The following is a 55,504-nucleotide window of genomic DNA, read 5'->3' as shown; positions in this document are numbered from 1 at the left end:
GTGCGCACGCTGGCGACGGAAGCGGCGCGTTTCAATCCGATGTCCTACCACAATGGTTCGGTCTGGCCACACGACGTCGCCCTGTGCGCTGCCGGCATGTCGCGCTACGGGGACCGCGCGAACGTGATACGCATTCTCGCGAACATGTTCGAAGCCTCGGTCCACTTCGGCATGCGCCTGCCCGAGTTGTTCTGCGGTTTCGAGCGCGCGGTCGGCGAAGCGCCCATCGCCTACCCGGTCGCCTGCCTGCCCCAGGCGTGGGCGGCAGGCAGCGTATTCATGCTCCTGCAGTCCTGCCTCGGGCTCCAGATCGACGGGAGGCGCCGGCGCCTGCTTATCGACCACCCCAGTCTGCCGCTGGGCATCGATCAGCTCCGCATTCGGAATCTCGCCCTCGGCGAGCGCCGCCTGAACCTCGAGTTCCACCGGGTCGACGGCCGGGTACTCGCGCTGGTGGAACGGCAAGCCGGTGCCGAAGGCGTGACCGTGGACGTCCGGGTCTGACCGTCTGGCTGCGCTATGCAGCCGTCGCGCGATGGGTGATAATGAGATCAATTCTCATTTGTATCCCTGTGACCACCCATGCCCGTCCCGTCCGCTGTCCTCCGTGGCACCCCTGCCTCCGCCATCCATGCTGGCCTCATGGCCAGCCTCTTCATCGGCGCAAGCGCGCATGCCGCGGCCGGCAGTCCCGCCGACCCGCAGCAGAAGGCACGCGACAACAGCACCACGCTTTCCGGCATCCAGGTCGAAGCCAGCGTGGCCGCACCCACGGCCGAATACGCGGGCGGCCAGGTAGCCCGCGGCGGCCGCTTCGGGGTGCTGGGCAACCAGGACGCGATGAATGTCCCGTTCGCCATCACCAGTTACACGGACACCCTCATCCGCAACCAGCAGGCGCGCAGCCTGGGCGACGTCGTCGCCAACGATCCGGCCGTGCGCACCGGCTTCGGCTTCGGCAACTTCTCGCAGACCTTCACCATCCGCGGCTTCCAGGTCTTCAGCGACGACATCGCCTTCGACGGTCTCTACGGCCTGTTGCCCCGCCAGCTGCTCGCGCCGGAACTCATCAGTCGCGTGGAAGTGTTCAAGGGAGCGAGCGCGTTCCTCAACGGCATCAGCCCCTCGGGTTCCGGTGTCGGCGGAAACATCAACATCGCCCCGAAACGTGCCGAAGCCGTGCCGGTCACCCGCATCGGCGTCGACTGGGGCAGCGACAGCCAGGTGGGCGGCAGCGTGGACATCGGCCGCCGTTTCGGTGCCAACGATGCGTTTGGCCTGCGCGTGAACGCTGTCCACCGCGACGGCAACACCGCGATCGACGGCGAGCAGCGCCGCGTCACCGCGGCCTCCGTCGCCTTCGACTACCGCGGCGAAAAGCTGCGCGTCACCGCCGATGCGGGCTACCAGAAGCAGGAAATCACCGGCGGCCGTTCGGTCGTCTACACCACCGGCATCACCTCGGTGCCGCGAGCGCCCTCGGCGAAGACCAACTACGCCCAGCCCTGGTCCAATTCCTCGCTGGAGGACACCTTCGGCGTGGTTCGCGCGGAATACGACTTCGCACCCTGGCTCACCGGGTACATGGCGGCGGGCGCGCATCACGGCAACGAATTCGGCGACTACGTCAGCCCTTCCCTGCTCGATCGCGCCGGGAATGCCACCGAAACGCGCTTCACCGTGCCCTATATCGCCGATACGGCAACCGGCGAAGCGGGCTTCAACGGCTTCTTCGAAACGGGATCGGTCACGCACCGTGTCAACGTCGGCTTCTCGGCCCTTAGCTTCCGCAAGAAGGCGGCCTATGCGGGCTCGTTGGACCCGATCCACACGAACATCTATTCGCCGGCCTACGTGCCGGTTCCCGACTTTGCCTACAACGTCGGCCCCATCAGCGACCCGGGCATCACCGGCCGTACGCAGCTGCGCAGTGTGGCGGTGTCCGATACGCTAGGCCTGCTGGATGGCAGCCTCGAGATCACGCTCGGCGCACGCCGCCAGAAGCTGCACACGCTTGGCTACGACTATGCCGTGGACGGCGTGGATGGCGCGAAGAACTCCGAATACGAGCAGTACGCCACCAGTCCCGTCTTCGGGTTGAACTATCGCTTCGCCGACCAATGGTCGGTGTATGCCAACCACATCGAGGCGCTGACCCAGGGCGACCAGGCCCCGGCCAACTTCAACAACCTGCCGGTCAGCAATGCCGGCCAGGTGTTCGCGCCGTACAAGTCGAAGCAGAACGAAGTGGGCGTGAAGTGGGATGCCGGCAACCTCGGCAGCAGCCTGGCGCTATACCAGATCAAACAGCCCAGCGCGTACGTCGATGCCTCGAACACCTTCGTCGTCGATGGCGAGCAGCGCAACCGTGGCATCGAGTGGAGCTTCTTCGGCCAGCCGCTCCAGGGCCTGCGCGTGCTCGGTGGCGCGAACTACATCCGCCCCGAACTGGTGAAGACCCAGGCCGGTGCCAACGACGGCAACGATGCCATCGGCGTGCCGCGTTTCCAGGCCAATGCCGGTGTGGAATGGGACATCCCGAACACGCCGGACGTCACGCTCAGCGCGCGTGCCGTCCGCACGGGTCATCAGTACCTGGATGCCGCGAACCAACTGAAGCTGCCGGCCTGGACCACCTATGACATAGGGGCGCGCACCACGGCCCACCTGGAAGGCGTGCCCGTCACGTTCCGGCTCACGGTGCAGAACGTGGCGAACAAAGGGTACTGGGCATCCGCCAACGGCGGTTACCTGACCCAGGGAACGCCCCGCACGTTCTACGTGTCCGCGTCGTTCGACCTCTGAGGCAGCGCTAGCCGGCGCTGGCGGCCATGACCCGGTTGCGCCCGGAGCGCTTGGCACGGTAGAGGGCCAGATCCGCCTCACGGCACAGGCGAAGCAGCTCGTAGCCGGCATCGTCCGTGGAGGCCAGGCCGACGCTGGCGGAGAAGGCGATCACGTGCCCTTCCTCCTGCAAAGGCGAGGTTTCGATAGCCATGCGTATGTGATCGGCCGCGGCGATGGCCTGCTCCCGGGGCCTGTCCGAGAGCAGGATGCCGAATTCTTCGCCGCCGAGTCGCCCGAACACGTCGTTCGCCTGCAGCTGCCGTCGGCAGATGGAAACCGCGTGACGCAAGACCATGTCGCCCGCGGCGTGGCCGTGGGTGTCGTTCACCTGCTTGAAGTGGTCCAGGTCGAGGAACACGAGGCACGCCGTGGCACGGCGTTTTTCCAGCCGCTTGAGCACGCGCTCCGCTTCGCTCATGAAATGCTGGCGGTTGAATATGCCAGTCAGGCCGTCGTGCCAGGACAGCCGCTTGAAGCGCAGTTGCGACCGCTTGAGCCGGAAGGCCCAGAATACGATCGAGGCAAGGAACATCAGCAGCAGCGCGATGTATAGCCGGCTGGTTTCGACCGCCTTGGTTTCCAGTGCCTTCTGTAGCCGGAGGATGCTGTTCTGCTTGCCGAGACGTTCCGTTTCCAGCTTCTGGACGACCACATGCTGCTGGCTCAGTTCGTACGCGAGGGTCCTCGCCGCCACGTCGTTGAGGTAGCCCTTGTCCTGGGCAGCGTAGTGCTCGTAGTAGTCGAGTGCCGCGGCGGTATCGCCGCGGGCTTTCTCGAGGCGGTAAAGCACGCCATAGGCATCCCTGAGCCAGTCGCTCGTGTCGTCGGGACTCGCCATGCCCACCGCTTCCCTGGCAGCCTTCAACGCATCGCCGGCGCGTCCGAGCATCTCGTAGGCCTTGGCCAGCTGCACCTTCGATGAGAGAAGGTGCGGGTAGTACTTGTTCGCGGCGAGGCCCGGCGCCATCCGTTCGAGGAAGCCGAGAGCGGCGGCCGCCCGGCCTTCATCGAGGAGACGGTCGATCTCGATCAGCCGCATGGTGTTGGCGATGACAGGCTGGTGGGCGGCGACGCAGGTCTCGATCGCCCGGGAAAGTTCGGGACTGTTCGGCGGCAGGCGCTTGCCGTAGTGCAGCGCGGCGATGCGCAAGGAAGCGGGATAGCAAGTACTTTCCCCTGGCGGCGTCGCGCGCTCCATCATGTCCGCGTATTTCAGAGCGAGGTCGGTCTGTCCCGCCAGGTTGAACATCTGCGAGAGGTTCTGCAGCAGCATGGAACGGGCCAACGGATCGTTTACCGCCGGCAGCTTGCCCGTCAGCTGGTTGGCGAGGGTGTACGCCTCTTCGTACCGGCGGTTCAGGCCTAGGTTGCTCAGCAGAAGGGCCGAAGCCTTGGCGGCCAGCGCCGCGTCGCCCGAGTGGTCGACGATATCCCGCAAGCGGGTTTCCGAGGCCGCGTAGTCGCCCTCGAACATCGTTTCCCAGGCGTCGAGGTAGCGCAGGTACCACGCATCGGCCGGCCCCAGGTCCGGCGCCTGCGCACGGATTTCGGCGAGCCTGCTGAGGAAGCGCGGATGGTCCTTGGTGCGCAGGCTTTCCGTCTGCGCGAGGAAGGCCCGCGGGTCTTCCACCGCGGCCGTGGCGGGCAGCAACTGCATTGCAACGAGACAGCCCATGAGGATCCGGAGGCACCGGCACCGGATACGGTTGGGCATGCGGGACATCCTCGGATTCTTCTTACTTCTGCAGCGACCCGTGGGCGGAATCCTCGCCTTCCTGCTCATCGCGCCGGTCGCCCTCGTCCTCGCGCTGGTCGTCCGGGTCGTCGTCATGACCGGGAAACTGCGACACCTGGGGCATGTGCATCACCTTGTGCCCGAACTCGTCCGCGAGCAGCGTCTTGTCGCCGGAAGCCGCGGCCATGGCAAGCTGCGGATGCGCCTGCGCCTGCCGGAGAATGCCTGCGAGCTCCTCGGCCGGGGCATGGCGCAGCGAAGCGTCCCGGCCAATGGTCTCGAGCAAGTCGATCGTATCGCGCATGAATTTCTCTCTTCACTGTCGAAAGGCCCGTGCATCGCACGGACCCGGAGCTCTACTGTGACGGCAGGCACGCACGATACTTGACGAAGGAATGAGGGCCGCGCTTCAGGGGCCGGTTTCTCTCACGGCTTCCAATGCCGCAAGCCGTGCGATGACGGCCGGGTTGGGCCTCAATGCTTCCGCGGGCGGAAGCACGACGGTGTCCTCGAGGGTGAGTTGTGCATGCGGCAGGTCGCGCAGGGCGATACGACGGATGCGTGGCCGTTCGATCGGCAAGGTGGCCGCGCGATAGAGGATGACTTCGTGATCGAGCGGGTAATCGCAGGCAAGCACGTCGACCAGGATCTGCCTGTGCTCGACACCTGTCGCGAAGCGCTTGAGCGACCGGTCGCCGACGACGCCGACCTGCCACAACACGAGGTAGCCCGTGGGATCGATTCGCCGCTGGTAGAAAAGCAGCTGGCTGGCCTCGAAGTGCTGGCAACCGGCGCTCCCCGGATCGATGCCGAGATCGGCGTAGAGGCAATCCTCGGCAGAGATGCCGGGCTCCATGTGGGCTTCGAAGCCTTCGGAGCGCGCGACCGCGATGGCCTTGTGCGGCGACCAGGCGAAGATCCCGGGATGGCCATAGAACACGCCACAGACGCGCTTGCCGGCGCGCACTTCCACCATCATCGCGTCCACCCACTGCCGGTAGGTCCGCATGCGCGACTTGCCTTCGCGGTAATAAGGCTGGAGGCTGCGCACGTCCGCATGCATGCGTTGCAGCCAGGCTTCCACGACGTGGTCGGAGAGTGCGGCAAAAACCACGTCCGCCTGCTCGATGTGGCTGCGCGCCAGCGGCGTGAGGTGCGAGCCCAGGGTCATGCCCAGGCCCACGCAGGCAAGACGGCCCCGGCCCCGGTGCCCGGGGGGATGCAGAAGCGGTGTGTTCATTGCGTGATGGTAAGCCATCGCGCACCGTCCCGTATCGCGCCGCTTCAGTACGGGTCGCCGCCTCCGATGGCCTTGCAGACGGCCACGTAGCGAATGGCGAGCTGCGCATCGCTGTCCGCCCTGTCGCGCTGCGCGGCGAGCAGGCTGCGTTGCGCATCCAGGGTCTCGATGTAGCTGGTCCCGCCGTGGCCGTAGCGGGCGTCGGCCAGGTCATAGGCATCCTGCGAGAGCCGTTCCCGCTCCGCCAGCCGCTGGTTGCGCTGGCGCTCAGCCGTATACCCGTTCAGGGCCGTGTCGATGTCGGTCCACGCCTGGAGCACCGTTTTCTGGTAGACGATCGCCGCTTCCTGCTGCTGCAGCTTGCGCAAGGTCACGACGCTCTTCCTGCGCCCCATGTCGAACAGGGGCAGGTCCAGGCTGGGGCCGATGGACCAGCGACGGCTGCCCCAGTCGCCGAAGTCGCCCGCATGCAACGATTCGAAGGCGAAACCGGCGCCAAGGGTGATGCGCGGATACAGGTCCGCCACGGCCACGCCGATGTCCGCCGTCGCCGCATGCAACCCTGCCTCAGCCTGGCGGATATCCGGCCGGCGCCGCGCCACGTCGGAGGGGATGCCGAGAGCCAGGTCGGGCAGGACTTGCGGGAGCCCGTCGCCATCGCGCGCCGCCAGGCTTGCCTCGAGGCTTCCCGGCGACTGTCCCAGCAGCAAGGACAACTGATCGAGCGTGCCCGCTTCGCGTTCCAGCAATGAGGGCAGTCGCGAGCGAAGCTCCGCAAGGAGGGCTTGCTGGCGGGTGGCGTCGAGGTCGCTGGCCATGCCGCCGTTCGCACGTGCCTTCATGAGATCGAAATGCTCGGTGGCGGCATCGATGTCGGCGCGGGCCAGTGCGACCTGCCGTCGCACGCCGCGGAGTTCGAAATAGCGCCGCGCCACTTCCGCGGCCACGTCGAGGCGCACGCCGTCGAAGAGTGCCCCGGCTTCGTCCGTCCGTGCGTCCGCGGCCTCGACCGAACGCCGCACGCGCCCCCAGAAGTCCGGTTCCCACGACGCGTCGAAACCCGCCTGGTAGTCGTCGAAGGGCTGGCTGAGCAGCTTGACCAGTTCCTCGCGGCGTCCGGCTGGAGCGAGCACGTCGATGGTACGGCTGGTGGCACCGTTCTCGCTCGGCCGCTGCCTCTGCGCGCTCGCGGCAAGATCCACCTGCGGCCCTCGCTGGGCGGCCGCGGCGCGGCTTCGTTCGCGACTCTGTGCAAAACGCAACGCGGCCGTCCTGAGATCGGGATTCGCGGCGGCGGCCCGGGACTCGAGTTCGTCGAGTACGGGGTCGCCGAATGCCTTCCACCATTCGGCGGACGGCCGGGCGCCGTCGGCGGCGATCGCCGGATCGTGCAGCGATGCATCGCCGGTGCGGGACGACGACCAGTCCGCGGGCGCGCTGGCCCGGGGCTTCTCGAAATCGGGACCGACGGCGCATGCGGCCAGTGCGCAGGCGGCGGCGAATGCCAGGAGAGGGTGGAAGGAAGACGTTCGCATGGGACGCACCGGATCAGACGAGTCGATGTCGGAAAAGCCATGCCGCCAGTGGCAGGGTCACCGCAGCGATGGCGAGCAGTGGAAGGACGTCGCCGAGCACCGTGCCGAGACCAGCCCCTTCGAGGTACACGCGCTGGACCATGTGGATGGCATAGCGGGCCGGATCGATGGCGGTCAGCCATTGCATGAGCACGGGCATGTTCGCGATGGGCGTGGTCATGCCCGACAGGAGCACCAGCGGCATCATCAGTACGAAGGTGTAAAGCATGGCCTGCTGCATGCTTGCTGCGAGGGCGGAAATCGCCAGGCCGATCCCCACGCATGCGAGCATGAACACGAGCAGCGCCACATACAGGGTCCAGAGCGATCCTGCCATGGGGATGCGGAACCAGAGGGTGGCGATCAGCAACACCAGGCTCGCCTGCACCAGGCCCACGATGATGGACGGCACGGACTTGCCCAGCATGATCTCGGTTGGCGTGCAGGGGGTCACGAGCAACTGGTCGAAGGTTCCCTGTTCGCGCTCGCGCGCGACCGAGAGCGCCGTCAACATCAGCGTCTGCAGCATGCTCAGGATGGCGATCATCGCCGTCATCATGAACCAGCGGGTTTCGAGGTTCGGATTGTACCAGTTGCGTACGTCCAGGCTCAGCGGGACGCCTCCCCCGCCGTGCTCCACCCGCCAGTCCGCGTTGAACCGGGAAACGATGTTGCCCAGGTACCCTGCCGCGGTTCCCGCGGTGCTCGAGTTGCGCGCGTCGAGGATGAGCTGCACCGGCGTGATCTCGCCTGCGGCGAGCCGCTGCTCGAAGTGCGCCGGGATGGTGACCACGAAGAGAACATCGCCTGCATCCACGAGGCGTGCGATGTCACTCTCGTTGCGCAGCGTGGCCACGCGCTGGAACACCCCCGAGCTCTCGATCCTGGCCGCCAGCCTCGTGGCCGCTTGCCCATGATCCTGGTCGAGCAGCGCGTAAGGCGCCTGCCGAAGGTCCAGCGTCGCCGCGTACCCGAAAATGAGCGACTGCACCAGCACGGGCGCGAACAGGACGACGCGGCTGGCGGGATCCTTGAGGATGACTTTGAGCTCCTTGCGGCAGAGGTTCGCCACGCGGCGCAGGAAGGCGAGCATGCCGTTCATTCGATCAGCTTCCGTGTCTTCGCCCGAGCCGCGGCGAGCAATACCACTGCGTAGCCGATCAGCACGGCGCAGTTCTTCAGGATCATCGGCCAGAGGTTGCCGGCCAGGAACAGGCTCTTCAGCGTTTCCAGGTAATAGGTAGCGGGCAGCACGCGTCCTACGCCCTGGACCACCAGCGGCATGTTGCGCAGGTCATAGATGAAGCCGGAAAGCATGAGCGCCGGCATGAAGCTGGTGACCAGCGCCACCTGGCTCGCCGTGAACTGGTTCTTCGTCACCGCGGAGATCAGCAGGCCGATGCCCAGCGCCACGAACAGGTAGAACACCGACACCACGAGGATGAGGAGAAGCGAGCCCTCGATCGGCACATGGAACAGGAAACGTGCCGCGACGAGGCACATGGCGAGGCCGATCAGGCCCACGCCGAAGTACGGGATGATCTTGGCCAGCAGGATCTCGATCGGCCGCACCGGCGTCACGAACAGCGCCTCCAGCGTGCCGCGCTCCCATTCGCGCGCCATCACAAGCGCGGTGAGGAAGGCCCCCACCAGGGTGGTAATGAGCACGATCAGCCCCGGGACGAGGAACCACGTGCTCGTATTGGCTTCGTTGAACCACATGCGCGGTTCGAGCCGCACGGCTCCCATCGACGCGGCGGGCGGTGCCCAGAGCTGTAAGGCCGCTTCGACGTAACCCTGCACGATGCGCGCCGTGTTCGCATCGGCACCGTGCAGGATCAGCTGCAGGTGTCCGTCGCCGAGCGTGAGGCGGCGCGTGAAATCGGAGGGGACGCGCAGGACCCCGTTGACCTCGCGATCCCGCATCAGCTGCTCTGCCTGGTGCATGTCGTGCACCAACACCGGGTCCAGGTACGGCGACAGGCGCATGCTGGCGACCATGCCGTTGGCGGTCGCCGAGGTATCTTCCATGACCACCGCCAGCGGCGCGTTCTTCACGTCGAACGACAATCCATAGCCGAAAATAAGGATCAGTACCACGGGCAAGGCAATGCCCATCATCAGGTTGCTGCGATCGCGCAGCAGCTGCTTGATCTCCTTGCGCACCAGCGCCGTGAGGCGTCGCAGGAACGCGGACCTGCTTCGCGGCTTCTGCGCGCTCATGCCGCCTCCCTCCCGGCGCCCCGCGCATCCTTGCGGTGCTGCCGCACGATGCCAATGAATGCCTGTTCCATGTCCAGGGGCCTGTCGCCCGTCTCGCCGGCCTGCATACGGATCTCCGCCGGCGTACCCAGCGCCAGGACCTTGCCGGCGTCCTGGATGACCACGCGGTCGCAGTATTCGGCCTCTTCCATGAAGTGCGTGGTGACCACGATCGTCGTGCCGCCCTCCGCCAGCGCGGTGATCCGTCGCCAGAACTCGCGCCGCGCGAGGGGGTCCGCACCGCTGGTCGGCTCGTCCAGGAAGAGGATGTCGGGCTCATGCAGCAGGCCCGTCGCCATCGCGAGGCGCTGCTTGAAGCCACCGGGCAACAGGCCCGCCTGCGCATCGCCAACGCCTTCGAGCTCGAACTGCGACTTGACGCTGCGTATGCGTTCACGCAGGCGCGAGCCGTACAGGCCATAGGCACCGCCGAAGAACGCCAGGTTCTCGTCGACGGAAAGGTTGCCGTACAGGGCGAACTTCTGCGACACGTACCCGATCTCCTGCCGCGCGGGTGCACGTGCCCTGCGCAGGTCGTGACCGGCAACGCGGAGGGTGCCGGAACTCGCGGGAAGCAGCCCGCAAAGCATGCGGAACGTCGTGGTCTTGCCCGCGCCGTTCGGGCCAAGCAGGCCGAAGATCTCGCCGCGCTTCACGCTGAAACTGGTGCGGTCCACCGCGGTGAAGTCGCCGAACGTGCGGACGAGGTCCTTCACCTCGATCACCGTGTCGCCATCGTGCGCCGACGACGATGCCGACGAGGCGACCGAGGCCGCCGCCGAGAAATCGCGGCGCACTTTCGAGCGCAGGGCCAGCATCACCCCGTCCTCGAGCGTGGGCGGCACGGGCCGGGCCGCGGCCTCGCCCAGCAGGTTCCCGAGCCGGCGATCGCCCTGCTCTACCGCCGCCTTCGTGCGTACGAAATGCACCTCGCCGCCGCGCGGGACCGCGTCGACGGTATCGCCATCGTCCAGCAGCCTGGCCTGCAGGTGGCGCGGTGCTTCGCCGGAGGGCGGCTTCGCGGCGAAGCAGAGGCCTTCCGCGGTGTCGCGGATGCCGTCCGGTTCACCCTGCGCGAGCACGCGTCCCTCGTGGAGGATGACCACGTGCGCGCAGCGTGCCGCTTCGTCCATGTAAGACGTGCTCACGAGCACGCTCAGCTTTTCGTCCCCCACCAGCTGCTCGACGATGTCCCAGAGTTCGCGCCGCGACAGCGGGTCCACGCCCACGGTGGGCTCGTCGAGAAGCAGCAGCTCGGGTGAACGCACCAGGGTGCAGGCGAGACCGAGCTTCTGTTTCATGCCGCCGGACAGCTTCCCGGCGGGCCGGCCGGTGAAGCGGCCGAGGTCGGTCATTTCCATCAGGCGGGCATAGCGTTCGCGGCGCTGGTCGCGGTCCACCCCGTGCAGGTCGGCGTAGAGGTCGAGGTTCTCCTGCACGCTCAGGTCGTCGTAGAGACCGAACCGCTGCGGCATGTAGCTGATCCGGTCCTGCACTGCCTGGGGATCGCGTGCGGCGTCGATGCCCAGCACGCTCATGCTGCCCGTATCGGCAACCATGAGGCCGGCCGCAAGCCGCAACAGCGTCGTCTTGCCGGCACCGTCGGGCCCGACGAGGGCGCTGATCGCTCCCCTGCGTACTTCCAGCGAAACGTCGTCGAGCGCCGGGACCTCGCGGCCCTTCTTCGGCGCGAAACGCTTACCGACACCCTGCGCGACGAGGGCCGCCGAATCGTTCATGGCCTTGCCGCGACCGTACCCGGCAGCCGCACGGTCGCCGGCATGCCCAGGCGCAGACGGTCCTGGGGGTCGTCGACGTTCACGCGCACCTCGTAGACGAGGCTGCTGCGCAGGTCTTCGGTCTCGACGTTCTTCGGCGTGAACTCCGCTACCGAGGCGATGTAGCCGATGCGGCCATCGACCGGATGATCGGGCGCGCTGTCGGTGGTGACACGCGCCGCCTGCCCCGGCCTGATCCGGCTCAGGTTGGCTTCGGATACGTAGGCGCGGACCCACTTCGGATGCAGCAAGGCCAGTTCGTAAACGGGCCGTTGCGGCGAGGCCATGTCGCCCGGCTCGAGCATGCGGCTGCGCACGACCGCGTCGGTGGGCGCCTTCAGTTCGGCCTCGGCGAGGTCCTGCCTGGCCACCGCGCTTTCAGCCAGCGCGGCCTCGCGTTGTGCACGCGCTTCGGCGATGTCCTCCTTGCGTGGGCCGGCGACGGAAAGCTCATGGGCCTTCCGGAGGGCATCGACCTTCGCATCCGCGGCGCTGGCCGCTGCCACCGCCTGGTCGAGGTCCTCGCGGCTCACGGCGCGGCCGCCGGTGTCCTTGCTGATCGAGCGCAGCCGGTCCAGCGTCTGGTGGGCCATGCGCGCATCGGCCTGGGCCGCACGTACGTTGGCGTCGGTCTGGGCGATGTCCTGCGGACGGTTGCCTGCTTCCAGCCTGCGGAGGACCTCGTCCTGGACCGCGACCTGGGCCTGCGCCTTGGCCAGGCGCAGCTTGAGTGTCGTTACGTCGAGCGCGGCTAGCACCTGGCCGGCGACCACGCGATCTCCCTCCTCCACGCGCATCTCGGCGATGCGCTCGCTCAGCTTGAAGGCCAGCGACACCTGACGGATATCGATGTTGCCGTGAAGAACGATGGGTTCTTCCGGGTCGGGCCGCAGCAGCCACCAGAGCCCCGCACCGACCAGCAAGAGGAGGACGACAAGGCCGATGAGGACAGGAGGCTTTGGCTTGACCATGGGCCGGGCTCGGTTCGGTGATGCCCGCAGTCTAGGCTCGTGGACGCGCGAAATCAAATGCAAATTTGAGTTATAATTAGGGCATGACAGCCCGATCATCCTCCTCGTCAACCCGCCGCGCGTCGCGCCAGGACGGCGAAAGCACCCGGGCCCAGTTGCTCGATGTGGCTGGCCGGTTATTCGCCGAGCACGGTTACCTGGGTACGTCGAGCAAGGACATCTGCCTCAAGGCAGGCGTCAACATGGCCGCGGTGAACTACCACTTCGGTAGCCGCGACGGCCTCTATGAGGCCGTGCTCGTGGAGGCGCACCGCCAGGTCGTGAGCGTGGAAGACCTTGCGGCATTCGCCCGTTCGGAACGGCCACCCCGGGAGAAGCTGCAGGCCCTGATCGCGCACTTCGTGACCCAGGCCGCGTTGGGCGATAAGTCGTGGGGCTTCAAGGTCGTGCTGAAGGAGGTGATGTCACCCTCCCCGCTGGTGAACGCGCTGGTCGAACAGGCCGTGGCGCCGAAGGCGGGCATCGTCGCCCGCCTCATGGCCGGACACCTCGGGCTGCCCGTCGAGCATCCGGCCGTGCAGCGCGGCATGATGATGACGATCTTTCCGTGCATTGCCCTGCTGATCGCGCCGGAAGGCCTGCGGAAGAAGGTGCTGCCCGCCTTGATGCCCCGGTCCGAAGGACTGCGCGAGGACATGACGACGTTCATTCTCGCCGGCCTGGAGGCGCTCGCGGCGGCGCACGCCGGATCAAAATAGATGTGGGAGCCGGCTATGCCGGCGATCCCGCGGCAGCGGGCACCCTTGCCGCGAGCAGCCATCGCCGCTGAAGCGGCTCCCACAGGACAGACCGATCGGCCGCCGGCGCTTACTGCACGGCCAGGCCCTGTGCCCCCGAGAAGGCGGCGAAGACGGGCGTCTCTCCCAGCGGTACGAGTTCGCCGTTCTCACGCACGGCAAAAGCGCTTACCCCACCGGTGCCCGGCGTGTTGACGTAGAGCGAACGTCCATCGCTGGAGAACTTGATGTCGGTCGGTGCATGCCCGGCGCCGAGGTTGGCCGCGACGCCGTCCGCCGCGGTGAGCGAGAGACCTCCGTGCGCATCGACGCGGAACCCCGTCAACGTGTTCGAACCCGCGTTCGCGGTGAATGCATAGCGCCGGTTGGCCGCGAGCCAGCAGGTAGCCGCCTGACCCGTCGCTACCGATTGCGAGATGACGCTCAGGTCGCCGTCACGCTCAAGGGAATATGACGATACGGCGTTCGCGCCACCCTCGGTAATCAGGAGATGGTCCTGGTCGTCGAACGTGAAGCCGAATGCCGCCGTGTCCATCGACGGCGTGACGGCGGGATCCTGCGCAAGCGTGCCAGCGCGGTCGACGGCGAACACTTCGATGAAGCCCTTGGCACGTGAGTCCTTGACCGACACGGCAAGCCACTGGCCCTTGCGGTCGAACTGGAGTTGCGTCGCGGTGTTGCCCACATCGGGCTGGTTGCCCACCAGGGGTTCGTCGGTGCCGATGAGGCGGCGTGAGCCCGCCACCTTCGAGAGGAGGCCAAACGGCGCGATGTGGAAGGCAGTGACGTTCGCTTGCCCCGCGCTGTTCAGGACGTAGAGCTGGTCGCCACGCTGCGCGAGGCTGACGGGATAGCTTCCGCCCGAGTCGGTCACGTCGACGAGGAGCAGACGGTCGCCCAGGACGATGAAGGTGGACACCTCGTTGCTTCCGGCATTCACCGCGAAGAGCAGGTGCCCGTCGTCGCTCAGCAGCAACGCGTTCTGTGACCCCAGCGGATCCGGCGGGGGCGCGGTGGTACCCACGCCGACGCCCTTCCCGCCGGTACCGAACTCGCCGACCTTGTCGAGGTGACCGGCGGCGTCGCGCTTGAGCACCGCGACGCTGTTCCGGCCCTTGTCGTTGGACATGACATAGACATGCGAGGCGCCGTGGGAGCCGAGGCCGAAGAGATCGGCCTGCTGGGCGGATGCGGCCGTCGTTCCCGCCATCGTCGCGACGAGCACCATCGCAAGTACTTGCTGTTTCTGCATGGCTTTCTCCAGTGTTCCCACGCGTATGCGGGGGCTACGAAGGAGTTCGCGGGAAGGACGGAAATGGTTACGCAGCGGGGTGCGAATGGAGCCGTCACGATTTGCTCACGCAGCGCCACTGCGTCTTTCATGCTGTCGCGAGGAAGCTCGCAGTGATCGCTGTAGACGTGGAGGCAGACATGACTTATCTGATCGCGCACTTTTCGGGCCAGGGTGCTGCCATGGCGGCGCGTGACAAACTGCTGGGAAGGGGCATGCGGCAGGCGGATGTGATACCGGCGACGGACGCCACGATCGGCCGCTCGTCGGATACCGCCAGCGAGCCGAGCAATTTCCCCTCCCAGGTCAGTCATCGGGGTGACCGGGAACCTCGCAATACCTCGGACTCGCCCAGCGGGAAGCGGCTGCCGGCGGGACGCAATGTCGAACACGCCACGCCGTCCGAACTCGGAAGGGCTCGCCTGAACGTGCTCGTGGGCGAAACCATTCCCGAGCAGGAACTCCGCGACCTCTTCGACGCTTGCGGTGCGACGCTGATCGAGCGCAGCACGGAGTCGTTTCCCGAAGAGACCGCCGGGGTCTGGCCGGAAGCGGCGATGGGCGACGCCACAGACGTTCGGCGCGCCATCCGGGCCAGCGAACGCGGCGCAATGCATGAGGGCCCGGTCGAAGTGCCGGATCCGGAGGCACCGAGCCTGCGCGAGGCGCACGACCCGCATCGTTGATCCAATATCCGGATTTACGTGCAATTCGGCTTCGATCGCGGCCGCTAGAGTGAGCACACGTCACTCCACCCGGAAGCGAAGGCATGATGGACAGATTCGATGAGCAGCGGCGCCGCTTCGTGGGCGCGACCGCGCTGGGAATGGCGGCCGCTGGATTGGGCACCACCGTGATGGCGGCCGGACCGTCGGCCGCGACGAAGGGTGTACGCCACGGCGCGACGTCTTTCGCGGCGATGAAGTCGGTAGAGGCCGGCGTGCTCAAGGTCGGTTATGCCGAGGACGGTCCCGCCACCGGCCCCGTCGTCCTGCTCCTGCACGGCTGGCCTTACGACATCTACAGCTATGTGGACGTCGCGCCGCTTCTTGCGGCGAAGGGTTACCGCGTGATCGTCCCTTTCCTTCGCGGCTACGGCAGCACGGCTTTCCTTTCGGCCGCCACGCCGCGGAATGGCCAGCAGGCCGCGCTCGCCGCCGACGTTGTCGCTCTGATGGACGCCTTGAAGATCGACAAGGCGATCATCGGCGGATACGACTGGGGTGCGCGCACCGCCAACATCGTCGCGGCGCTCTGGCCGGAACGTTGCAAGGCGATGGTTTCCGTCAGCGGCTACCTCATCGGCAGCCAGGCGCTGAACAAGAATCCGCTGCCGCCTAAGGCCGAACTGCTCTGGTGGTATCAGTTCTACTTCACCACCGAGCGTGGCCGGGAGGGCTATGCGAAGTACACGCACGACTTCGCGCGGCTCATCTGGGAACAGGCCTCGCCGAAGTGGCAGTTCGACGATGCGACCTTCCAGCGTTCGGTGAGCGCCCTCGACAATGCTGACCACGTCGCCATCACCATCGACAACTATCGCTGGCGCTTGGGACTGGCTGCCGGGGAACGGAAGTACGACGAGCTGGAGGCGCGTCTCGCCGCGTTCCCGTCCATTACGGTGCCGACCATCACCATGGAAGGCGATGCGAACGGTGCGCCGCATCCGGAGCCCGCCGCATACGCGAAGCGCTTCACCGGCAAGTACGAACACCGGCTGATCGCGGGCGGGGTCGGCCACAACCTGCCGCAGGAAGCCCCGGACGCCTTCGCCAAGGCCATCGTGGACGTGGACAAGTTCTGAGGCCTACCATGCGTTCCTTTGGGAACGCATCGTGGCGCATTACTCAGGCCCCCTGCTGACACGCGACCTGGCGGAGGCGCTGTCGGCAGCCCGTGACGCCGGCGCCGTCGAATGGACGGGTTCGCTCGATCTCGACCGCTCGACCGGCAGCGCGGTCTTGCATCCCGGCCGCTGGCAATGGCGAGGGCATGATTACCCCTACCCCGCGCGCCTGAAGGACCGGACCCTGTACTACTGGGATGGCGAGGATTTCGCGGCCATATCGCGATTTTCGGGATCTCTCATCAAGCTCGTGCCCACCTCCTGGGGTGCGCCGACCTTCGAGATCGACGGCATCAAGATGTTGCCCACGTCGAAGGACTCGCCCGTGGACGATGCGCGACGCAAGGTGGCGCTCGTCGAGCCGCGTGGGAAATCCGTCCTCGATACCTGTGGCGGCCTGGGCTACTTCGCGGCCTGCTGCCTCGACGCCGGCGTGGCTCGGGTCCAGTCGTTCGAGAAGAACGAGGACGTGCTCTGGTTGCGCACGCTCAATCCGTGGTCGCCCGATCCCGAAGCATCGGGCGGACGACTGGATCTTGTGCATGATGACGTTTCCGTAGCCATTGCCGGCATTGCCGATGCCTCCGTGGACGCCCTGCTCCACGATCCCCCGCGCTTCGGCATTGCCGGCGAGCTCTACTCGCAGGCGTTTTACGAACAGCTGGCCCGCGTCCTGAAACGCGGTGGCCGCCTGTTCCACTACACCGGCAGCCCGAACAAGCTCACCAGCGGCCGCGACGTGCCGCGCGAGGTTGCACGGCGGCTCGAAAAGGCGGGCTTCAAGGCCGAACTCGCGCTGGACGGAGTGCTCGCGATCCGCCGCTAGGACTTCGTGGAGACCAGCCGCATGAAGGCCTCCTGCTGGTAACGGCTCATGCGCAGTTTCTGCCCGGTATCCATCGTCACCACGTGGTGACCGTTGAACCAGGGATGGATGGACTGGACGCGGCGGACATTGATGATCGCCGAGCGGTGCACGCGGGCGAAGTGGCGGGGATCCAGGCGCTCGGCCAGCGAGGTCATGGTTTCCCGGACCTCGTGCACACGGTCGGCGAGGTGGATCTCCACGATGTTGCGGTTGGCCTTGATCCAGACGATATCGTCCACGTCGACGAAGGTAACGCGCTCGTCCACGCGCACCGGGACGCGCTCGAGGTAGCCCTCGCGCCGGCGCAGGGCATCCAGCACCTGCTGGATGGCTCCGCTGCCATCGCCTGGAACGGTGCCCGCATTGAGCCTCACCTTCGCTCGGCGCAAGGTTTCCACGAAGCGGTCCCGACTGAACGGCTTCACCAGGTAGTCCACAGCATTGGCCTCGAAGGCGCGCACGGCGTACTGCTCGTAAGCCGTGACGAACACCGTGGCGGGCATGCGCGCGGCGCCGATGGTCGCCACGACGTCGAGGCCCGTCATCGCAGGCATCTGGATGTCGAGGAAGACGAGGTCGGGCGACCGCTCGCGAATCGCCTGCACCGCTGACGCGCCATCGCCGCATTCGCCCGCCGGCACGATATCCGGATCCTCGCGCAGCAGGCGAAGCACGGCGTGCCGTGCGATGGGTTCGTCGTCGACGACCAGGGTGGCGATGTTCATGCGCTGGCGATCTCCGGTCCGTCGTCGACGTCCGCGATGTCGCGGAACGGCAGTCGCACGCGGCAGACGACGCCCTGTGGCCAGATCATGTCCAGCCGTACCTGCGCGGCATCGCCGTACAGTTCGCGCAGGCGCAGTGCCGTGTTCGACAGGCCGATGCCATGCCCCTGTGACGTACCCGGCGGTTTCTCGTCGAGCGTGCTGTTGCGGTTGCGTACTTCGATGCAAAGGCTGTCGCCGTTGCGGCGGCTTTCGATCTCGATCTGGTCGGAACCCACCCGCTCGCCGATGCCATGGCGGATGGCGTTCTCCACGATCGGCTGGAGGATCAGGCTGGGTACCGCGCAATCCAGCGTGGACGGGTCCACATAGATGCGCGTGGTCAGGCGATCCTTGAAGCGCACGCCCTGGATGCCGAGGTAAAGCTCCAGCAGGACCAGTTCGCGGCGCAGGCTGATCTCCTGGCCGTCGTAATCTTCGAGGAAGGCACGCAACAGTTCGCTCAGGCGCAGAAGCATGTCTTCGGCCGTGAGTGCGTCCTCCTTCAGCAAGGTGGCGATCGCGTGCAGCGTGTTGAACAGGAAATGCGGCTGGAGCTGCGACTTGAGCGCGCGCAGGCGCGACTGCGCCAGTTCCGTCGCCAGCTGGCTGGCCTCCCTTTCGCGATGCGTCTTCTCCTCGTGGAAGGTCATGGCCTGCTGGATAGCGAACAGCGCCCAATAGGTGAGGAAACCGGTGGCGAAGTGCTGGCCGAGGAATTGCCGGACCTGCTCGAGGAACGGGCTGGGTTCGAACGGGGTGGAGATCGCCGCGCCGATCATGAGCGACAGCATCGTCACGGCAATGCTCGCCGGCAGCTGCAAGCCCAGGCCGCGCAGACGAAACGGCCCCTGGATCGGGTACAGGGCCGCCAGCCGGAACACTGCAGGGGCCAGGGCCGCCCATGTGTACCACTGGATCATCGACCAGCGCAGGTAATCGAACACGCCCCACTCGGGCCCGGTCAGCTGCGCATTGAGATAACGCTGGAAGGCGAAGACGACGACGATCGCCGTCCACAAGGCGAGATAGCGGCCGAGACCGATTTCCGTCGTACCGAGACGAACCTTCATGGCGTGTATTCCGCGGACCCTTGGAGGCATGGTAGGCGTCCAAGGCGCCAGGTCAAAGCGATATGTGCCCGCGCTACGAATCGTCCCGCGGCCTCGACGATTCGTCCCGGAACGCTTTCCGGAGAGGTCATTCCCCGGTTCCCATGGCGACGCCATAGCCACGGAGAGCCTCCATGCACGCTGCACGCATCGTCTTCCTCGCCCTGTCCGCGATCGGCTCGTTATCGCTCGTCCACGCCGCGGAGGGCAGCCGCGAGCCGGCCAGGATGTTCACCCTGGTCAACGTTTCGTACGAAAGCGTCACCGCCATCGCCGTGGGCGGAACGGAGCTGCCACTCGGCGAACCGCTCCAGGGAGGGACGACGACCGCTACCGTCCGTCTGCCGGAGGGCGGTTGCCTGCGCGACTTCCGCGTCACCTTCGGTGACGGCCACACCCAGGCTTACGACGGCATCGATGTCTGCCGCTTCCATCGCCTCCAGCTGGGATCCTGGCCTCGTTAGTTGGCGCGCTTTACCGCGGTGGGCTCCTGTGCGCAGATTTCACGCGGGTTGCGGTGTGCTTGGGCTTCCAGAGGAGCCTGGGGTATGTCGTGACCGAGAGCGAGTCCCGTTCCGCGTTGCTGGTGCTGGACGTGTTCAACACCTTCCAGTTTCCCGGCGGCACGGAACTGTTCAACAACGCCAAAGAAGCCGTCGGCCGCATCGTCCTTCTGCGGCAGCGGTTTCACGACGCCGATTGTCCGGTGATCTTCGTCAACGACAATTTCGAGCGCTGGCAAGACAGTTTCGACGAGGTGGTCGACTACGTCGGGCATTCCGGCGCACCCGGCCGCCATGTGGTGGAGGCGCTTCGCCCCGACGCCGACGACCTCAAGCTGCTGAAGCCACGGCATTCGGCCTTCTTCGAAACCGCCCTGCCATCGCTTCTCGATCACCTGGGCCTCAAGCGGATCGTCGTCACCGGCTTCGCCACCGACTCATGCGTACTGAGCACCGTTCTCGACGCGTACGTGCGCAGGATCGAGGCGATCGTACCCGCGGACACCACAGCCGCCGAAACCGCTGAGCGCTCCGGACGGACGCTCGCCCACCTGCGCGAGACCTTCGGTATCGAAACGCCGGCATCCGCGGAAGTCAGCCCGCGATCGATGGAGTCCCATGGATGAAAGATTCTTTTTTGCGGCGCAACGGCCTGAGCCTCGTCGTCCTGGCCATGATGCTCGCGGCGTGGACGGCGCAGGCGGTCACTGGCTACGCGGCGCACAATCAAGAGCTGGTAGAGCATGGCGTCGCTTCCATCGGATGGACGGCCTACCTTTCCGGCGGTGACTTCTGGTCGGCCACGTTCGAGAACTGGGAAAGCGAGTTCCTGCAGATGGGCGTATACGTCCTGCTGACCGTGTGGCTGCGCCAGAAAGGCTCGGCCGAATCGCGGCCGCTGGACGAAGCGGAGGAAGACGACACGCCCACGCCACCGCACCTGCAGCCGAAAGCATGGCGACGCGGCGGCATCGTGCGCTGGCTCTACGCGAACTCCCTGTCCATCGCCTTCCTCGTCCTCTTCGCTGGCTGCTTCACCGGGCACCTGCTCGCCAGTTGGCATAAATCCATGGGCGAGGCGCTCGAGCATCATCAACCGGTGCAAACCCTGGGCCAGTATGCCGTCGACCCCTCGTTCTGGTTCGAATCCTTCCAGAACTGGCAAAGCGAATTCCTGGCCGTGCTGTCGCTCGTCGTGCTGTCGATCTTCCTTCGCCAGAAGGATTCGCCGCAATCGAAACCGGTGGACGCGCCCCACAGCCAGACCGGCGGGTGAGCGGCGCTACTCCAGCGTGAACAACGGGCGGTCCGGACGGTGCCGGGCAACGCCTTCACGCAGCGCCGCGTATGCCTCCGATGACCAGAACGCCTTCATCGATACCGGCTTCAGCGTGTCCATCCGCGCATCGACACGTCCGTCGATGAGCATGGCCGTCATCGTCTGCAGCACCGGAAGCTCCGGCAACATGTCTTCCACGAACAGGAACTGGCCGGCCTGGTTCACTTCGAGGAAATGGAATTCTCCGTGGGCGTCGACGACCAGGTCGATGCAGCCGAAGACCAGGCCAAGCTCGCGCATGAGGGCGCGAAGCTTCGACTCGACCGGAGCAGGCAGCGCCATGGCCTCCGCGCGGAACGCCGGATCCTTGCTGTGCCCGCGCCAATCCACGAAGGCGCCCTCGGCCCCCTTGCCCAGGCGCAACGCGAACAAGCGGTCGCCCATCACGGTGACGCGGACGTCGCAGCGCTTCTCGATGTACCGCTGATAGATTCCGGGGCAGACGGCGATCGCGTCGGCCGGCAGTTCGCTATCGCCGTTGAGCAGCACCACGCCGACGGCATGCAGCCTGCCGCTGTCGCGCTCTTCCCACTGGTGCACGAGGAAACTCTTGAAAACCACCTGGCCCCACCGGTGTATGAGTGCGGCGACTTCACGCGCATCCGTCGTCACGACGGTGTCGGGAAAGGGAATGTCCAGGCGCCGGCAGACCGCGAGTTGCACGAGCTTGTGTTCCGCGCGCTGGGCAGCGGCGAAGCCATTCACCCACAACGCGTCGCCATAGGCGCCTTGCATGGCGAAGACATTGCGCTGGAACAGCTTCCATTCCCAACTCGCGAACGGGCGGTCTTCTTCCGCGCAATACGGTACCGGATCGTGCACACGCCGGTTCCAGACGGCACTGACGCGATCGCCCTCCAGCAGCGAGTCATGGAAGGTTTCATGCTGCGCATCGATGCGGAAGCTGTAATGAGCGCCGTGACCGGCCTGCAGCGAAGGCGTCCACACCGGCTCGATACCCTGCCGGCGAATCGCCCAGGCGAGCGCGCAGGCGTGCGGGTCATCGGCGGGAGCGAGAATCAGCGGTCGGCTACGCATCGACTTTCCTCGTGGCGAAGAAATGCGCCCCGCATGTGCGGGGCGCGTCCTCGAGCGACGCATCAGCCGCCGATGATGCCGATCTCAGGCTCCGGCCGATCCGGGTCCGTGTAGATGGTCAGGAACAGGCCGCCGTTGTCGTCTTCCGCCACCGGCGTGACTTCGAAGGCGCTGAGGCGCGCGAATGCGCGGACCTTCGTGGAAGCATCATGGGACTGCGAAGCGTTGTTCTTCATCGAAAGAACTCCTTGGTTGATCGACAGGGTTTGATCACGCGGAACGCCGTGCCCCGACGCTGGAGCGTGGGGGCTCGTGGATACTACGTCGCTCTTCGCCTGTGAAATGTCCCGACGGCGCATCCGTGCCGGAAATGCTTACTTCGACGGGCCGGGCGTCTTACGCAGAGGCACGTCATGCAGGCGCAAGGCCATGAGGAAGCCGACGGCTACCAGTGCCGCGGCGCAGAAATACACCGTATGCATGGATGCGCTGAAGGCATGGACGTACTTTTCGTGAATGTCCGGAGGCAGTGCTTTCACCGCTTCCGGACCGAACGACGTCGACGCGTGCGGGCTGTGCGGAAGCACGCCACGCAGCCGCGATTGCAGCCCGATGGTGAAGATCGCTCCGAACAGCGAGACGCCGATGGAGCCGCCGATGGAACGGAACAGCATGACGCCCGAGGTGGCGACGCCGAGGTGCTGCATTTCCACGCTGTTCTGCGTGGCGAGGATCAGTACCTGCATCACCATGCCCAGCCCGGCGCCCAGCAGGCCCGTGTAGACGTAGATGAGGAACACCGGGTCGCCATCGCTTACGGTGCCGAGGAGCAGGAGCGCGAGTGCCGCGAGGACCGTACCCGCGATGGGGAAGACGCGATAACGCCCCAACCGGCTGATGAGCCGCCCGACGACGATGGAACTCAGGATCACGCCGCCCATGAGTGGCAGCAACTGCATGCCGGCCGCCGTGGGCGTCGCGCCCTTCGCCACCTGCATGTAAAGGGGAATGAAGGTTGTGGAGCCGAACAGCGCCGCGCCCACGAAGAATCCGATGAGGCTGCAGAGCACGAAGATGCGGTGCCGGAACAGGTGCAGCGGCATGATCGGCTCCTCGGCGGCACGCTCGACGGCGACGAAGCCGGCGATGCCCGCCAGGCCCAGCGCGAGGATGAGCCATAGCTTCAGCGAATCCCAGGGCAGCACCGTGCCGCCCTCGGTGGTGAACAGGATGAGGCAGCTCAGAGCCACCGTGAGCAGGGCCGCGCCCCGGTAATCGATGGCATGGCGAACATGGCGCACGTGCGGACGGAACACCGCCGCGATGATGGCGACGCAGAGCAGGCCGAGCGGCAGGTTCACGTAGAAGATCCAGCGCCAGGAAAGATGATCGACCATGAATCCGCCCAGCAGGGGTCCGATCACGGTGGCCAGCCCGTAAACGCCACCGAACAGCCCCTGGTAGCGTCCCCGCTCGGCCGGCGGGATCACGTCGCCCACGGACGCGATGGTGACCACCACGAGTCCGCCGCCGCCCACGCCCTGCAGCGCCCGCATGAGGATCAGTTCCACCATGTTCTGTGCCAGCCCGCACAGCACCGATCCCAGCAGGAAGATCGCAATGGCCACTTGCATCATCAGCTTGCGGCCGTAGAGGTCGCCGAACTTCCCATAAAGCGGCACCACCACGGTCGAACTGAGCATGTACGCGGTGACCACCCAGGACAGCTGGTCCAGTCCGCCCAGTTCTCCGACGATGGTCGGCAAGGCCGTGGAGACGATGGTGCCGTCCAATGCTGCGAGCAGCATCACCAGCATCAAGGCCGTGAGCAGGAGGCGGAGCGATTGCGTCGGTGCGGCCGCGACCGCAGGTTCTTGCGTCGTTTCGGTCGTCAAGGAAGGAGGCTCGGGGCTCGGGAGAGCCGCGACTATACCCGGGCACATCCGCGGTGCCTGCCCTGCCTTTTGCCATTGGAGAACTACGCCCGGCCTGCGGTATAGTATCTCTGGCGGAAAAAACTTGGTGCGGGGAGACATTTCCCACAGAATTCCCGTTTCCCGCCTGGAACGACGCCTTGGCCTTCCCCTATTCCCTCGTCATCTTCGATCTCGACGGCACCCTCATCGACAGCGCTGCGGATATCGCCGAATCGGTGAACCGGACGTTGCGCGACTGGAAACTTCCGACCTACGACGTTCGCCAGATCACGGAGTGGATCGGCGAAGGCTCGCGCAAGCTGATCACCTCCGCGTTTCGCCATGCCGGCAGCGATGCCGACATCGACGAGGTAATGCCGGGGTTCCTCGAACACTATGCCGAGACGGCGCTGGACGGCATCGCTTATGACGGCGTTGTCGAGACGCTCGCGGCATTGCACGCGCAAGGCGTGAAGCTCGGCGTCTGCACGAACAAGAACGAAGAGTTCGTTCGGCCCCTGCTTGAGGCGCGCGGCATGCTGTCCTTCTTCGACGGCATCGTGGGCGCCAACACGCTGCCCGAGCGCAAGCCGAGCGGCGTGCCCTTGCGCTATCTCGCGGCTCAGGCCCAGGTGGCGATCGAGCGGACCCTGGTGGTCGGCGATTCGGAGAGCGACGTGCTTGCTGCGCGCGACGCCGGCATGGACTTCGTGCTGGTCAGCTATGGCTATCGCAAATCGCTGGACTTGTATTCCGCGGGCGCCGTCGCCGTGATCGACCGCATGCCCGACCTCCTCGACATCAGCCCTCAGGGCATGCCGCGCCTGTATCGATCCACGCCGTAAGCAAGGCACCCAGCGCCGCCTGGGTGCCGGGCGCCGGCTTCCTGCCGGGACCGGGATTCCAGGCCCAGCCGACGAGCTTGTCCTCGGCCATGTGGTGATGGATCTGTGCCAGCGTATGGCCGCCGTTGCGAGCGGGGTCCTTGATCTGGCGGCAGATCTCGCCACGCGTCTTGCCCTGCCACGCCATCGATGCGGGAGCGAGCGCCCAGCGTGGATTTCCCGGGATCGATGCCGGCTCCGCGAACGTGGCGACGTTCGCGGCCTGATGGCAGGTAGCGCAGGTCACGCCAGCCGTGCCGTGCCCTTCGATGCCGGCCTGTATGAACGGTACGTGCGCATGCAGGTCGTCTCCCTGCGTGGGGCGGCGGGTATCCGGGTGGCAGTTCAGGCAGCGCGGGCTTTCGATGACCCGGGACACTTCGCCATACAGTGCGACGGAGCGTGCATGCGGGTCCGCGATGGAGGCGAAGTCGGCGGGCGTGCGTAACGGATCGGCCACGATCGCTTGCGCGGCGGGTGTAGTGGGCCGTTGGGTACAGGCCGTCAGCAGCGTTGCCGCGGCCAGCATCGAGATGGCGGAGAGCCGGTTCATCATGCCTCCCTTAGGTCGTGCGGCGTTATCGGCAGCGAACGGAAGCGCTTTCCGGTGGCGGCGAAAATGGCATTCGCCACGGCGGCGATCGCCACCGACGTCCCCGGTTCGCCGACACCGCCGGGGTCAGCTTTGCTCGGGACGATATGCACTTCCACCTCGGGTGCCTCGGCCATGCGCAATACGGGATAGGTATCGAAGTTCCCTTGTTCGACCCGTCCGTTCGCGACGGTGATGCGGCCATAGCGCACCGCCGTGATGCCGAACATGGCGCCGCCTTCGATCTGCGCGCTGACTACGTCGGGATTGACCGCGATGCCGGTGTCGACCACACAGACGATGCGCTCCACGCGATACATGCCCGACGGCTCGACACTGACTTCGGCCACCATGGCCACGTGACTGCCGAAGGCCGGGCACAGCGCGACGCCGCGGCCGCGCCCCTTCGGCAAGGGATCGCCCCATCCGGACTTCTCCGCCACCAGGTCCAGTACGGCGAGGTCGCGTGGCGAGCCTTTCATCATCGCCCTGCGATACGCGACGGGGTCGGCGCCCGCGCGATGCGCGAGTTCGTCGATCACGGATTCCGTGATGACTACGTTGCGCGTGGGGCCGACGCCACGCCAGTTACCCGTGTTGAGTCCAGGCGGTGCCTCGTGGCGGATGAAGTCGATGCGCACGTTGGGAATGTCGTAAGGGCCGCTGGCCACGTCCACCGCATCGAGGTCGACGCCGTCCTTCTGATAGATGGGGAGGAAGCGCGCCATGATGTTCGGCGCGGCCAGCCGGTGGCGCCAGCTCGATGGGCGCCCTTTTTCGTCGATGGCCACGGTGACCCGGCTGTGGTTGTGGAACCGGTAGTAGTCCTGACGCATGTCTTCCTCGCGGCTCCAGGTGATCTTGACCGGCCCTTCAATCTGCTTCGCCAGACGAACCGCCTGACCGACGTAGTCGGCTTCCAGCCGCCGGCCGAACCCGCCGCCGAGGAAAAGGTTGTGCACCGTGACGCTGTCCAGCGGCAGCCCAGCCGCCGTGGCGGCGGCCTTCTGCGCGCGCGCCACCACCTGGCTGCCCACCCAGACCTCGCAGCGGTCCGCCTGGCAATGGACCGTGCAGCTCAATGGTTCCATCGCCGCGTGGGCGAGCATCGGCAGCCGGAACACTTCGTCATAGACGCTGGCGGCTTGCCGCTCCGCGGCGTCGACGTCGCCTTTTCGCAGCGCAGGCAACCCTTCGTCTTCGAGCGCGCGGTCGGCCGCTGCCACCATGTCCGCCGTGGACAGGTGGGCATTCGGGCCTTCGTCCCATGCGATGCGCAGGGCGGCCAGCCCCTTCCGCGCGGCCCAGGTGTTGTCGCCCACGACCGCCACGGCATCCTCGCTGTGCACTACCTTCCAGACGCCGCGGATCTTCATCGCCTCGGTGGGATCGACCGAAGCGACACGGCCGCCAAGGACGGGACATGCCATCACCATCGCATGGCGCACGCCCTCGGGCCGCGCGTCGATGCCGAAGATGGCGCTGCCGTCGATCTTGGCCGGCGTGTCCACCCGCTTCTGCGGTTGGCCGATCACCCGGTACTCGGAGAGCTTCTTGAGGCGCGGCGACTTCGGCACCGGCATGCCAGCGGCGGCGTTCGCCACGTCGCCGTACCCGAGGCTGCGCTTCGTTGCCGTATGGATCACGCGTCCATCGCGCGCGCGGCAGGTCGATGGGCGCACGTCCCAGCGTTGCGCCGCGGCGGCGACCAGCATCGTACGCGCAGCGGCACCCACGGCACGCAAAGTGATCCACGAGCCCCGTAACGACGCCGATCCGCCGGTGATCTGCTCGACGAGCAAGGGGCTTCCATAGAGCGCATCGCTAGGCGGTGCCTGCTCGACCGTCACGTCGTCCATGGACACCTCCAGTTCTTCCGCGAGGATCTGCGCTTGCGAAGTCAGCGCGCCCTGCCCCATCTCGGCATACGGAACGATGAACGTGATCCGGCCATCCGTGCCGATGCGGATGAACGCATCGGGTGGAGGTAAAGGCGAATCGGCCGCCAGCGCGGTCTCGACGAGGGGAAAGCCGATGAGCAAGCCACCGCCGATGGCCACCGAAGCGCTCAGGAACCGCCGGCGGGACGGACTGGGAAGGTCGCGGACGTCTGCATTCACGATACGGCGCCTTCGGCCAGGAAACCGGCCGCCATGACGATACCTGCGCGGATGCGCTTGTACGTGCCGCATCGGCAGATATTCCCGGACATGCCGGCATCGATATCGGCGCGGGTGGGATGCGGATTGGCTGCGAGCAGCGCGGCAGCGGACATGAGCTGGCCGGACTGGCAGTACCCGCACTGCACCACGTCGAGTTCCCGCCAGGCCTTTTGCAGAGCCCGTCCGATCGCACCCTCGTGCAGCGCCTCAATCGTCGTTACCGAGGCATTGCCGACGCTGGCGACAGGCAGGACGCAGGACCGCCTGGCGTGGCCATCCACATGCACGGTGCAGGCGCCGCACAAGGCGGCGCCGCAGCCGAACTTCGTTCCGGTCAGGCCGCAGACGTCGCGGAGGACCCACAGCAGCGGGGTGTCGCTTTCGACATCGACATCCCGCACCTCGCCATTGATACGGATCGCATAAGCCACGTTACCGTCCTCGCCGCTGGCCGTTCCGGCAATGACGCTCGCATAATCTTGCGGATCGGACTTGGCTAAACCGGCGATCAATTGGCCGTCTTTGTGGCGGCTATGGACGCCTTGATCAGGGCCAGGTCGTCCTCGATGCCATAGTCCGGCGGTGCCGAGTAGCCGAAGCGCACGATCACCAGGTTCTCCGACGGGATGACATAGATGCGCTGGCCCATGGTGCCGCTGGCATAGAAGCCATCCTTGGGAAAGCCCGCTTCGACGCGCCACTGCGCCGGCTTGCTCGGACCGTCGTTGGTCCAGAAGCCCGCACCGTAGGGGCTGCCGCCGACCGTCGAACGGCGCGACCACTGCACCCAGCCCTGGGGAAGCAGCCGCCGGCCGTCGGGCGCGACGCCGTCGCGCAGGTAGAGCATGCCGAAGCGCGCGAAATCGCGGGCCGTGGTGTAGACATAGGTGGACCCAACGAACGTGCCGCTGCCGTCGAATTCCATGGTGACGTCGCCCATGCCTAGCGGATCGAACAGCTCGCGGCGGGCGAAGGCCCGCATGCCCGCCGGACCGCCGCCGACCTTCTCGCCCACGAGGCGGGATAGCAGCACGGTATCCGCCGAGGTGTATTCGAAGGTCCGGCCCGGCGCTTCCTTTGCCGGCTGGCGTGCGGCGAAGCCGGCCATGTCGGCATGCAGGAACTCCATCCTCGCGACCGGGCTGAACGCCGATTCGGCCTCCTCGGCGGCCAGGCCGCTGCTCATGCGCATGAGGTTCTCCACCGTGATCTCCCGGCGCGGGTCGTCCGGCGCCTGCCATTCAGGAGCGCCGAGCGGCTGGTCGACCTGGACCTTGCCCTCTCGGGCCAGGATGCCGAGGAATGCGTTGGTGAACGACTTGGCGACGGAGAAGCTGAGCAAGGGCGTATGCAGGTCGAACCCCGGCGCATAGCGTTCCGCGATGACGTGGCCGTCCTTGACGATCACGACGGCCTTCACGTGTTTCACGGGCGTGTCCGGCGATTCCGCGAATTCGCGATCCAGCGCTGCGGCAATGGCACGATCCGTGGCGGCCACAGGGGCCGGCGGTGCGAAGCCGTCGTTCACCTGTGGATGCGATGTACGGTCCGCCACGAGCGGCTGCGTGCCTGGCAGCGACAACCTGCAGCCGTAGCCGGGCGTGAAGTCCGCCCGAGCGAGGGTGCGGAAAGGGCCGGACACCTCGACGCTCCGCGTCGCTCGCGACACATGCGCCTCGAGCAGCTTGCTGAAGCCGCCGAGCACGGGCGCGACCAGCTGGTCGTAGGTCTCCTTCGGGTCCTGCCCGCTGATGAAGGTCATGGAGCACACGTGATGCGCCGCCACGCCGGCGGCGACGCGCATCACCTGGTCCGGCCGCCAGATGTGCCAGGCCACCGCCCCCAATGCGATGGCGGCGCCGGCGGCGATGTAGATCTTCTTTGCCATGGGATCCTCCTGTTGGTGGGAGGAGTCTCGCGTTTCCGGGTACGCCGGAGGGCGGGTCCAGGGACGAAGATGCCTAGCGCAGGGACGAAAGGCCCGAAGGCATGTTTCCCAGGTAGCGGCGGGTCCAGGTCACGCGGCCGCCGTCGGCCAGGAGCAGGCGGTGTTCCCCGTCCGGCCACGGCTGCACCTGGCGAATGGCGTCCAGGCGGACAATGGTCGAACGGTTCACGCGGACAAACGCCGAGGGATTCAAGCGCCCCTGCATGCTGTCCAGCGTGCCGCGCAGGCGGTGCGCCTCGCCGTCGACGAAGACGTCGAGGTAATTGCGGCTCGCCACGACGCGGTCGATACGCTCGACGCGGACCAGCTCCGCAGCCTCGCCACGGGGCAGCAGGATGCGTTCTAGATAGCGCATGGGAACGGGGGAAGCATCCAGCAGTCCGTCCACGCGCCCGGCGATATTCAGGGCCGGCCTGACCCGGCCGAGCAGGCGTTCGACGGCACGGGCGAAGCGCTCCGGCCCGACCGGCTTGAGCAGGTAATCGAAGGCATGCACTTCGAAGGCACGCACCGCATGGTCGTCGTATGCCGTGACGAACACGATCTCGGCCGGCAGCGGATCGCCCAGGGCCTGGAGCAGGGCGAAGCCGTCCATCCCCGGCATGCTGATGTCGAGGAAAACCACGTCCGGCCTTTCCTTCCGGATGAGCCCCACGGCCGAGGGGCCGTCCGAGGCTTCGCCCACCCAGAGCATGCCGTCGTTGTCCGCGAGGTAGCGCCGCAACTTGGCGCGCGCGGGCGCCTCGTCGTCGACCACGACAGCACGCAGGGTCATGCGGCCCACCGCCGCGCGGGCAGCCAGACGGTAACGACGCTGCCGCCTTCTTCGACCGGTTCGAGCCTCACGCCGGCATCGTCGCCGTACAGGTGGCGCAGCCGCGCGCCCACGTTGCCCAGGCCGATGCCGTGGCCGCTGCGCGTTCCCTGGCCGCCGCCGTAGTCGCGTACCCGGAGCACGAGCTGGCCGGCCTTGCGCGACGCCTCGATGCGCACGCGCCGCTGCGTGCCAGTGCCGCCGTGTTCGATGGCGTTTTCCACGATCGGCTGGAGCAGCAGGAAGGGAATACGCAGCTCGTCCAGCGCGGGATCGTTCTCCACCTGCGCATCGAGGCCTTCGCCGAAGCGCACCCTCTGGATATCCATGTACAGCGCCACCAGCCGCCACTCCTCGGCAAGCCGGTGCTCCTGGGTCGTGGCGGACAGCGTCGCGCGCAGCAGCTCGCCGATCCTCGAGAGCATCTCGTCCGCCACCCGCGGCTTCTCGTACATCAGCTCGGACACGGCATTCAGGGTATTGAACAGGAAATGAGGATTGAGTTGCAGCCGGAGCGCCTCGAGGCGCGCTTCCGACAGCGCCGATTCCAGTTGGGCGGCTTGCAGTTCCCGCGCCTGCCCTTCGCGGTAACGGTCGAACAGCCAGAGGCCGGTCACGATGACCACGTAGAAGAAAAGCTGGGTGGGCACTTCCATGAGATAGCGCCACAGCATGAGGCCATAGGCGTAGGCCGGCGTACCCATGGCGCCGAACACGATCTGCCGCAGGCCGATCATGAGCGTCGTCTGGGCCACCGACAGGCTCGCGAAGATGGCGATGTGGTTCAGCCACGTCCAGCGCACGCGGCGCAGGATGACGAACAGGACGGGCAGGAAGGCGCCGAAGCTGAGCGAGCCGGTCAGTTCTTCGACGAGCTTCGGCAGGAAGGGCGAGGAAACCTGGTTGGCGACATCGACCAAGTAGCGATTCGTGGCCCGGAGCAGGCCTAACGCCACCAGCATCGATACCCACAGCGCCAGCCCGTGGCGGCGCCACCAGGATCGCTGCATACCCGCGGAATTGGCGCTATCCATGTCGTCCCCCCGGACGATGCAGTCCCCGCCGGCTCTTATACCAGAGCCGGCGGGACTATCGGATCACGCGGCGCGGCGCGGCAGTACCCAATCGGGACGGATGAAATGGCAGGTGTAGCCGTTGGGGTACTTCTCCAGGTAATCCTGGTGTTCCGGCTCGGCCTCCCAGAACGGGCCGGCAGGGGCGATCTCGGTCACCACCTTGCCCGGCCAGAGGCCCGAGGCATTCACATCGGCCACGGTGTCCTCGGCCACCGCCTTCTGCTCGTCGTCGAGGTAGAAGATGGCCGAACGGTAGCTGGTGCCGACGTCGTTGCCCTGCCGGTTCAGGGTGGTCGGATCGTGGATCTGGAAGAAGAACTCCAGGATCTTGCGATAGCTCAGCTTCGCCGGATCGAACTCGATCTCGATGGCCTCGGCGTGCGTGCCGTGGTTACGGTAGGTGGCGTTCGGCACGTCGCCGCCGGTGTAGCCCACGCGCGTGGCGATCACGCCGGGCTGCTTGCGGATCAGGTCCTGCATGCCCCAGAAGCAGCCGCCGGCGAGGATGGCGCGGGACGTGCTCATGCCGCACCTCCCTTCGCACCCGCGAAGAGGCTGGCGTACTGGCCGTAGCCCTCCTTCTCGAGCTCGGCGGCGGGAATGAAGCGCAACGAGGCCGAATTGATGCAATAGCGCAGGCCGCCGCGGTCGCGCGGGCCGTCGGGGAAGACGTGGCCGAGGTGGCTGTCGCCATGGGTCGAACGTACTTCGGTCCGGATCATCCCGTGGCTGCCGTCGTGCTTCTCCACGACGTGCGAATCTTCCAGGGGCGTGGTGAAGCTGGGCCAGCCGCAGCCGCTGTCGAACTTGTCCAGCGAGGAGAACAGCGGCTCGCCGGACACGATGTCCACGTAGATGCCCGGCTCATGGCTGTCGTGGAATGCGTTATGGAATGGACGTTCCGTCGCGCCTTCCTGTGTCACCCGGTACTGCTCCGGGGTCAGCCTGGCGACGGCTTCGGGCGTCTTGCGGTAGTCGGACATGGGGAGCCTCCTTGATGGACACCTCCACATAATGCGGCCGGAACGGGACGATGCAACGGGACCCGTGACACTCGAAAGAGTGATTCTAGGCCGCCAGGTCCTCCACCCAGCGATGCCCGGAGCGGCGCAACAGTTCGCGCGCGGATTCGGGGCCCCAGGTACCGGCCTCGTACGCATCGGGACCCTCGGCGGCATGTCGCCAGCCCTCGAGGATCGGCGTGACCCATTGCCAGGCGGCCTCGGTCTCGTCCTTGCGCACGAACAGCGCCGGGCTGCCCTTCACCGCGTCCAGCAGCAGGCCCTCGTAGGAGTCGCGGTAACGGATCCGCTGCGGCTGTCCCAGCGGCGACAGAGCCTCCACCTCGTCCAGGCCGAATCCGTTGCCGGGATGCTTCACGAACAGCGGCAAGGTGATGCTTTCATCCGGCTGCACGCGGATGACCAGGCGGCTGCCGGGACGGGCCTCGCCGAACAGGCCCGGCTCGCCGGCACGGAACTGCACCACGACCTCGGTAAGCTTCTCCGGCATGCGCTTTCCGGAGCGCAGGTAGAACGGCACGCCGCGCCAGCGCGGATTGTCGATCTCGGCCTTCAGCGCGACGAAGGTCTCGGTTTGGCTCGGGGCAGCGCCCGGCAGTTCTTCGCGATACGCAGGCACCGGCTTGCCGGCCGCGGTGCCCTGCACGTACTGGCCGCGCGCGACGTTATCGCGGAGGTTCTCGGGATCGAGCGGCTTCAGCGATTTCAGCACGCGCACCTTCTCGTCGCGCAGCGCATCCGCGTCGAGCGAAGTCGGGCGTTCCATCGCCACGACGGTGAGCACCTGCAACAGATGGTTCTGGATCATGTCGCGCAGTGCGCCCGATCCATCGTAGTAACCGCCGCGGCCTTCGAGGCCGACGGTTTCTGCCGCGGTGATCTGCACGTACTCGATCGACTCGCGGTCCCACATGCGCTCGAGCATGGGATTGGCGAAGCGCAGCGCGATGATGTTCTGCACGGCCTCCTTGCCCAGGTAATGGTCGATGCGATAGATGCTGCCTTCCGGAAAGTACTTCCCTACCCCGTCGTTGACCTTGCGCGCGGTTTCCAGGTCGGTACCGATAGGCTTCTCCAGCACGATGCGCGAGGCTTCCGAACGCAAGCCCTTCTCGGCCACGTTGCGCGCGATATCGCCGTACAGGTCGGGTGCGGTGGCCAGGTAGAAGACGCGCACCCGGCCTTCTTTGGCGTTCGAGTCGAGCAACGACTTGAGACCGTTCCAGTTTCCGGACGCCTCTGCGCCATTGAGGCTCACATAGTGAACCAGGCCGAGGAACCGGTTCAGTGTCGCCTCGTCGATCTCGTCGGCGCGCACATGCTCCCGCAATGCCTTGCGCACGCGCTCGCGGTAGGTCTCGCTGTCCAGCGGCGATCGCGCCGTGCCCACGATGCGCGAATCGCCGGGCACCTGGCCTTCCGCGAAGCGCCGGTACAACGCGGGCAGCAGCTTGCGCATGGTGAGGTCGCCGGTGGCGCCGAAGATGACGTAGTCGAAGGTATCGACCGGTTCGAGGGGAATGGTGGGAGCGTTCATGGCTTGCATGGATGAGGCGCGGCGCGGCGCTTTCAAGGGGGAGGATGGACGAATGTCCTTGCGTCGCCGGCACAACTGTTATGACCGGCAAGGTATGACAACCGCCATGTCTCCGTCCCCATGCATCCGGACGACGGCCCCATACCGGGGCCTTACCAAGGAACTGCGAATCATGGGCAAGCTTGCAAACAAGGTCGCGATCGTCACCGGCGCCTCCAAGGGCATCGGCGCGGGCATCGCGAAGGCACTGGCCGCGGAAGGCGCCGCGGTGATCGTCAACTACGCATCGAGCAAGGCCGGCGCCGACAAGGTGGTGGCCGAGATCCAGGCGGCGGGCGGCAAGGCCGTGGCCGTCGGCGCCGACGTGGCCAAGCAGGCCGACGCGGAGAAGCTGGTGGCGGAGGCCATCGGGCACTTCGGCCGTCTGGACGTCCTGGTCAACAACTCGGGCGTCTACGAGTTCGCCTCGATCGAGACCACCACCGAGGCACAGTACCGCCGCATGTTCGACATCAACGTGCTTGGCACCATCCTGGTCAGCCAGGCGGCGGTGAAGCACATGGGCGCGGGGGCCAGCATCGTCAACATCGGCTCGGCCGTCACCCGTATCACCCCCGCCGAAAGTGCCGTCTACTCCGGTACCAAGGGCGCCGTGGATGCCATCACGGGCGTGCTCGCGCGCGAACTGGGGCCGCGCGGCATCCGCGTGAACTCCGTGAACCCGGGCATGGTCATCACCGAAGGCGTGCATTCGGCAGGCTTCGCCGGCTCGGACTTCGAGACCTGGGCCGCCAGCCAGACGCCCCTGGGCCGCGTGGGTCAAGTAGATGACATCGCGCCCATCGTCACCTTCCTCGCCACCGACGACGCCCGCTGGGTAACCGGCGAACTGATCCTCGGTTCGGGCGGCATGCGCTAAGCGCGCAGTCCGTAGAGCTCCGGATGGAGGAACGGCGCCATCGCCAGCACCATGGCCTGCGTGTACGCGCTCTCGCGCGTGGCGTGGCCATTGGTGACCAGGCCGATGGCGCCACCCTGCTGCTTGATGTTCATCGTGCCGAACAGCCGGTCCATGACGTCGCCCAGCTCCTCGCCCTCGAGCAGGGCCTCGTAGACGGCCGGCGGTAGCGGGAGCCAGGCGCTGCAACCGACGGAGACATCGATGCCATTGGCGATCGCCACGTAGCCGAACGTGCCGGGGCCGTCTTCGGTGACATCCACGCCGCCCTCGAGCGCAACGTAAAAGTCGGCCGTGCCGTTCTGCCGGCAGAAATTCATGCGATTGAGCGCACCTTCCCGCGTCTCCGCCGCCGTCATCGGCTGGTCGGCAACCCCGGAAGGCGCGTGCATGCCCTCGCACTCGACCAGACGGCCGGGAAACAGCGGCGCGAGCGCGTTGCGCACCGCGCCGATTTTGACCGGGTTGCGCGAACCGACGAGCACGCGGATCGGCGAAGTGTCGTGCGACATCGTCGTCAGTCCGCCAGCGCGCGATCGACCATGGCCTGTGCTTCCTCGAAGATCGCCCGAAGGTGTTCTTCGCCGCGGAAGCTTTCGCCATAGACCTTGTAGATGTCCTCGGTGCCGGAGGGTCGCGCGGCAAACCAGCCATTGGCGGAAATCACCTTGATGCCGCCGATCGCCTGCCCGCCTGCCTTGTTCGTCACTTCGACGATCGCATCGCCGGCGAGCGTCGACGAGGTGACCTGCTCGGGCGCGAGCTTCGCGAGCTTCGCCTTCTGCGCATGGTTCGCCGGCGCGTCGATGCGCGCATTGGCCGGGTTGCCGAGCTGCGCCGTGATGTCGGCGTAGACCTGGCCAGGATCCTTACCGAGGCGCGCGGTGATCTCGCCGGCGAGCAGCGCGGCCACGATGCCGTCCTTGTCGGTGGACCACGCGGAGGCATCCTTGGCGAGGAACGAGGCACCGGCGCTTTCTTCGCAGCCGAAGCCGAGGCTGCCGTCGAAGAGGCCTGCCACGAAATACTTGAAACCGACCGGCACTTCGCGCAGTGGGCGCCCAAGGTGCGCGGCAACGCGATCCAGCAGCGCCGTGCTCACCGCGGTCTTGCCCACCGCGGCGTCCGCACGCCAGCCCGGCCGGTTCTGGAACAGGTACCACGCCGACGTGGCGAGGTAATGGTTCGCCGGCATGAGCCCCACGCTGGGCGCCACCACACCATGACGGTCGTGGTCGGTGTCGCAGGCGAAGGCCACGTCGAAGCGGTCCTTCAGGCCGATCAGGCGCTGCATGGCGTACGAAGAAGACGGGTCCATGCGCACGCGGCCGTCCCAGTCCAGCGACATGAAGGAGAAGGTGGGATCGACTACCTCGCTCACCACGGAGAGGTCGATGCCGTAGCGCTCGCCGATGGCGCTCCAGTAGTGCACGCCCGCTCCGCCGAGCGGATCGACGCCCATGCGGACGCCGCTCGCCCGGACGATCTCCAGGTCGAGCACGTCGCCGAGGTCGCCCACGTAACGCTGGAGGAAGTCATACTCGCGGGTGCTCGCTGCCTTGCGCGCCTGTGCGAACGGCATGCGCTTCACCTCGCGCAGTCCCCCTTCGATGAGGGCGTTCGCCCGCGAAGCGATCCAGCCCGTGGCGTCGGTATCGGCTGGCCCTCCGTGTGGCGGGTTGTACTTGATGCCGCCGCTCTCGGGCGGATTGTGTGAAGGCGTGATGACGATGCCATCCGCCAGCCCGCTCTCGCGGCCCCTGTTGTAGACGAGGATCGCGTGCGAGACCGCAGGCGTCGGCGTGAATTCGCCGCCCGCCGAGATCTGCGTCTCGACGCCATTCGCCGCAAGCACCTCGAGGGTGCTTTCGAAGGCAGGGCCGGAAAGCGCGTGGGTGTCGATGCCCACGAAAACGGGACCGTCCACGCCGACCTTGGAACGGTAGTCGCAGATGGCCTGCACCACCGCCAGCACGTGCCATTCGTTGAACGAGCGGTCGAACGACGATCCGCGATGGCCCGAGGTGCCGAAGGCCACCCTCTGCTCGGCGACGGAGGGATCGGGTTTCAGGTCGTGGTAGGCGGCCAGCAGGGCCGCCACATCGACCGGCTGGCTTTCCGTGGCGGGTTTGCCCGCGAGCGGACTGATCTTTGCACTCACCGATGGCTCTCCTACGACTGGCTATTCCAGCAAGCATACGATGTGTTTTGAGATTTCTTCCATGTCCGCGGGCTCACGGCATGGTTATCGTGCCTTCACAGGCGCAATCGCTCGATGTACTCGAAGATCTCGGCATCCGTGTCCAGGCGGAGTTTCCTCATCGCATTCGACTTCTGCTGGCTGATGGTGGAAAGTCCCCGACCCGTCGCCCGCGCGATGTCGGTGACGCTGTTGCCGGCGGCGAACAGGCGCAGGATCTTCAGTTCCCGCGGGGAGAGGTCGGCAAGCGTGCCGGACTTTCCAAGCGGTGCACCGGGCGGCGCACCGATCAACTCGCGTACCGAGGCTCCCAGGTAGACATGGTTCGACAGGATTTCCACCAGTGCCTCGGGAATTTCCCTGGTGTCGCCGGACTTGCCGATGAGGCCGAGCACGCCCGTTCCGATGATTTCCCGATACAGTGCCGGATTCGCCAACGTCGTGATCACCATCACGGGCAGGCCTGGATACGTCTGTCGCAGCTCACGCAACAGGGCGAGCCCGTCGCGACCCGGCGCGGGCATGCTGAAATCGGTGATGACGGCGTCACAGGGCGTCGTCGCGAGTGCGCCGAGCAATTCGTCGGGAGACTGCGCCTCCGCCACCACGGTGGCGAGTCCGTCCTTGGCCAAGGCCAGGCTGAGGCCCTTCAGCACCACGGGGTGATCGTCCGCCAGAATGACGCGGTAGACCATGAGTGATCCGTCCTATCTTGCTTGTCCAGTCACCGGCAGACTGGTCTCGCGTACCGCCGGTGGAGCGCAGAGTTGAGCATATCGCGCCTTCTGATGCCACTGCGCCGGCGTGTCGCAGCGTGGCGCGCCGCTTGCGTGGAGGGTGAATTCAACGCTCGCGCGCGGTCCGAAGAGAACCTTTCCCAGATGCTCGGGCGCCTGCAGCAGCACTATGCCGCCGAAGCGGATGCACGGCGCATGGCATTCGAACTCGAGATCGATCCGGCGCTCGCGCGGGACCTTGCCGGACCCTTCGCCGTGCTCGGGAACGTGCTGTCGCTCCTGCTCGATCGCGTGATCGAACGGGGCTCGCCGCACGTGGCACTGCACGTGGACGTGGTGGGCGACGACGTCGCGGGCCAGCTCATACACTTCACGGTGGTCGACGGACGTGGCGCGGCGGATCCCGATTGTGTCCGCCTGCGGGCCGCCGCATCGGCCGTCGCCTCGATCGGCGGCGTCGTGCATATCGAGAGCGGTGCCGACATCGGCGACCGGGTGATCGTGGAGCTCGCCTTCGACCTGCCGCGCACGCCGCCGCGTATCGACGTGGAGGCCCTGCGCAGCACCCTCGGGGGAGACTCCGCGCTGCGCGAAGTCATTGTCGCCCTCGACCGGGCCCTTTCCAGCGATCTCGCCGACCTCGCCGTCCTGCTGGAGCGCCCCGGCACCACGCACCTCCAGGCGTGGCTGCATCGGGTGTCCGGGGCACTCGGCATGGCCGAAGCCAGCGATCTTTCCCTCGTGGGGCTCGCGCTGGAGCGTGAGCTCGAAAGCGGCCGGCGCGCCCACGTCGACCGTGCCATCCGGCGGTTCGCCGAAGACGCCGCGTGCGTCCTGGTGCTCCTTCGCGAACAGGTCCCGGGGTTGGGCTATAGTCCGCAACCGTGAGTACAGATCCTTTGCACGAGTTCATCGACGCGCATCCGCGTCTGTTCGTCATTACCGGCGCCGGCATAAGCACCGACTCCGGCATTCCCGACTATCGCGATGGCCAGGGTGCGTGGAAGCGCAGTCCGCCCATGACCCTGCAGGTTTTCATGAGCGGGCCGCCCGCACGGGCGCGTTACTGGGCACGCGGCATGATCGGCTGGCGGCATTTCGCATCGGTGCATCCGAACGTGGCCCACCGTGCGCTCGCTGCGCTCGAACATGCGGGGCATATTGAGTTATTGCTCACGCAGAACGTGGACGGCCTCCACGAGGCGGCCGGCAGCCTTAACGTTGTGGACCTCCACGGACGGCTCGATCGCGTGCGCTGCATGCAGTGCGGTGACATCACCTTGCGCAGCGATATGCAGCGCCGTCTCGAAGAGGCCAATCCCTCATGGATGGCCCTGCAGGCGACGGTCGCGCCGGACGGCGATGCGGACCTCGAGGGCGTCGATTTCTCGGAGTTCTCGATTCCGCCGTGCACGGTCTGCGGGGGCATTCTCAAGCCGGACGTGGTCTTCTTCGGCGAGAACGTGCCGCGAGCCCGCGTGGACACCGCCTGGGCGCACCTCGGCCGTGCGGACGCCATGCTGGTGGTCGGCTCATCGCTGATGGTCTATTCGGGCTACCGCTTCGTGCTGGAAGCGTCGCGCCGCGGACTGCCCATCGCCTCGGTGAACCTGGGCGTGACCCGCGCGGATGCGCTCCTCACGCTGAAAGTGGAGCGTTCCTGCGCGGAGGCGCTGGCGCCTTACGCCTAGCGGCGTGCGCGGAAGAAGTGGCGCAGCAGGTCGCCCGCCGCCTCCGCTTCCAGCCCTCCGCTCACCTGCACGCGGTGGTTGTGCCGGGGCGAGACGAGCGTGTCGAACACACTGCCGGCCGCGCCGGTCTTGGGATCGGTCGCCCCGAATACCACCCGGGCCACGCGGGCGTGGACCATCGCCATCGCGCACATGGCGCAAGGCTCCAGGGTCACGTACAGCGTGGCGCCCGGGAACCGGTAGTTGGAAAGCCGCTCGCCGGCGGCGCGCAAGGCCTGGATCTCCGCATGCGCCGTCGGGTCGTTGAGCGTGATGTTGCGGTTCCACCCCTCCCCCACCACGGCCCCGTCCAGCACCAGCACGGCGCCGACGGGCACCTCGCCCTCCGCGTCGCGGGCGTGGACGGCAAGCTCCAGCGCCCTCGCCATCCAGGCACGGTCGGCATCGGTGAAGGTCGGATCGAGGAAAAGCGGGCTGGTCATGCCGCGAATGGTACATCCACGCCGCGAGATCTTGGCTCTTTCGGGCAGACCGTCAGGGCGCGCAAGCTACGCTTTTCCCTACAGGTACCTACCCCATGAGCAAGCGCATCAACTACATGAACGTGGCTCCCGAGAGCGTCAAGGGCCTCATCGACGTGCACGGCTATCTGGCCAAGAGCAGCCTGGGCCAGAACCTCGTGAACCTGGTTTACCTGCGCGTCTCGCAGATCAACGGCTGCGCGTTCTGCATCGACATGCACTCCCAGGACCTGGTGAAGCATGGCGTCCCGTTCGAGAAGCTGATCCTGGCGCCGGCCTGGCGCGAGGCCGGCGACGTGTTCACGCCGCGCGAGAAAGCCGCCCTTGCCTGGGCCGAATCGGTGGCCAACGTCGCCGAGACCGGCATTCCCGACGAGGACTACGCCGCGGCCGCCGCCGAATTCAGCGAGAAGGAACTGGTGGACCTGTCCGTGGCGGTCGCGCTCATGAGCGCCTTCAACCGCATGGGCGTGGCGTTCCGTAACAGCCCCGTGGCGGCGACGAAGCTCGCCCGTACGGCCGAGACGGCGTAGGCTTTCCACACCGTCCCTCCACGAAGGCTGCATGAACGATCCAGCCAGACCTCGCGGCCTGCTCGGCGACACCGCGGCGCGCGACTACTCGCGGAAATTACAGCTGTTCAACGCCTTCGCGGCGCCGGAGATCCGCCAAGTGATCGCGAGTCTGGGTCTCCGCTCGGGCATGCGCGTCCTCGACGCTGGCTGCGGCTCCGGCGAGACGTTGGCATGGCTGGCCCGGGAAACGGGTCCGCAGGGTGGCGTGGCCGGCATCGACCTCGCCACCGCCCACGTCGCTTCGGCTCGCGCCGCCGCGCCGGCAGATGCGCTGGTCGTGCAGGGCGATCTCACGGCGCTTCCCTTCGCGCCCGGCAGCTTCGACCTGGTCTGGTCGGTCAACACCTTCAATCACTTGCAGGATCCTGCCGTGGGCGTCCGGCGCGTGGCCTCGCTGCTTCGACCGGGCGGGCGCATCGCGCTGGGCCAGAGTTCGTTGCTTCCCGACATGTACTTCGCATGGGATGCCCGCCTCGAGCGGCTCGTCAACGAGGCCGTGCGGCAGTACTACCGGGACCGCTACCAGTTGGATGAGCGCGACCTTACGGCGGTGCGTTCCCTGGTCGGGCTGCTTCGTGCCGCGGGGCTCCGGAACGTCGGCGCCCGGACCTGGGCGATCGAGCGTGTGTCGCCCGTGCGGCTCGAAGACGAGAGCTATCTCGTCGAAACCATCTTCCAGAACTCCTGGGGCGAAAGGCTGCAACCCTACCTGTCGAAGGCGGACTACGAGGAAGTGGGCCGCCTGTGCGACCCATCGCATCCGGACTTCGCCTTGCGCCGTCCGGACTTCCATTTCCTGCAGACGTTCACGCTGGCGGTCGGCGAGATCAGCGCCTGAAGCAGCCGGTCACGTGGTCGTCGACGATCCCAACGGCCTGCATCCAGGCATAGGTGATGGTGGGGCCCACGAACTTGAAGCCGCGCTGCTTGAGGTCTTTCGAGATGGTGACCGACAGCGGCGTCTGCGCGGGCACCGTCGTGCCGTTGCCACGGATCACCCTGCCGTCCGTGAACGACCAGCAGTAGCTGTCGAAGTCCTCGCCACGCTCGCGCATTGCCTCGTAGATTTTCGCGCCCGCGATCGTGGCTTCGATCTTCGCGCGGGAGCGGATGATCCCCTCATCGTCGAGGAGGCGCAGGATCTCCTTCTCGCCGAAGCGGGCCACCTTTGCGGGCTCGAAGCCGTTGAACGCCTTGCGGAAGTTTTCCCGCTTGCGCAGGATGGTGATCCACGAGAGTCCGGCCTGGAAGCCTTCCAGCATCAGCTGTTGCCACAACATGCGGGAATCGTGCAAGGGCACGCCCCATTCGGTGTCGTGATACTCGAGGTAGAGCGGGTCGGTGCCGGCCCAGGCGCAGCGCTTCGGTTCCTTGCTCATGGCGTCCTAGAGGCCGAGGTCGGAAAGACCCGGATGATCGTCCGGACGGCGGCCCAGCGGCCAGTGGTACTTGCGCTCGCTTTCCTTGATCGGCAGATCGTTGATGCAGGCATAGCGATGGTGCATCTCTCCCGCCTCGTCGAATTCCCAGTTCTCGTTACCGTAGGAGCGATACCAGTTGCCGCTGTCGTCATGCCATTCGTAGGCAAAGCGGACGGCGATGCGATTACCCGTGAACGCCCAGAGCTCCTTGATCAGGCGGTAGTCGAGTTCGCGCGCCCACTTGCGCGTGAGGAATTCCACGATCTGGGCGCGGCCGCGCACGAACTCCGAGCGATTGCGCCATTGGCTGTCGGGCGAATAAGCCAGCGCGACCTTCTCGGGCGTGCGGCTGTTCCAGCCATCCTCGGCGAGACGGACCTTTTGCGTAGCGGTTTCGAGGGTGAACGGAGGAACGGGGGCGGCCATGGCGGCGATTCCTGTGTGCAAAACAACAATGTACAAGCCGCCGGTGACGGCGGCTTGCCACATCCTACCGTGGGAATCAGCGGTAGACGCCCTTTTCGTCGCGGACCCATACGGGCGCGGGATCGGCGGGGCCGTCCACCTGGAACAGGTGCCGTTGCCGTGCAGGTTGCGAACGCAGGTACTGCTTCGGTGGACGCACGCTGGCGCCGAGTTTTTCCGCGGCATGCCAAGGCCAGCGCGGGTCGTAGAGGATCGCGCGGGCCAGCGCTATGAGATCGGCGTCGCCGGTGGCGACGATCGCTTCCGCGTGTTCCGGATCGGTAATGAGCCCCACCGCCACCACCGCCATCGACACGGCCTGCTTCACGCCGCGTGCGAACGGAACCTGGTACCCGGGGCCTGCCTGGATACGCTGCGCATGGTGCAGCCCTCCGGTGGACACGTGGACCGCGTCGCACCCACGCGCCTCGAGCGCCTTGGCGAAGGCGATCGTCTGCTCCAGGTCCCAGCCGCCATCCACCCAGTCGGTAGCCGACACACGCATGCTGACCGCGCGATCGGCGGGGAAAGCCGCGCGCACCGCATCGAAGACCTCGAGCGGAAAACGCATGCGGTTTTCGAGGGAGCCGCCGTATTCGTCGCTGCGCTGGTTCGACAGCGGCGAGAGGAACTGGTGCAGCAGGTATCCGTGGGCGCCATGGATCTGGACGAAGTCGAGACCGAGGCGTGCGGCGCGTTCCGCCGCCGCGGCGAAGGCGTCCCGGATACGCCGCAAGCCCTCGCGATCGAGCGCCACTGGCGCGTGGTCGTCGGGATGAAATGGAAGCGCAGAAGGCGCCACGGTCTGCCAACCGTGGTCATGGCCCGGCGCTAGCTGGCGGCCACCGGCCCAGGGCACCTCCGTGGAAGCCTTGCGGCCGGCGTGGCCCAACTGGATGCCGATGCTCATGTCCGACCACTGGCGGACGCTTTGCAGCGTCCGGCGCATGGCTTCTTCGGTGGCGTCGTCCCACAATCCCACGTCCGCCCAGGTGATCCGGCCCTCGGGCAGCACGGCCGTCGCCTCGATGGTCAGCAACGCGGCGCCCGACATGGCCAGTTGCCCCAGGTGGATGGTATGCCAGTCGTTCATGCGGCCGTCCACCGCCGAGTACTGGCACATGGGCGCGACGACGATGCGGTTCGGCAGTTCGCGGCCATGTATGCTGATCGGTTGGAAAAGCGCGGGATGCGCCATGTTGCATGCTCCTCGATGCGATGCTCATGGAAGCAGATGGTGACACCGGGCGAATTGACAACCCCATACGGAGGGTGCCCGCCGGCACCGGGCATGCGTCATGATCGCGGGACCTGGCGCAGCCATTCCCGTACTACCTGAAGGATCCGCACCCGATGACGTTGTTCTTTCTTGCTTTCACCGTATTTGCCGTCGTTTGCCGGGTCACGAGCCTCGTCGTCTCGCTGCGCCACGAGGCCGCGCTGAAGCGTGCCGGCGCGGTCGAGTACGGCGCCTTGAACAGCAACGTGTTGGCCGTATGCCACGTACTATTTTACGTGGCCGCGATCTGGGAAGGCTGGGCGCATGGTCCCGAACTCGACACCATCGCCGGGGTCGGCATCGTCCTCTACCTCGCCGCCCTGCTCTTCCTGCTTTATGTCATCCACCTCCTCGGGCGCCTGTGGACGGTCAAGCTCATCCTCGCGCCCGATCACCATCTGGTAACGCACCCGCTCTTCCGCGTGGTGCGCCACCCGAACTACTTCCTCAACATCGTCCCCGAACTGATCGGCCTGACCCTGGCCATGCACAGCTACAGGACGCTGGCCATTGGCCTGCCGATCTACCTGGTGCCGCTCATCGTGCGCATCGTCCAGGAAGAGAAGGTCATGCGCGCTCGCTTCCAGTGACGGAGACGGCAAACAGACGAGCCGCGTTTCATCTGCGTGCAAGCATGATGTGCATCGCCTGCTCGCCTTGCTCGTGCCGGATGACTTCGTAGCCGAGTTCGGGCAGGTCGAGGCCGGTGAATAAGGCTTCGCCGCGGCCAAGCAGCACCGGCGACACCGCGATGTGCAGTTCGTCGATCGCCCCCACCTCGAGATACTGGCGAATCGTGCTCGCTCCCCCGCCGATGCGGACGTCGAGACTGCCTGCCGCTTCCTTCGCCCTGGCCAAGGCTTCGTCGATGCCGCCGGTCACGAAATGGAAGACGGTGCCGCCATTCATTTCGAGCGGTGCCCTCGCGTGGTTGGTCAGGACGAAGACCGGGCAATGGTAGGGCGGCGTATCGCCCCACCAGCCCTTCCAGTTTTCGTCCGGCCATTCGCCGCGGACGGGGCCGAACATGTTGCGGCCGAGGATCCATGCGCCAACGCCGGCCATGGCCCGCGCCGCATAGCCTTCGTCGATGCCCGTCGACCCGCCATCCTTGCCTTGCATGGCATGGAATGTTTTGCTGTCGCGGAGCCACGGGTGCAGGCTCTCGCCCTTGAGGCCAAGGGGGCTGTCGAGGCTCTGATCGGGTCCGGCCCCAAATCCGTCCACCGAGATGGTATAGCCATTTACGCGAACTTTCGTCATCACTCACCCCGGATGTCGACGCCTGAAGATCCCTTGAGCCTACCGCAAGAAACGGAGTGCGGGTGCGATACAGCGGAACTACGCTGGAGACATGAACACCGCCACGATCGATCCGCGCCTGGAGCATTCGCTCGATGCCCACGGCCATGCCCGCGTGCCGGGCCTGTTGAGCGCAGAAGCGTGCGACGGTCTGGCCGCGCTCTATCCCGACGACAGGCACTTCCGCTCCCGGGTCGTGATGTCGCGCCATGGCTTCGGCCGCGGGGAGTACAAATATTTCGACTATCCCTTGCCGCCGTTGCTCGAACGGCTGCGCCACGCGCTGTATCCGCGTCTCGCTCCCATCGCCAACCGCTGGAATCGCCTCTCGGGCATCGATGTCGCGTACCCCGATAACCTGAGCGAGTTCCTCGAGATCTGCCACAAGGCGGGCCAGGTACGACCGACTCCCCTGCTACTCACATACGGCGAGGGCGACTACAACTGCCTGCATCAGGATCTTTACGGCGAGCATGTGTTTCCGTTGCAGGTGGCGATCCTGCTGTCCGAGCCGGGCAGGGATTTCGACGGTGGCGAATTTGTCATGGCCGAGACGTCGGGCACGGAGCAGCGGGCCGAGGTCGTCGAACTGCACCAGGGCGATGCGCTGGTCTTCACCGTCAACCGGCGCCCTGTGGCGGGCAGGCGTGGCGGTAGCCGGAAAGTCGCCATGCGGCACGGCGTGAGCCAGGTACGGAGCGGCAGGCGACATACCGTCGGACTGATCTTCCACGATGCGCGCTAGGTGCCCCATGGAACGCATCGACTGGAACCGTGTCGAAACCGCGCTCGACGCCGAAGGCGCCGCCGTCATCCCGGGGCTGCTTACGCTGGAACAGACCAAGGCCTTGTCGGCCATCGGGTCGATGCGTCCCGAGGGCATCGTCGGCGGCAGCCACTGCTTTTTCGCGGACGACCTGGCCGCGTTCCTGACGGAATGGCGGTCGATCTTCTACCGCCGCCTCGTCCCGCTCGCCAACCGGTGGAACGAGAAGCTGGGCGTCGTTTACCGCTATCCCGCCACCTTGGACGAATTCATGCGGCGCAATCATGAAGCGGGCCAGTCACAGCGGCTGTCGCACGTCGTTCGGCTGCGCGAAGGCGAAGACCTGCCCTTGCGGCAGTGGAGCGACGGTGAACACGTCTTTCCTTTGCAGGTGGTCGCCCTGCTCAGCGAACCGGGCAAGGATTTCCATGGCGGCGAATTCGTGATGACGGAACGCCGCCCGCGCATGCAATCGCGACCGGTGGTGCTGCCCCTGCGAGCGAGAGACGCGGCGGTGATCTGCGCAAACTCCCGGCCGATCCAGGGCAGCCGCGGTTACTATCGGGCCACTCTCAAGCACGCGATCAGCCGCGTCCGCGACGGCGAACGCGTTGGCCTTGAGCTTCTCCTGCACAACGGTCGCTGACCAGGTGTTCCCGGCCTTCATGGCCAACCTGCGATCGGCGAGTCTCCCTGCCCGGACGGCCGAGTCAACCTAACCGTCTCCGCCTTCCACGCAAGCAGTACCCCGATTAAAAGCGGTCAGCCGTCCTTGCCCAGCCCCGTCTGCTGCAGGAGGATCAGCAATGCGCTGTCGATCCAGCGCCGGCCGAGGCTCTCCCGGCGCCCTTGCATGTGCACCGTGGCCAGGTCCTCGGCGGCGACCGGTCCCGTCAGTCCGTCGCCTTCCACGCGTACGCGATACCAGACCGAGGCCGGTTTCAGGTCCTTGACCGGCGCGGTCGGATTGAGCGGGATCGGTCCGCCGTGGTTCTTTGCCAGCATCAGACTGGGCAGGTGCTCCATGGCGCCGTTGTCCACTGCGACCACGCGGCCGTGCAGCGGATTCCAACGACCGTGCGGATACACGGTGGCTTCGGTGCCCGGCACCAGGCGGGCCCGGTCCGCTTCGGACACCAGCACTTCCGCGCGCCAGCGCGTGCCGCCCACGATCGTCGCGATGCGCGAACCGGGCGATACCCAGTTGCCCGCCTGCAAGGTCGTGTCGAGATCGCGCACGATGCCCTCTTCTGCAGACACCAGGCGCAGGCGGTGGAGTTCGGCCGCGCTCGCGCGGCGCTGCACGTCGTACTGGTCGGCCATCCGCTCGGCCACGACCTGCTTGGCCACGCCGTCGCGATCCAGGGCCCCGGCGCCGCGCGCCGTGGATTCGTAGGCTTCGCGCAAGGCGTCGGCCTTCGCACTCTCGTCCTTCGGCGTCGGCGCGGAAAGCTCGAACAGCATCTGCCCTGGCTTCACGTGGTCGCCGTCACTGACACCCACGCGCTCCAGGCGTGCCGGATACGGCGTGAAGACCGGCTGCTCGAACCCCGCTTCGACGATGCCGTCGGCCGTGATGCTCGACGACCAGGGGACGAGGAAGACGATGGCGAGGATGCCGAGCACTACCAGCCACCGCTGGAGTGCGGAGCGGCGTATCTCCGCACGCCGGGCCCACCATACCCGCACTTCATTGAGCATTGGTTTCACCACGAACGTAACGATTTCCACCAGGAAGAGGATGAGGCCCAGCGCCTTGAAGAAGGCGTGGTAGACGACCACGGCGATGCCCACGAAGAGGACCAGCCGGTAGAGCCACGTGAAGAATGCGAATGCGGTCAGGAATCCCGCGAATTGCGGCGAGACCGCGTCGGGCCGGGGATCTTCGATGCCCAGGAAGGTGCGGCGCACCCAGCGCTTGGCCCAGCGCCCCGCCCGCTCGTGCAGCCCGGGATAATCGAGCGCGTCGGCGAGGATGAAATAGCCGTCGAAGCGCATGAAGGGGCTGGCGTTGACCGCCACGGTAAGCACCCACGCGGTGGTGCCGAGGAAGAACAGCGCGTTCTTGAAATTGCCTTCGGGGGCGAAGGACCAGAGCAGCGTGCACCAGGCCGCCAGCACGAGTTCGGCCATGACGCCCGCGGAGGCGATGGCGAGGCGTTTTCGCGAACCTTCCAGCTTCCAGCTCTCTCCGGTGTCCGTATAGGCCATCGGCCACATCACCAGCAGCGCGACACCCATGTGGCCCACGCGCACGCCGAAACGCGTGGCCATGAACGCGTGCCCGAACTCGTGCCAGCATTTCGAGAAGACCAGGGCACCGGCGAAGGCGATGACGCCGTCCCAGCTCATCGCGCCGCGCAGGTTGGCCTGCACCGTGTCCCACTGGCGTGCCGCCAGCAGCAGTCCCATGACCGCCGCGATGAGGGTAGCGATGAGGAACTTCGTGCCGAACATCCAGCGAACGTAGGGCAGCGCGCCGCGCAGGAAACGCTCGGGCCGGATCAGCGGGATGCGGATGAACAGATAATTCTGCAGCAGCCAGTGCAGGAAGGAACCTTGCCGCTTCGGCATGGCCGCGCGGGTGAGCTGCTGCTGTTGCAGGAAGTGGACGAAATCCAGCACGTCCTCCGGACCGGCAGCCAGCGTGGTGCTGGCCGTCACCGCCTCGGCGATGCGCAGCGGATCGCACAGGGCCCAGTGCTGCAGGATCTCGAACTCGAGCCAGCCGATGCGGAAAAACTGGTTACGCACGGGGTCGGACAGGTGCCAGGCCGGCGATCCGTCGCGGTTGCGTCCCGCGGGATGGATCTTCAACTCGTCGCGCAGCGCCGGCCACGGCGGCGCTGCCGGGGCCATCGATTGCATGGCTGCCGCCGCCTGCATCGTCAGATGCCGCACCAGGCGCGCACGGTCGCGATCGGACGGCGCAGCATGAGGTAGCCCAGCAGGCTCCAGCGTCCCGATACCCGCGCCGTGCCCTGCAGGCCGATGCGCGCCCCGGGCGGCGTGCCGTCGACCGTACCGCGGAGCACGTAGCTGGCGACGCCATTGGGCGCCTCTACCGGCTGGTAACCCGCGTAATCGAGGCGCGCGTCGAGCGGATCGAGCGGCGCGACCTTGAGGAACACCGTCATCGGCGCCCCCGCGGCCAGGTTGGTCGGCTCGCCGACCGGTGCCCACGCGCGCACGCCGAGCGCATGCGGATCGGCCAGCAGGCCGATGCGCTCGCCCGTCTGCACGGGCCTGCCGCCCCAGTCGTCGGGATCGGAATAGACAAAGATGCCGTCGGCCGGCGCGCGGATCGCCAGCTTGTCCACCTCGCGCTGCAGCGACACGACGTCCACCTGGCGCTCGCGCCACTTGCCTTCCGCCATGCCCAGGTCGGCCTTGGCGTTCTGGTTTTCGATCGCCTGCTGCGCGGCCTGGTGCATCTCCACGCTCGCCGTCGCCAGCTCGGCCTGGGCCACCGCGAGGCGGTTGCGCAAGGTGGTGTCGTCAAGCTCGGCGAGTACCTGGCCAGCCTTGACCGGTGTGTTCGGCAGCACGGTCATGCGATGGATCACGCCCTCGCGCGGCGAGGCGATCACCTGGCTGCGCGTGGAGATGATTTCGGCGGGCACCAGGGTGTATTCGCGCACGGGCAGGAGCAGCACGAGCAGCAGTACCGCCAGGGCGTAACGCAGGCGGCGCCCGCTGCTGGCCTTCCGCCACCAGCGTTGCCAGCGCGTGGGCCGTGCGACGAGCGACCACCAGGCGTATCCGTAAAGATTGGCCAGCTGCAGGAGCGCGTACTCCGGGCTGTCCGAAACCAGGGTCGTCGGCCATGCGTGGTCGCGGGCGAGGAAGAGCAAGGCAGCCACCGCCTGGTCCGGTCCCACCAGCGGGAGCACCCATACATGGGCCGGCAGCCACTCGCCCCATTCCCCGGCAAGCTCGTCGCCCAGCATCTCCGGCGAGAGGGGCAGCACGCGCGCGGCCGCGGGGAGTTCCTTGCAACGCTCGGCGATCCGGCGTGCCACGGCGACCATCCACAGGGCGTAAGGCGTGTTCGGGTCCGGATCCGCGAGACCGGAGTGCGCGGTCAGCTTCGGACCGCGTGCACCGGAGAGCGTGACCAGGGCGGCCTGCCGGTAGTCCACCAGCAGCCGCGTCTCGTTGCATGCGACGAAGCCGAGTTCGGCTGCCGTCGTGGCGGCCTCGACGCGCGCGGCAAGCGCGTAGAACCGCGACGGCGCGGTCGGCCCGCGGGTATCCGGTGCGTTCATCGGCTCAGCCTTTTCCGCCGCTCTTCGCGGGCGCGGCACGGCCGCTCATGCCGGGCAGCACGCGGCTGGTATCGCCCTGAAAGTCGGCCTCGATCTCGATGGTCTGGCTCACGGCGTCCACACGCCCGCTCAGGCGCGCCACCGTCAGCACGTAGTGCTCGCCGGTCTCGTCGACGCTCGCCTCGAGATGCGACCCCGGACGAAGCCAGGCGATCCAGTTCGAAGGCACGTTGAGGCGCGCCTTCGGCGTGCCCGTGCCGACAAGATCGATGACCGGCGCGCCGGGTGCGACGCCCTGCCCTTCCTTCACATGTACACGCGCCACGCGACCGTCGAACGGCGCGACGAAACGGCATTGGGCCAGCTGCGCGTCGAAGATGCGCATCTGGCTGCGCGTGCGGTTCACGTCGGCGGCCGTCAGTTCCACTTCGAGGGCCGCCGCCGACTGCAGGCCCTGCAGTTTGGCCTTGGCCTCGTAACGCAGTTGCGCGGCCTTGTACTCGGCATCCGCGGAAGCACGCTTGGCCTCGAGGTCGCTGCAATCCAGCGACACCAGCACCTTGCCCTTCTTGACGCTGTCGCCGAGCTGCGCATAGACACGCGCCACGCGCCCGCCGGCGACGGCGGACAGCGGTGCCTCGCGATCGGCCACGACAAGGAAACGCACCGGTGCCTGCGCTCCCCCAGCGGGGGAAGACTGACCCTGCGCGGACCCCGCCAGCCCCAGGAGCAGCAGGCTGGCCATGCCCATCACCTTCTTCATCTTCATGGCTGGTTGGCAGCTGCCGTCTCGGGTGCCGCGACAAGCTGGCGCACTTCCCCGATCACCGAGAGCGTGGCGGCTTCGGCCAGCGCCGCCACGGCGCTGGTGGTGACTTCGTCAGGCAGGAAGCTGCGATAGCTCTGCGTCATCAGGCGCTTGCCCTTGTTGTCCTGCACGATCACGTCCCACTGCGCGCGCGCGGCGGTCTTGCTGGGCATGCTGCTGAAGTGCAGTTCCACGGCAAGCGCGTCCGTCCCCTGGCCCAGCGAGATCTGGTTGCTGGTCATCACCTTGCCGATCGCGGCGCGTACCGCGCCGCCGTCCACGCGCTCCGGCAGGCCGGTCACGCTGAGCTGGACCGGACGGTCCATTGCCACGATGTCGGCCGACTGCGTGAATACCTGCTTCTCTCCACCGGCAAGGCTGGTCTGGATGGCGCGGGAAATCGACGGCAGGTCGCCGCCAACCACCTGCTCAGGCATCAGGTCGATACCCACCGAGTTGAGCACGCGGCCGTACGCCGACTGCGCCGCGGCATAGGACGAGGCTTCCTGGAAGCGCGACACCATCGAACGGGCCTGCGTGCGCAGCGTCTCCAGTTCGCTGGTGAGCTGGTTGCTGGAACCTGCGCGTGCCACGCTCGCCAGGCGCTGGTCCACGCGGGCGGATTCTTCGGCGAGCTGGTGGTCGTACACGGCAAGCTTGTACCGCTCCACCGACACGCGCACCTGGGTGAGTACGGCCATGCTCAACGCCATGCGGCGGGCATCGTCCACCTTCATGCGCGCTTCGTTCGTGCGCTTGATGGCAGGGATGCCGGCCAGGCGGAACAGGTTCATCGACATGCTGACGCCGCCCTGGGCCCAGCTTTCGTTGTACAGGTACTTGTTGGAATCGTAGCCGCCACCGCCGAACAGGTTGAGGTTCGGGAACAGCGCGGCGATCTGCTTCTTCGTCTCGATCGCGTCGACACGCGCCTTGTAGTCCTCCTCACGCAGCTCGGGGCGCTGTTCGAGGGCCATCTGCTCGAGCTGGTCGAGGTTCGCGGGCACCTCCGACAGGGCGGATTCCTTCGCGTCGGCAAGCGTGAAATCGGTGCCGGGCGCCAGGTTCATCAGCGCCGCCAGTTCGCGCTTGGCGAATTCCATTTCCTGGCGCTTCTCGGTGACGAGGGTCATCGCGTCGAGCAGCGCGCGCTGGTATTCCAGCCCTTCGACCGGGGGCAGCACGCCGGCGCGTTCCGCCTGGCGGGTCTTCTCCAGTGCGCTGCTGATGTTGTCCGCGAGCGCCTGCGTTTCGCTGAGCAGGCGCTGGGCACCAAGGGCGCGCCAGTAGGCGTCGCGTACGTCCTGCACGATGTTCTGCAGCACCTTGCGGCGCCGCTCGTCGGAGGCGTTGACGTCGTCGGCCTGCTGCTTGGCCCGGTAATAGCTGAGTCCGAAATCGAGCACGTCCCACGAAAGCGTCGCATCGGCAAGGAAGTGCACGCGTTCCTCGGAGGTGGACGGGCGCAGGCTGATGATGCGGTCCTGGATACCGATGCTGGTGCCGCCGGAATCGTTGCTGCGCCAGCGGTAACCGGCGTCAGTCATCAGCTTGGGCAGCATGTCCAGTTCGGACACGTCGAGCAGCCCGCGCGACAAGGCCGTTTCCATCAGCTTGAGGCGGTAGTCCAGGTTGTACTTGAGCGAGCGCGCCATGACGTCGGAAAGCGTCAACGGCCCCGTGACGGGTTCCTGCCCCTTGTACATCGCCTGCTGGTCGTTGCGCACGCGCGCGGCGACCTCGTCGTGTGTGAGCGGCTTGGGCTTCACGGCGCCGCAACCGGTCAGGAACACGGCAAGCGCAAGAGAGGCGACGAGGGGTACGGGACGCAGCGCGGACTTCGGCATGGCGGTCTTCATGGCTGTGGAATGGAGCATGGAGGGTGTATTCCGGTTAATGACGTGACGGGGTGGCGGGCGCGACTGCCAGCGGTACGGCACCGGCCTTGGCCATCGCCGCGATCTGCGCCGTGAGCGACGGCGCGCCGGCCGGCGTGGACGCCGGCGCGGGCACGACCGTCACCGGGATCGGCTTGGGATGTGCAACATGCGCACGTTCGTGGCGTTCCCTGCCGTGCTCGTGACCGGCCTCGTCGCGCTCGGCAACGTGCCTCAGCGAGAACGGCGAGAAGTCGTCCCAGAGCGGGCTGGACGCCAGGCCGTAATCATTCACCGCGACGCGCGAGCGTGCATGGATCTCGGCGAGCAGTTTGTGCGAGAAGCCGACGCCGTCCTTCAGCACGTGCTGGCCGCCCACCGGATCCTGCCCGATTTCGCCGATGACGTCCGGGTCGAGGCGGCCCGTCACCCACTGGTTCTGCAGGCGCACGGTGTCGTCCTGCGACTGGCCGACCTCGGGAAGCACGAACAGGCCCGGCTCGTAACCCTGGCGGATCTCGCGTACGGTGAAGTCGTAGCTCACCGGGAAGAACTGGTCGCCGGTCCGCGCCTGCATCGGCGGCGTGGTGCCGTGGATGGTGATGGTCAGCCTGGCCTCGCTGGTGTCGCCGTCCGCGTCCGTGATCGTGTACACGAACACTTCCGTCAGCGTGCGGCTGGCATCGAGCGCGCTTACCTTGGGATTAGCGGTATCCAGGCGGTAGCTGTAGCTGCCGTCGGCGTTGAGCACGAGCGTGCCGAACTCGCCCTGGCTGTTGCCGCCGATCGTGCCGCCCTGCCCCGTATTCGCGGAACTCACGCCCGTGAGCGGACCGCCCTTCACGGCGCCGTCGGCACCGATCCGGTCCGATCCGTCGTGCGAGCCGTCGCTGCCGGTGAAGACATTGCCGCCCGCCGAAGTCTGGCCACCGTCCTGCACGATCGTGGCGGAATCGTCGCGGGCGTGCGGGACGTCGTTGGCGATGTCGACGAGCAGCGTTCCGCTCGAGGTGCCGCCGCCGGCGTCGCGCACGCTCAGCGCGATCGGATCCACCGTGTCCTTGCCTGCCGGCTGCGACACCGGATGATCCAGCGTGTAGGTATAGCTCAGCGTCCCGGCGGTCGGGAGCCCACCGACGGTCCGGGTCGGCTCGAAGCCCGTCAGGACCAGCGTGCCGTCCGGGGTATGCACGGTCACCGGCGAGCCCTTCGACAGCGCGTCGAGTTGTGCGGTCGTGAGCGTGGTGCCGCCTACGGTGATGCTGACCAGCCCGTCGTCAGCCGTGATGTTGATGGAGCCCGTGGTGACCTGCGAACCGTCGTGGTCCGTCAGTCCGGATTCGTGCACGGTCGCGTGACCGTCGGCGCCGCCATTGCCGTCCACCGGCACGATGGTCGGGCCACCGTCGGTGTGGCCGTGGATGGTGATGGTCAGGGTCGTGGTGCTGCTGTCGCCATCCGCGTCCGTGATCGTATAGGTGTAGACGTCCGTGAGGGTCTCGCCGTCCTTCAAGGCGTTGACCGCGCGGTTGCCGTCGTCGACCAGATAGCTGTAGCTGCCGTCGGCATTGAGCGTGAGCGTGCCGTACTGGCCCGCGACGCCGCTGCCGACATGGCCACTCACCGTGCCGCCGGTGTCGCCGGCGCTCACGCCGGTGACCGGCGTGGCCGTGCCGTCCGCACCCACGCGATCGGATACGTCGCCGCCGTGGCCGCCACCGACCACATTACCGGAGAGTGCGCTGCCGTCCTCGTTCACGTCGCCCGTGTCCGCATGGGCGGTGGGCGCGTCATCCACGATATCGACGACGAGCGTGCCGCCCGCCGTGCCGCCGCCGGCATCGGTGACGGTTAGCGCGACGTTGTCGGGGCTATGGCTGCCACCCGGCTGGGTCACCGCATGATCCAGCGTGTACGTGTAGCTCAGCGTGCCGGCCGTCGGCACGCCGCCGACCGTCGCGGTGGGCTGGAAGCCCGTCAGCACCAGCGTGCCGTCCGGCGTATGGATGGTGATGGGCGAACCGGTGGACAGGCCGCTGAGCTGCGCCAGGTCCAGGGTCGTGCCGCCCACGGTGACGCTGGCGAGTCCATCGTCCGCCGTGAGGTCGATCGTGCCGCTCGCCACCTGCGAACCGTCGTTCCCGGTCAGTCCGGACTCGTGCACCGTGGCATGGCCGTCCGCTCCCCCGTTACCGTCCACCGGTACGACCGTCGGCGAGCCGTCGGTATGCCCGTGGATGGTGATGGTCAGCGTGGTCGTGCTCGTGTCGCCATCGGCGTCGGTGATCGTGTAGGTATACACGTCCGTGATCGACTGGCCGTCGCGCAGCGCATTGACCGCTGCGTTGGTGTTGTCGACCGCGTAGCTGTAGCTGCCGTCGGCGTTGAGCGTGAGCGTGCCGTACTGTCCGGCGACGCCCGTGCCCACCTGCCCACTCACCGTGCCGCCGGCCGTGCCTGCGGCCACGCCGGTGACCGGCGTGGCGGTGACGTCCGCACCGATGCGGTCGCCCACGTCGCCGGGTCCTGCATTGCCGCCGCCGACGACATTGCCGGTGACGGCCGTGCCGTCCTCGTTGACGTTCGCCGTGTCCGCGCGGGCGGTGGGTGCATCGTTGACGATCGCGATGACCAGGTCGTTACCCGTGACGACCGTGCCGCTCCGGTCCTTGATGGTCAGTGCGAAGGTATCGGTACCGTCGCCGGACTGGGTCAGGGTG

Annotated in this window: 53 protein-coding genes and 1 pseudogene (1 of these 54 cut by a window edge); 18 read left to right on the top strand and 36 right to left on the bottom strand. The window is 66.8% G+C overall.

All coding sequences use genetic code 11. The features are described 5' to 3' along the window. Window positions 1–504 carry the final stretch of an amylo-alpha-1,6-glucosidase gene (locus ACR9ZH_RS09340; RefSeq protein WP_481290487.1) on the top strand. 1,638 nt of this gene lie to the left of the window's left edge, so only the last 504 of its 2,142 coding nucleotides appear in the window; its start codon lies off the left edge, out of view; it ends in the stop codon at window positions 502–504. A gap of 138 nt (window positions 505–642) precedes the next feature. Next, window positions 643–2,805, top strand: a complete 2,163-nt coding sequence (locus ACR9ZH_RS09335) for a TonB-dependent receptor (protein ID WP_481290486.1) — start codon at window positions 643–645, stop codon at window positions 2,803–2,805. A 7-nt stretch (window positions 2,806–2,812) separates the two neighbouring features. On the opposite strand, the gene ACR9ZH_RS09330 is transcribed toward ACR9ZH_RS09335, so the two are convergent. The 8 genes from ACR9ZH_RS09330 to ACR9ZH_RS09295 form a co-directional block, all read right to left on the bottom strand. Then, complete coding sequence (locus tag ACR9ZH_RS09330) at window positions 2,813–4,522, bottom strand: sensor domain-containing diguanylate cyclase (protein WP_481290485.1); 1,710 nt, start codon at window positions 4,520–4,522, stop codon at window positions 2,813–2,815. Between the two features lie 61 nt (window positions 4,523–4,583). After that, entirely contained in the window at window positions 4,584–4,886 is a 303-nt protein-coding gene (locus ACR9ZH_RS09325) for a hypothetical protein (RefSeq protein WP_481290484.1), read from the bottom strand. A 105-nt stretch (window positions 4,887–4,991) separates the two neighbouring features. Then, window positions 4,992–5,822, bottom strand: coding sequence for an SAM-dependent methyltransferase (locus ACR9ZH_RS09320; protein ID WP_481290483.1), 831 nt, complete (start codon window positions 5,820–5,822; stop codon window positions 4,992–4,994). Between the two features lie 44 nt (window positions 5,823–5,866). After that, window positions 5,867–7,357: an efflux transporter outer membrane subunit gene (locus ACR9ZH_RS09315; protein ID WP_481290482.1), complete on the bottom strand. Its 1,491-nt coding sequence runs from the start codon at window positions 7,355–7,357 to the stop codon at window positions 5,867–5,869. A gap of 13 nt (window positions 7,358–7,370) precedes the next feature. Beyond that, on the bottom strand, window positions 7,371–8,498 hold the full coding sequence (locus tag ACR9ZH_RS09310; protein ID WP_481290481.1) for an ABC transporter permease: 1,128 nt from the start codon (window positions 8,496–8,498) through the stop codon (window positions 7,371–7,373). Next, window positions 8,495–9,619, bottom strand: coding sequence for an ABC transporter permease (locus tag ACR9ZH_RS09305; RefSeq protein ID WP_481290480.1), 1,125 nt, complete (start codon window positions 9,617–9,619; stop codon window positions 8,495–8,497). Before ACR9ZH_RS09305 ends, ACR9ZH_RS09310 begins: the two co-directional genes overlap by 4 nt. Further along, entirely contained in the window at window positions 9,616–11,397 is a 1,782-nt protein-coding gene (locus tag ACR9ZH_RS09300) for an ATP-binding cassette domain-containing protein (protein ID WP_481290479.1), read from the bottom strand. The genes ACR9ZH_RS09305 and ACR9ZH_RS09300 overlap by 4 nt, the downstream gene beginning before the upstream one ends. After that, on the bottom strand, window positions 11,394–12,407 hold the full coding sequence (locus tag ACR9ZH_RS09295; RefSeq protein WP_481290478.1) for an HlyD family secretion protein: 1,014 nt from the start codon (window positions 12,405–12,407) through the stop codon (window positions 11,394–11,396). The genes ACR9ZH_RS09300 and ACR9ZH_RS09295 overlap by 4 nt, the downstream gene beginning before the upstream one ends. An 83-nt stretch (window positions 12,408–12,490) precedes the next feature. Here ACR9ZH_RS09295 and ACR9ZH_RS09290 point away from each other — a divergent pair, with 83 nt between their 5' ends. Then, window positions 12,491–13,165, top strand: a complete 675-nt coding sequence (locus ACR9ZH_RS09290; RefSeq protein WP_481290477.1) for a TetR/AcrR family transcriptional regulator — start codon at window positions 12,491–12,493, stop codon at window positions 13,163–13,165. A gap of 109 nt (window positions 13,166–13,274) precedes the next feature. Here ACR9ZH_RS09290 and ACR9ZH_RS09285 read toward each other — a convergent pair whose 3' ends face one another. Continuing rightward, window positions 13,275–14,456 carry a lactonase family protein gene (locus ACR9ZH_RS09285; RefSeq protein WP_481290476.1) on the bottom strand — a complete coding sequence of 394 codons (1,182 nt, stop codon included), beginning with the start codon at window positions 14,454–14,456 and terminating at the stop codon, window positions 13,275–13,277. A 179-nt stretch (window positions 14,457–14,635) separates the two neighbouring features. Between ACR9ZH_RS09285 and ACR9ZH_RS09280 the strand changes: the two genes are divergently transcribed. From ACR9ZH_RS09280 to ACR9ZH_RS09270, 3 genes are all read left to right on the top strand, one after another. Next, window positions 14,636–15,181, top strand: a complete 546-nt coding sequence (locus ACR9ZH_RS09280; RefSeq protein ID WP_481290475.1) for a hypothetical protein — start codon at window positions 14,636–14,638, stop codon at window positions 15,179–15,181. Window positions 15,182–15,264: 83 nt separating this feature from the next. Then, the gene (locus ACR9ZH_RS09275; protein WP_481290474.1) at window positions 15,265–16,299 is read left to right on the top strand and encodes an alpha/beta fold hydrolase; all 1,035 of its coding nucleotides are present in this window, start codon (window positions 15,265–15,267) and stop codon (window positions 16,297–16,299) included. A gap of 31 nt (window positions 16,300–16,330) precedes the next feature. Beyond that, complete coding sequence (locus ACR9ZH_RS09270) at window positions 16,331–17,167, top strand: class I SAM-dependent methyltransferase (protein WP_481290473.1); 837 nt, start codon at window positions 16,331–16,333, stop codon at window positions 17,165–17,167. On the opposite strand, the gene ACR9ZH_RS09265 is transcribed toward ACR9ZH_RS09270, so the two are convergent. Beyond that, the gene (locus tag ACR9ZH_RS09265; RefSeq protein WP_481290472.1) at window positions 17,164–17,934 is read right to left on the bottom strand and encodes a LytR/AlgR family response regulator transcription factor; all 771 of its coding nucleotides are present in this window, start codon (window positions 17,932–17,934) and stop codon (window positions 17,164–17,166) included. The genes ACR9ZH_RS09270 and ACR9ZH_RS09265 overlap by 4 nt on opposite strands. After that, window positions 17,931–19,046 (bottom strand): sensor histidine kinase, encoded by a 1,116-nt coding sequence (locus tag ACR9ZH_RS09260; RefSeq protein ID WP_481290471.1) that lies wholly within the window; start codon window positions 19,044–19,046, stop codon window positions 17,931–17,933. The genes ACR9ZH_RS09265 and ACR9ZH_RS09260 overlap by 4 nt, the downstream gene beginning before the upstream one ends. A 173-nt stretch (window positions 19,047–19,219) precedes the next feature. Between ACR9ZH_RS09260 and ACR9ZH_RS09255 the strand changes: the two genes are divergently transcribed. From ACR9ZH_RS09255 to ACR9ZH_RS09245, 3 genes are all read left to right on the top strand, one after another. Further along, window positions 19,220–19,549, top strand: a complete 330-nt coding sequence (locus tag ACR9ZH_RS09255) for a hypothetical protein (protein ID WP_481290470.1) — start codon at window positions 19,220–19,222, stop codon at window positions 19,547–19,549. Window positions 19,550–19,671: 122 nt separating this feature from the next. After that, on the top strand, window positions 19,672–20,214 hold the full coding sequence (locus ACR9ZH_RS09250; protein WP_481290503.1) for a cysteine hydrolase family protein: 543 nt from the start codon (window positions 19,672–19,674) through the stop codon (window positions 20,212–20,214). Beyond that, entirely contained in the window at window positions 20,211–20,864 is a 654-nt protein-coding gene (locus ACR9ZH_RS09245) for a DUF6766 family protein (protein ID WP_481290469.1), read from the top strand. Before ACR9ZH_RS09250 ends, ACR9ZH_RS09245 begins: the two co-directional genes overlap by 4 nt. Before the next feature lie 6 nt (window positions 20,865–20,870). On the opposite strand, the gene ACR9ZH_RS09240 is transcribed toward ACR9ZH_RS09245, so the two are convergent. The 3 genes from ACR9ZH_RS09240 to ACR9ZH_RS09230 form a co-directional block, all read right to left on the bottom strand. Continuing rightward, window positions 20,871–21,965, bottom strand: coding sequence for an ATP-grasp domain-containing protein (locus ACR9ZH_RS09240; protein ID WP_481290468.1), 1,095 nt, complete (start codon window positions 21,963–21,965; stop codon window positions 20,871–20,873). Between the two features lie 62 nt (window positions 21,966–22,027). Next, on the bottom strand, window positions 22,028–22,201 hold the full coding sequence (locus tag ACR9ZH_RS09235) for a hypothetical protein (RefSeq protein WP_481290467.1): 174 nt from the start codon (window positions 22,199–22,201) through the stop codon (window positions 22,028–22,030). Between the two features lie 138 nt (window positions 22,202–22,339). Then, complete coding sequence (locus ACR9ZH_RS09230; protein WP_481290466.1) at window positions 22,340–23,860, bottom strand: MDR family MFS transporter; 1,521 nt, start codon at window positions 23,858–23,860, stop codon at window positions 22,340–22,342. 179 nt (window positions 23,861–24,039) lie between these two features. On the opposite strand from ACR9ZH_RS09230, the gene ACR9ZH_RS09225 reads away from it, so the two are divergent. Next, on the top strand, window positions 24,040–24,726 hold the full coding sequence (locus tag ACR9ZH_RS09225) for an HAD-IA family hydrolase (RefSeq protein ID WP_481290465.1): 687 nt from the start codon (window positions 24,040–24,042) through the stop codon (window positions 24,724–24,726). Here the strand turns inward: ACR9ZH_RS09225 and ACR9ZH_RS09220 are convergent. The 9 genes from ACR9ZH_RS09220 to zwf form a co-directional block, all read right to left on the bottom strand. Then, the gene (locus tag ACR9ZH_RS09220; RefSeq protein WP_481290464.1) at window positions 24,683–25,318 is read right to left on the bottom strand and encodes a hypothetical protein; all 636 of its coding nucleotides are present in this window, start codon (window positions 25,316–25,318) and stop codon (window positions 24,683–24,685) included. The two genes, ACR9ZH_RS09225 and ACR9ZH_RS09220, sit on opposite strands and share 44 nt — an antisense overlap. Continuing rightward, entirely contained in the window at window positions 25,318–27,477 is a 2,160-nt protein-coding gene (locus ACR9ZH_RS09215) for a xanthine dehydrogenase family protein molybdopterin-binding subunit (RefSeq protein WP_481290463.1), read from the bottom strand. Before ACR9ZH_RS09215 ends, ACR9ZH_RS09220 begins: the two co-directional genes overlap by 1 nt. Further along, on the bottom strand, window positions 27,474–28,031 hold the full coding sequence (locus ACR9ZH_RS09210) for a (2Fe-2S)-binding protein (RefSeq protein WP_481290462.1): 558 nt from the start codon (window positions 28,029–28,031) through the stop codon (window positions 27,474–27,476). Before ACR9ZH_RS09210 ends, ACR9ZH_RS09215 begins: the two co-directional genes overlap by 4 nt. Beyond that, on the bottom strand, window positions 28,028–29,407 hold the full coding sequence (locus ACR9ZH_RS09205; RefSeq protein WP_481290461.1) for a serine hydrolase domain-containing protein: 1,380 nt from the start codon (window positions 29,405–29,407) through the stop codon (window positions 28,028–28,030). Before ACR9ZH_RS09205 ends, ACR9ZH_RS09210 begins: the two co-directional genes overlap by 4 nt. Window positions 29,408–29,480: 73 nt before the next feature. After that, entirely contained in the window at window positions 29,481–30,242 is a 762-nt protein-coding gene (locus ACR9ZH_RS09200; protein WP_481290460.1) for a LytR/AlgR family response regulator transcription factor, read from the bottom strand. Continuing rightward, the gene (locus ACR9ZH_RS09195; protein ID WP_481290459.1) at window positions 30,239–31,315 is read right to left on the bottom strand and encodes a sensor histidine kinase; all 1,077 of its coding nucleotides are present in this window, start codon (window positions 31,313–31,315) and stop codon (window positions 30,239–30,241) included. The genes ACR9ZH_RS09200 and ACR9ZH_RS09195 overlap by 4 nt, the downstream gene beginning before the upstream one ends. A gap of 63 nt (window positions 31,316–31,378) precedes the next feature. Further along, window positions 31,379–31,882 carry a peptide-methionine (S)-S-oxide reductase MsrA gene (gene msrA / locus ACR9ZH_RS09190; RefSeq protein WP_481290458.1) on the bottom strand — a complete coding sequence of 168 codons (504 nt, stop codon included), beginning with the start codon at window positions 31,880–31,882 and terminating at the stop codon, window positions 31,379–31,381. After that, window positions 31,879–32,340: a peptide-methionine (R)-S-oxide reductase MsrB gene (gene msrB, locus ACR9ZH_RS09185; protein ID WP_481290457.1), complete on the bottom strand. Its 462-nt coding sequence runs from the start codon at window positions 32,338–32,340 to the stop codon at window positions 31,879–31,881. The genes msrA and msrB overlap by 4 nt, the downstream gene beginning before the upstream one ends. An 85-nt stretch (window positions 32,341–32,425) precedes the next feature. Further along, entirely contained in the window at window positions 32,426–33,916 is a 1,491-nt protein-coding gene (zwf, locus tag ACR9ZH_RS09180; RefSeq protein ID WP_481290456.1) for a glucose-6-phosphate dehydrogenase, read from the bottom strand. Between the two features lie 172 nt (window positions 33,917–34,088). Between zwf and ACR9ZH_RS09175 the strand changes: the two genes are divergently transcribed. Then, window positions 34,089–34,835 carry a glucose 1-dehydrogenase gene (locus tag ACR9ZH_RS09175; protein WP_481290455.1) on the top strand — a complete coding sequence of 249 codons (747 nt, stop codon included), beginning with the start codon at window positions 34,089–34,091 and terminating at the stop codon, window positions 34,833–34,835. Here the strand turns inward: ACR9ZH_RS09175 and yjjX are convergent. The 3 genes from yjjX to ACR9ZH_RS09160 all read right to left on the bottom strand — a co-directional run bounded on the left by yjjX (window position 34,832) and on the right by ACR9ZH_RS09160 (window position 37,769). Further along, window positions 34,832–35,386: an inosine/xanthosine triphosphatase gene (yjjX, locus tag ACR9ZH_RS09170; protein WP_481290454.1), complete on the bottom strand. Its 555-nt coding sequence runs from the start codon at window positions 35,384–35,386 to the stop codon at window positions 34,832–34,834. The two genes, ACR9ZH_RS09175 and yjjX, sit on opposite strands and share 4 nt — an antisense overlap. A gap of 5 nt (window positions 35,387–35,391) precedes the next feature. Next, window positions 35,392–37,035: a phosphoglucomutase (alpha-D-glucose-1,6-bisphosphate-dependent) gene (gene pgm / locus ACR9ZH_RS09165; RefSeq protein ID WP_481290453.1), complete on the bottom strand. Its 1,644-nt coding sequence runs from the start codon at window positions 37,033–37,035 to the stop codon at window positions 35,392–35,394. Between the two features lie 95 nt (window positions 37,036–37,130). Beyond that, on the bottom strand, window positions 37,131–37,769 hold the full coding sequence (locus ACR9ZH_RS09160) for a response regulator (RefSeq protein WP_481290452.1): 639 nt from the start codon (window positions 37,767–37,769) through the stop codon (window positions 37,131–37,133). A gap of 72 nt (window positions 37,770–37,841) precedes the next feature. Between ACR9ZH_RS09160 and ACR9ZH_RS09155 the strand changes: the two genes are divergently transcribed. Together ACR9ZH_RS09155 and ACR9ZH_RS09150 are read left to right on the top strand one after the other, a co-directional pair. Further along, window positions 37,842–38,699 (top strand): hypothetical protein, encoded by an 858-nt coding sequence (locus tag ACR9ZH_RS09155; protein WP_481290451.1) that lies wholly within the window; start codon window positions 37,842–37,844, stop codon window positions 38,697–38,699. After that, window positions 38,696–39,502 carry an NAD-dependent protein deacetylase gene (locus ACR9ZH_RS09150; protein ID WP_481290450.1) on the top strand — a complete coding sequence of 269 codons (807 nt, stop codon included), beginning with the start codon at window positions 38,696–38,698 and terminating at the stop codon, window positions 39,500–39,502. Before ACR9ZH_RS09155 ends, ACR9ZH_RS09150 begins: the two co-directional genes overlap by 4 nt. On the opposite strand, the gene tadA is transcribed toward ACR9ZH_RS09150, so the two are convergent. After that, a complete protein-coding gene (gene tadA / locus ACR9ZH_RS09145; protein WP_481290449.1) occupies window positions 39,499–39,984 on the bottom strand; it encodes a tRNA adenosine(34) deaminase TadA in 486 nt (161 codons plus the stop codon). The genes ACR9ZH_RS09150 and tadA overlap by 4 nt on opposite strands. Before the next feature lie 95 nt (window positions 39,985–40,079). Here tadA and ACR9ZH_RS09140 point away from each other — a divergent pair, with 95 nt between their 5' ends. Beyond that, window positions 40,080–40,556: a carboxymuconolactone decarboxylase family protein gene (locus ACR9ZH_RS09140; protein WP_481290448.1), complete on the top strand. Its 477-nt coding sequence runs from the start codon at window positions 40,080–40,082 to the stop codon at window positions 40,554–40,556. Between the two features lie 31 nt (window positions 40,557–40,587). Next, window positions 40,588–41,436, top strand: coding sequence for a class I SAM-dependent methyltransferase (locus ACR9ZH_RS09135; RefSeq protein WP_481290447.1), 849 nt, complete (start codon window positions 40,588–40,590; stop codon window positions 41,434–41,436). On the opposite strand, the gene ACR9ZH_RS09130 is transcribed toward ACR9ZH_RS09135, so the two are convergent. The 3 genes and pseudogenes from ACR9ZH_RS09130 to ACR9ZH_RS09120 form a co-directional block, all read right to left on the bottom strand. Then, complete coding sequence (locus ACR9ZH_RS09130; protein ID WP_481290446.1) at window positions 41,426–41,977, bottom strand: DNA-3-methyladenine glycosylase I; 552 nt, start codon at window positions 41,975–41,977, stop codon at window positions 41,426–41,428. The genes ACR9ZH_RS09135 and ACR9ZH_RS09130 overlap by 11 nt on opposite strands. 6 nt (window positions 41,978–41,983) lie before the next feature. Further along, complete coding sequence (locus ACR9ZH_RS09125; RefSeq protein WP_481290445.1) at window positions 41,984–42,445, bottom strand: nuclear transport factor 2 family protein; 462 nt, start codon at window positions 42,443–42,445, stop codon at window positions 41,984–41,986. A gap of 142 nt (window positions 42,446–42,587) precedes the next feature. Then, window positions 42,588–43,682: pseudogene (locus ACR9ZH_RS09120) on the bottom strand (NADH:flavin oxidoreductase/NADH oxidase); the annotation flags it as partial. 155 nt (window positions 43,683–43,837) lie between these two features. Here ACR9ZH_RS09120 and ACR9ZH_RS09115 point away from each other — a divergent pair. Beyond that, entirely contained in the window at window positions 43,838–44,353 is a 516-nt protein-coding gene (locus ACR9ZH_RS09115) for an isoprenylcysteine carboxylmethyltransferase family protein (RefSeq protein ID WP_481290444.1), read from the top strand. A 28-nt stretch (window positions 44,354–44,381) separates the two neighbouring features. Here ACR9ZH_RS09115 and ACR9ZH_RS09110 read toward each other — a convergent pair whose 3' ends face one another. After that, window positions 44,382–45,026, bottom strand: coding sequence for a dihydrofolate reductase family protein (locus ACR9ZH_RS09110; RefSeq protein WP_481290443.1), 645 nt, complete (start codon window positions 45,024–45,026; stop codon window positions 44,382–44,384). A 91-nt stretch (window positions 45,027–45,117) separates the two neighbouring features. Here ACR9ZH_RS09110 and ACR9ZH_RS09105 point away from each other — a divergent pair, with 91 nt between their 5' ends. Both ACR9ZH_RS09105 and ACR9ZH_RS09100 read left to right on the top strand, forming a co-directional pair. Beyond that, a complete protein-coding gene (locus ACR9ZH_RS09105) occupies window positions 45,118–45,810 on the top strand; it encodes a 2OG-Fe(II) oxygenase (RefSeq protein WP_481290442.1) in 693 nt (230 codons plus the stop codon). A gap of 7 nt (window positions 45,811–45,817) precedes the next feature. Beyond that, a complete protein-coding gene (locus ACR9ZH_RS09100) occupies window positions 45,818–46,477 on the top strand; it encodes a 2OG-Fe(II) oxygenase (RefSeq protein ID WP_481290441.1) in 660 nt (219 codons plus the stop codon). A gap of 116 nt (window positions 46,478–46,593) precedes the next feature. Here the strand turns inward: ACR9ZH_RS09100 and ACR9ZH_RS09095 are convergent, their stop codons facing one another. From ACR9ZH_RS09095 to ACR9ZH_RS09075, 5 genes are all read right to left on the bottom strand, one after another. Next, window positions 46,594–48,699 (bottom strand): site-2 protease family protein, encoded by a 2,106-nt coding sequence (locus ACR9ZH_RS09095; RefSeq protein WP_481290440.1) that lies wholly within the window; start codon window positions 48,697–48,699, stop codon window positions 46,594–46,596. Window positions 48,700–48,719: 20 nt separating this feature from the next. Next, window positions 48,720–50,099, bottom strand: a complete 1,380-nt coding sequence (locus tag ACR9ZH_RS09090) for an efflux RND transporter periplasmic adaptor subunit (RefSeq protein WP_481290439.1) — start codon at window positions 50,097–50,099, stop codon at window positions 48,720–48,722. A gap of 4 nt (window positions 50,100–50,103) precedes the next feature. Then, on the bottom strand, window positions 50,104–50,868 hold the full coding sequence (locus ACR9ZH_RS09085) for an efflux RND transporter periplasmic adaptor subunit (RefSeq protein WP_481290438.1): 765 nt from the start codon (window positions 50,866–50,868) through the stop codon (window positions 50,104–50,106). Next, window positions 50,865–52,784: a TolC family protein gene (locus tag ACR9ZH_RS09080; RefSeq protein ID WP_481290437.1), complete on the bottom strand. Its 1,920-nt coding sequence runs from the start codon at window positions 52,782–52,784 to the stop codon at window positions 50,865–50,867. The genes ACR9ZH_RS09085 and ACR9ZH_RS09080 overlap by 4 nt, the downstream gene beginning before the upstream one ends. Window positions 52,785–52,800: 16 nt before the next feature. Beyond that, the coding region (locus ACR9ZH_RS09075) for a beta strand repeat-containing protein (protein ID WP_481290436.1) at window positions 52,801–55,504 on the bottom strand (2,704 nt) is incomplete at its 5' end.

This window comes from Luteibacter sp. SVR4-7G (assembly GCF_056755555.1).
The sequence above is the reverse complement of the archived record's forward strand: the minus strand, read 5'-3'. Positions and strand labels throughout refer to the sequence as shown.

Excerpts from the sequence above, each read along its gene's own strand:
- ACR9ZH_RS09310 (WP_481290481.1), bottom strand. The coding sequence starts at position 8,498 with ATGAACGGCATGCTCGCCTTCCTGCGCCGCGTGGCGAACCTCTGCCGC.
- ACR9ZH_RS09200 (WP_481290460.1), bottom strand. The coding sequence starts at position 30,242 with ATGACCCTGCGTGCTGTCGTGGTCGACGACGAGGCGCCCGCGCGCGCC.
- ACR9ZH_RS09235 (WP_481290467.1), bottom strand. The coding sequence starts at position 22,201 with ATGAAGAACAACGCTTCGCAGTCCCATGATGCTTCCACGAAGGTCCGC.
- ACR9ZH_RS09110 (WP_481290443.1), bottom strand. The coding sequence starts at position 45,026 with ATGACGAAAGTTCGCGTAAATGGCTATACCATCTCGGTGGACGGATTT.
- ACR9ZH_RS09130 (WP_481290446.1), bottom strand. The coding sequence starts at position 41,977 with ATGAGCAAGGAACCGAAGCGCTGCGCCTGGGCCGGCACCGACCCGCTC.
- tadA (WP_481290449.1), bottom strand. The coding sequence starts at position 39,984 with ATGACCAGCCCGCTTTTCCTCGATCCGACCTTCACCGATGCCGACCGT.
- ACR9ZH_RS09195 (WP_481290459.1), bottom strand. The coding sequence starts at position 31,315 with ATGGATAGCGCCAATTCCGCGGGTATGCAGCGATCCTGGTGGCGCCGC.
- msrA (WP_481290458.1), bottom strand. The coding sequence starts at position 31,882 with ATGAGCACGTCCCGCGCCATCCTCGCCGGCGGCTGCTTCTGGGGCATG.
- yjjX (WP_481290454.1), bottom strand. The coding sequence starts at position 35,386 with ATGTCGCACGACACTTCGCCGATCCGCGTGCTCGTCGGTTCGCGCAAC.
- ACR9ZH_RS09255 (WP_481290470.1), top strand. The coding sequence starts at position 19,220 with ATGCACGCTGCACGCATCGTCTTCCTCGCCCTGTCCGCGATCGGCTCG.
- ACR9ZH_RS09260 (WP_481290471.1), bottom strand. The coding sequence starts at position 19,046 with ATGAAGGTTCGTCTCGGTACGACGGAAATCGGTCTCGGCCGCTATCTC.
- ACR9ZH_RS09175 (WP_481290455.1), top strand. The coding sequence starts at position 34,089 with ATGGGCAAGCTTGCAAACAAGGTCGCGATCGTCACCGGCGCCTCCAAG.
- ACR9ZH_RS09320 (WP_481290483.1), bottom strand. The coding sequence starts at position 5,822 with ATGAACACACCGCTTCTGCATCCCCCCGGGCACCGGGGCCGGGGCCGT.
- ACR9ZH_RS09290 (WP_481290477.1), top strand. The coding sequence starts at position 12,491 with ATGACAGCCCGATCATCCTCCTCGTCAACCCGCCGCGCGTCGCGCCAG.
- ACR9ZH_RS09315 (WP_481290482.1), bottom strand. The coding sequence starts at position 7,357 with ATGCGAACGTCTTCCTTCCACCCTCTCCTGGCATTCGCCGCCGCCTGC.
- ACR9ZH_RS09330 (WP_481290485.1), bottom strand. The coding sequence starts at position 4,522 with ATGGGCTGTCTCGTTGCAATGCAGTTGCTGCCCGCCACGGCCGCGGTG.
- ACR9ZH_RS09275 (WP_481290474.1), top strand. The coding sequence starts at position 15,265 with ATGATGGACAGATTCGATGAGCAGCGGCGCCGCTTCGTGGGCGCGACC.
- ACR9ZH_RS09335 (WP_481290486.1), top strand. The coding sequence starts at position 643 with ATGGCCAGCCTCTTCATCGGCGCAAGCGCGCATGCCGCGGCCGGCAGT.
- ACR9ZH_RS09140 (WP_481290448.1), top strand. The coding sequence starts at position 40,080 with ATGAGCAAGCGCATCAACTACATGAACGTGGCTCCCGAGAGCGTCAAG.
- ACR9ZH_RS09090 (WP_481290439.1), bottom strand. The coding sequence starts at position 50,099 with ATGAACGCACCGGATACCCGCGGGCCGACCGCGCCGTCGCGGTTCTAC.
- ACR9ZH_RS09115 (WP_481290444.1), top strand. The coding sequence starts at position 43,838 with ATGACGTTGTTCTTTCTTGCTTTCACCGTATTTGCCGTCGTTTGCCGG.
- ACR9ZH_RS09125 (WP_481290445.1), bottom strand. The coding sequence starts at position 42,445 with ATGGCCGCCCCCGTTCCTCCGTTCACCCTCGAAACCGCTACGCAAAAG.
- ACR9ZH_RS09295 (WP_481290478.1), bottom strand. The coding sequence starts at position 12,407 with ATGGTCAAGCCAAAGCCTCCTGTCCTCATCGGCCTTGTCGTCCTCCTC.
- ACR9ZH_RS09100 (WP_481290441.1), top strand. The coding sequence starts at position 45,818 with ATGGAACGCATCGACTGGAACCGTGTCGAAACCGCGCTCGACGCCGAA.
- zwf (WP_481290456.1), bottom strand. The coding sequence starts at position 33,916 with ATGAACGCTCCCACCATTCCCCTCGAACCGGTCGATACCTTCGACTAC.
- ACR9ZH_RS09240 (WP_481290468.1), bottom strand. The coding sequence starts at position 21,965 with ATGCGTAGCCGACCGCTGATTCTCGCTCCCGCCGATGACCCGCACGCC.
- ACR9ZH_RS09080 (WP_481290437.1), bottom strand. The coding sequence starts at position 52,784 with ATGCTCCATTCCACAGCCATGAAGACCGCCATGCCGAAGTCCGCGCTG.
- ACR9ZH_RS09135 (WP_481290447.1), top strand. The coding sequence starts at position 40,588 with ATGAACGATCCAGCCAGACCTCGCGGCCTGCTCGGCGACACCGCGGCG.
- ACR9ZH_RS09085 (WP_481290438.1), bottom strand. The coding sequence starts at position 50,868 with ATGAAGATGAAGAAGGTGATGGGCATGGCCAGCCTGCTGCTCCTGGGG.
- ACR9ZH_RS09325 (WP_481290484.1), bottom strand. The coding sequence starts at position 4,886 with ATGCGCGATACGATCGACTTGCTCGAGACCATTGGCCGGGACGCTTCG.
- ACR9ZH_RS09285 (WP_481290476.1), bottom strand. The coding sequence starts at position 14,456 with ATGCAGAAACAGCAAGTACTTGCGATGGTGCTCGTCGCGACGATGGCG.
- ACR9ZH_RS09305 (WP_481290480.1), bottom strand. The coding sequence starts at position 9,619 with ATGAGCGCGCAGAAGCCGCGAAGCAGGTCCGCGTTCCTGCGACGCCTC.
- msrB (WP_481290457.1), bottom strand. The coding sequence starts at position 32,340 with ATGTCCGACTACCGCAAGACGCCCGAAGCCGTCGCCAGGCTGACCCCG.
- ACR9ZH_RS09160 (WP_481290452.1), bottom strand. The coding sequence starts at position 37,769 with ATGGTCTACCGCGTCATTCTGGCGGACGATCACCCCGTGGTGCTGAAG.
- ACR9ZH_RS09280 (WP_481290475.1), top strand. The coding sequence starts at position 14,636 with ATGACTTATCTGATCGCGCACTTTTCGGGCCAGGGTGCTGCCATGGCG.
- ACR9ZH_RS09105 (WP_481290442.1), top strand. The coding sequence starts at position 45,118 with ATGAACACCGCCACGATCGATCCGCGCCTGGAGCATTCGCTCGATGCC.
- ACR9ZH_RS09095 (WP_481290440.1), bottom strand. The coding sequence starts at position 48,699 with ATGCAATCGATGGCCCCGGCAGCGCCGCCGTGGCCGGCGCTGCGCGAC.
- ACR9ZH_RS09245 (WP_481290469.1), top strand. The coding sequence starts at position 20,211 with ATGAAAGATTCTTTTTTGCGGCGCAACGGCCTGAGCCTCGTCGTCCTG.
- ACR9ZH_RS09220 (WP_481290464.1), bottom strand. The coding sequence starts at position 25,318 with ATGAACCGGCTCTCCGCCATCTCGATGCTGGCCGCGGCAACGCTGCTG.
- ACR9ZH_RS09205 (WP_481290461.1), bottom strand. The coding sequence starts at position 29,407 with ATGGCAAAGAAGATCTACATCGCCGCCGGCGCCGCCATCGCATTGGGG.
- ACR9ZH_RS09300 (WP_481290479.1), bottom strand. The coding sequence starts at position 11,397 with ATGAACGATTCGGCGGCCCTCGTCGCGCAGGGTGTCGGTAAGCGTTTC.
- ACR9ZH_RS09265 (WP_481290472.1), bottom strand. The coding sequence starts at position 17,934 with ATGAACATCGCCACCCTGGTCGTCGACGACGAACCCATCGCACGGCAC.